This window comes from Georgenia sp. Z1344, from assembly GCF_049856295.1.
In the GTDB taxonomy this organism is placed as follows: domain Bacteria; phylum Actinomycetota; class Actinomycetes; order Actinomycetales; family Actinomycetaceae; genus JB111.
Map to the genome: position 1 here is coordinate 1 of NZ_JBNDMZ010000009.1, position 44,241 is coordinate 44,241.

39 protein-coding genes and 1 pseudogene are annotated in these 44,241 nt (G+C 72.6%); 13 read left to right on the forward strand and 27 right to left on the reverse strand.

Features of this window, described 5'->3' with window-relative positions; all coding sequences use genetic code 11:
* Nucleotides 1-14 precede the first annotated feature (14 nt).
* Nucleotides 15-903 (reverse strand): IS5 family transposase gene (locus ACPYO6_RS10715; protein ID WP_425713789.1). Its coding sequence is split into 2 segments (ribosomal slippage): nt 15-539 and nt 541-903, totalling 888 coding nucleotides; the frame shifts between segments, so codons are not numbered across the junction.
* Between the two features lie 32 nt (nt 904-935).
* Nucleotides 936-1,808, reverse strand: a complete 873-nt coding sequence (locus tag ACPYO6_RS10720) for a sensor histidine kinase (RefSeq protein WP_425714855.1) — start codon at nt 1,806-1,808, stop codon at nt 936-938.
* A gap of 130 nt (nt 1,809-1,938) precedes the next feature.
* Between ACPYO6_RS10720 and ACPYO6_RS10725 the strand changes: the two genes are divergently transcribed.
* Together ACPYO6_RS10725 and ACPYO6_RS10730 are read left to right on the forward strand one after the other, a co-directional pair.
* A complete protein-coding gene (locus ACPYO6_RS10725) occupies nt 1,939-2,640 on the forward strand; it encodes an ABC transporter ATP-binding protein (protein ID WP_425714856.1) in 702 nt (233 codons plus the stop codon).
* On the forward strand, nt 2,637-4,052 hold the full coding sequence (locus ACPYO6_RS10730) for an FtsX-like permease family protein (protein WP_425714857.1): 1,416 nt from the start codon (nt 2,637-2,639) through the stop codon (nt 4,050-4,052). Before ACPYO6_RS10725 ends, ACPYO6_RS10730 begins: the two co-directional genes overlap by 4 nt.
* A 137-nt stretch (nt 4,053-4,189) precedes the next feature.
* Here the strand turns inward: ACPYO6_RS10730 and ACPYO6_RS10735 are convergent, their stop codons facing one another.
* From ACPYO6_RS10735 to ACPYO6_RS10775, 9 genes are all read right to left on the reverse strand, one after another.
* Nucleotides 4,190-4,801 carry a hypothetical protein gene (locus ACPYO6_RS10735; RefSeq protein WP_425714858.1) on the reverse strand — a complete coding sequence of 204 codons (612 nt, stop codon included), beginning with the start codon at nt 4,799-4,801 and terminating at the stop codon, nt 4,190-4,192.
* 145 nt (nt 4,802-4,946) lie between these two features.
* Nucleotides 4,947-6,077 (reverse strand): polyprenyl synthetase family protein, encoded by a 1,131-nt coding sequence (locus ACPYO6_RS10740; RefSeq protein ID WP_425714859.1) that lies wholly within the window; start codon nt 6,075-6,077, stop codon nt 4,947-4,949.
* The gene (gene idi, locus ACPYO6_RS10745) at nt 6,067-6,609 is read right to left on the reverse strand and encodes an isopentenyl-diphosphate Delta-isomerase (protein ID WP_425714860.1); all 543 of its coding nucleotides are present in this window, start codon (nt 6,607-6,609) and stop codon (nt 6,067-6,069) included. The genes ACPYO6_RS10740 and idi overlap by 11 nt, the downstream gene beginning before the upstream one ends.
* On the reverse strand, nt 6,606-8,009 hold the full coding sequence (locus ACPYO6_RS10750; protein WP_425714861.1) for a nucleotide pyrophosphatase/phosphodiesterase family protein: 1,404 nt from the start codon (nt 8,007-8,009) through the stop codon (nt 6,606-6,608). Before ACPYO6_RS10750 ends, idi begins: the two co-directional genes overlap by 4 nt.
* The gene (gene eboE, locus ACPYO6_RS10755; RefSeq protein WP_425714862.1) at nt 8,006-9,304 is read right to left on the reverse strand and encodes a metabolite traffic protein EboE; all 1,299 of its coding nucleotides are present in this window, start codon (nt 9,302-9,304) and stop codon (nt 8,006-8,008) included. The genes ACPYO6_RS10750 and eboE overlap by 4 nt, the downstream gene beginning before the upstream one ends.
* The gene (locus ACPYO6_RS10760) at nt 9,304-10,188 is read right to left on the reverse strand and encodes a TatD family hydrolase (protein ID WP_425714864.1); all 885 of its coding nucleotides are present in this window, start codon (nt 10,186-10,188) and stop codon (nt 9,304-9,306) included. Before ACPYO6_RS10760 ends, eboE begins: the two co-directional genes overlap by 1 nt.
* A gap of 1 nt (nt 10,189) precedes the next feature.
* Nucleotides 10,190-11,755, reverse strand: coding sequence for an EboA domain-containing protein (locus ACPYO6_RS10765; RefSeq protein ID WP_425714866.1), 1,566 nt, complete (start codon nt 11,753-11,755; stop codon nt 10,190-10,192).
* Complete coding sequence (locus tag ACPYO6_RS10770; RefSeq protein WP_425714867.1) at nt 11,752-12,615, reverse strand: SCO3242 family prenyltransferase; 864 nt, start codon at nt 12,613-12,615, stop codon at nt 11,752-11,754. The genes ACPYO6_RS10765 and ACPYO6_RS10770 overlap by 4 nt, the downstream gene beginning before the upstream one ends.
* Nucleotides 12,612-13,931 (reverse strand): inositol-3-phosphate synthase, encoded by a 1,320-nt coding sequence (locus ACPYO6_RS10775; RefSeq protein ID WP_425714868.1) that lies wholly within the window; start codon nt 13,929-13,931, stop codon nt 12,612-12,614. Before ACPYO6_RS10775 ends, ACPYO6_RS10770 begins: the two co-directional genes overlap by 4 nt.
* 234 nt (nt 13,932-14,165) lie before the next feature.
* Between ACPYO6_RS10775 and ACPYO6_RS10780 the strand changes: the two genes are divergently transcribed.
* The 4 genes from ACPYO6_RS10780 to ACPYO6_RS10795 all read left to right on the forward strand — a co-directional run bounded on the left by ACPYO6_RS10780 (nt 14,166) and on the right by ACPYO6_RS10795 (nt 17,652).
* Nucleotides 14,166-14,888, forward strand: a complete 723-nt coding sequence (locus ACPYO6_RS10780) for a PepSY domain-containing protein (protein ID WP_425714869.1) — start codon at nt 14,166-14,168, stop codon at nt 14,886-14,888.
* A gap of 131 nt (nt 14,889-15,019) precedes the next feature.
* Complete coding sequence (locus ACPYO6_RS10785) at nt 15,020-15,769, forward strand: hypothetical protein (RefSeq protein WP_425714870.1); 750 nt, start codon at nt 15,020-15,022, stop codon at nt 15,767-15,769.
* Nucleotides 15,770-15,887: 118 nt separating this feature from the next.
* On the forward strand, nt 15,888-16,670 hold the full coding sequence (locus tag ACPYO6_RS10790) for a hypothetical protein (protein ID WP_425714871.1): 783 nt from the start codon (nt 15,888-15,890) through the stop codon (nt 16,668-16,670).
* Nucleotides 16,671-16,776: 106 nt separating this feature from the next.
* Nucleotides 16,777-17,652, forward strand: a complete 876-nt coding sequence (locus ACPYO6_RS10795) for a hypothetical protein (RefSeq protein ID WP_425714872.1) — start codon at nt 16,777-16,779, stop codon at nt 17,650-17,652.
* A 10-nt stretch (nt 17,653-17,662) separates the two neighbouring features.
* Here ACPYO6_RS10795 and ACPYO6_RS10800 read toward each other — a convergent pair whose 3' ends face one another.
* Complete coding sequence (locus tag ACPYO6_RS10800; protein WP_425714873.1) at nt 17,663-18,442, reverse strand: SDR family NAD(P)-dependent oxidoreductase; 780 nt, start codon at nt 18,440-18,442, stop codon at nt 17,663-17,665.
* Between the two features lie 55 nt (nt 18,443-18,497).
* Between ACPYO6_RS10800 and proC the strand changes: the two genes are divergently transcribed.
* On the forward strand, nt 18,498-19,316 hold the full coding sequence (proC, locus tag ACPYO6_RS10805; RefSeq protein WP_425714874.1) for a pyrroline-5-carboxylate reductase: 819 nt from the start codon (nt 18,498-18,500) through the stop codon (nt 19,314-19,316).
* Nucleotides 19,317-19,383: 67 nt separating this feature from the next.
* Here the strand turns inward: proC and ACPYO6_RS10810 are convergent, their stop codons facing one another.
* Entirely contained in the window at nt 19,384-21,252 is a 1,869-nt protein-coding gene (locus ACPYO6_RS10810; protein WP_425715050.1) for an ABC transporter ATP-binding protein, read from the reverse strand.
* A 222-nt stretch (nt 21,253-21,474) separates the two neighbouring features.
* Between ACPYO6_RS10810 and ACPYO6_RS10815 the strand changes: the two genes are divergently transcribed.
* The 5 genes from ACPYO6_RS10815 to ACPYO6_RS10835 all read left to right on the forward strand — a co-directional run bounded on the left by ACPYO6_RS10815 (nt 21,475) and on the right by ACPYO6_RS10835 (nt 28,661).
* Nucleotides 21,475-22,038, forward strand: a complete 564-nt coding sequence (locus ACPYO6_RS10815) for a MarR family transcriptional regulator (protein ID WP_425714875.1) — start codon at nt 21,475-21,477, stop codon at nt 22,036-22,038.
* A gap of 185 nt (nt 22,039-22,223) precedes the next feature.
* On the forward strand, nt 22,224-23,159 hold the full coding sequence (locus ACPYO6_RS10820; protein WP_425714876.1) for a hypothetical protein: 936 nt from the start codon (nt 22,224-22,226) through the stop codon (nt 23,157-23,159).
* Between the two features lie 9 nt (nt 23,160-23,168).
* Nucleotides 23,169-24,065 (forward strand): MauE/DoxX family redox-associated membrane protein, encoded by an 897-nt coding sequence (locus tag ACPYO6_RS10825; RefSeq protein ID WP_425714877.1) that lies wholly within the window; start codon nt 23,169-23,171, stop codon nt 24,063-24,065.
* A gap of 41 nt (nt 24,066-24,106) precedes the next feature.
* Nucleotides 24,107-26,761, forward strand: coding sequence for a valine--tRNA ligase (valS, locus tag ACPYO6_RS10830; protein WP_425714878.1), 2,655 nt, complete (start codon nt 24,107-24,109; stop codon nt 26,759-26,761).
* Nucleotides 26,762-26,846: 85 nt separating this feature from the next.
* Nucleotides 26,847-28,661 carry an AMP-dependent synthetase/ligase gene (locus ACPYO6_RS10835; RefSeq protein ID WP_425714879.1) on the forward strand — a complete coding sequence of 605 codons (1,815 nt, stop codon included), beginning with the start codon at nt 26,847-26,849 and terminating at the stop codon, nt 28,659-28,661.
* Here the strand turns inward: ACPYO6_RS10835 and ACPYO6_RS10840 are convergent.
* The 13 genes and pseudogenes from ACPYO6_RS10840 to ACPYO6_RS10900 form a co-directional block, all read right to left on the reverse strand.
* Nucleotides 28,649-29,101, reverse strand: a complete 453-nt coding sequence (locus tag ACPYO6_RS10840) for a hypothetical protein (protein ID WP_425714880.1) — start codon at nt 29,099-29,101, stop codon at nt 28,649-28,651. The genes ACPYO6_RS10835 and ACPYO6_RS10840 overlap by 13 nt on opposite strands.
* A 96-nt stretch (nt 29,102-29,197) precedes the next feature.
* The gene (locus tag ACPYO6_RS10845) at nt 29,198-29,881 is read right to left on the reverse strand and encodes a hypothetical protein (protein WP_425714881.1); all 684 of its coding nucleotides are present in this window, start codon (nt 29,879-29,881) and stop codon (nt 29,198-29,200) included.
* A 61-nt stretch (nt 29,882-29,942) separates the two neighbouring features.
* Nucleotides 29,943-30,266 (reverse strand): chorismate mutase, encoded by a 324-nt coding sequence (locus ACPYO6_RS10850; protein WP_425714882.1) that lies wholly within the window; start codon nt 30,264-30,266, stop codon nt 29,943-29,945.
* A gap of 172 nt (nt 30,267-30,438) precedes the next feature.
* Nucleotides 30,439-30,885 (reverse strand): annotated as a pseudogene (locus ACPYO6_RS10855) (Clp protease N-terminal domain-containing protein); the annotation flags it as partial.
* 12 nt (nt 30,886-30,897) lie between these two features.
* Entirely contained in the window at nt 30,898-31,107 is a 210-nt protein-coding gene (locus ACPYO6_RS10860) for an RNA polymerase subunit sigma-70 (protein WP_425714883.1), read from the reverse strand.
* A gap of 195 nt (nt 31,108-31,302) precedes the next feature.
* A complete protein-coding gene (locus ACPYO6_RS10865) occupies nt 31,303-32,394 on the reverse strand; it encodes an ABC transporter permease (protein WP_425714884.1) in 1,092 nt (363 codons plus the stop codon).
* Nucleotides 32,391-33,026, reverse strand: coding sequence for an ABC transporter ATP-binding protein (locus ACPYO6_RS10870; protein ID WP_425714885.1), 636 nt, complete (start codon nt 33,024-33,026; stop codon nt 32,391-32,393). The genes ACPYO6_RS10865 and ACPYO6_RS10870 overlap by 4 nt, the downstream gene beginning before the upstream one ends.
* Complete coding sequence (locus tag ACPYO6_RS10875) at nt 33,023-34,090, reverse strand: peptidoglycan-binding domain-containing protein (protein ID WP_425714886.1); 1,068 nt, start codon at nt 34,088-34,090, stop codon at nt 33,023-33,025. The genes ACPYO6_RS10870 and ACPYO6_RS10875 overlap by 4 nt, the downstream gene beginning before the upstream one ends.
* A 122-nt stretch (nt 34,091-34,212) precedes the next feature.
* Nucleotides 34,213-34,644 (reverse strand): hypothetical protein, encoded by a 432-nt coding sequence (locus ACPYO6_RS10880; protein WP_425714887.1) that lies wholly within the window; start codon nt 34,642-34,644, stop codon nt 34,213-34,215.
* Nucleotides 34,645-35,288: 644 nt separating this feature from the next.
* Nucleotides 35,289-36,554: an ATP-dependent Clp protease ATP-binding subunit ClpX gene (gene clpX / locus ACPYO6_RS10885; protein WP_425714888.1), complete on the reverse strand. Its 1,266-nt coding sequence runs from the start codon at nt 36,552-36,554 to the stop codon at nt 35,289-35,291.
* Between the two features lie 327 nt (nt 36,555-36,881).
* Entirely contained in the window at nt 36,882-37,592 is a 711-nt protein-coding gene (locus ACPYO6_RS10890) for an ATP-dependent Clp protease proteolytic subunit (protein ID WP_425714889.1), read from the reverse strand.
* A 27-nt stretch (nt 37,593-37,619) separates the two neighbouring features.
* Entirely contained in the window at nt 37,620-38,255 is a 636-nt protein-coding gene (locus ACPYO6_RS10895; RefSeq protein WP_425714890.1) for an ATP-dependent Clp protease proteolytic subunit, read from the reverse strand.
* Between the two features lie 213 nt (nt 38,256-38,468).
* Nucleotides 38,469-40,082, reverse strand: coding sequence for a glycosyltransferase family 2 protein (locus ACPYO6_RS10900; RefSeq protein ID WP_425714891.1), 1,614 nt, complete (start codon nt 40,080-40,082; stop codon nt 38,469-38,471).
* Between the two features lie 284 nt (nt 40,083-40,366).
* Here ACPYO6_RS10900 and ACPYO6_RS10905 point away from each other — a divergent pair, with 284 nt between their 5' ends.
* Nucleotides 40,367-41,119, forward strand: coding sequence for a hypothetical protein (locus ACPYO6_RS10905; RefSeq protein WP_425714892.1), 753 nt, complete (start codon nt 40,367-40,369; stop codon nt 41,117-41,119).
* A gap of 14 nt (nt 41,120-41,133) precedes the next feature.
* Here the strand turns inward: ACPYO6_RS10905 and ACPYO6_RS10910 are convergent, their stop codons facing one another.
* On the reverse strand, nt 41,134-43,944 hold the full coding sequence (locus ACPYO6_RS10910) for a helix-turn-helix transcriptional regulator (protein ID WP_425714893.1): 2,811 nt from the start codon (nt 43,942-43,944) through the stop codon (nt 41,134-41,136).
* Nucleotides 43,945-44,241 lie beyond the last annotated feature (297 nt).

Here is a 44,241-nt window from a genome sequence, read left to right on the forward strand (position 1 = left end):
GCTAGGGCATGTCTCTAAAGCAGGTGGTTGAGCCATTGGGTGACGGCTCGCAGGACGGCTCCTGCTCGGTAGGTCAGTGCGAGCTTGTCGTAGCGGGTGGCCAGCGCGCGCCATTGTTTGACATCGCTGTATCCGCGTTCGATGACGTTGCGGCCGCGGTAGGCCTCGGTGTCCAGTCCGACGGGCCGGCCACCGCGTGAGCCGCGGTTGCGCCGGTGTTGCTGCTGGTCGCGGGGCTCGGGGATGACGCATTTGATGCCGCGACGGCGCAGAGCCTGCCGGGTGGCGCGCGAGGAGTAGGCCTTGTCGCCACGCAGCATGTCCGGTCTCGTTCGAGGGCGACCGGGCCCGGCTCGGTCGATCGAGAGGGCATCGAGCAACGGGCGCAGCATGGGTGAGTCGCCGCCCTGGCCGGGCCCGCACAGGATCACCAGGGGTAGTCCGTGCCCGTCGACGAGCTGATGGATCTTTGTCGACAGTCCGCCTCGGGAACGGCCCAACGCGTGATCAGGAGGCTCGACGCGCAGATTCTTGTGATTCCACAGCTCCCCCTGTGGTGCGGGCCAGGTTCGTGCCGTGCTGGTGAGCGCGGCAGATCGTGGAGTCGACCGCGACCGACCAGTCCAGCTCTCCTTGGGCGTCGGCGCGGACCAGGAGAGCGTCGAGGACCCGGTCCCAGGTTCCGTCCTGAGCCCAGGCTCGATGGCGCTTCCAGACGGTCTGCCAGGGCCCGAACTCCTCGGGCAGATCTCGCCAGGCCAGACCGCACCGGTAGCGGTAGATGATTCCCTCGATCACCTGGCGGTGATCCCGCCTGGGTCTACCTGACCAGGGACGTTGAGCAGGCAACAGCGACTCGATCGTCTCCCACTGCGCGTCGGACAACACACTTCTGCGACTCATCCACCCAGACTCACGCACACCCGGGCCACCGCTTAGGAGACACGCCCTAGCCGCTCGGACATGCCGGCCAACCCGCGCCCGGGCACGATCTCCGCCCCGCCGGGTCCGTCGTCGACGATCGAGACGTGCAGGGCGTCGTCGACGACGAGGAGCACGGTGACCGACGCGTCCGGCGCGTACTTCACCACGTTCGTCAGCGCCTCGCTGACGACGAAGTAGGCGACCGCGGCGACGCCCTCCGGCAGCGCGGGCAGTGCGTGCGGGACCTGCACGGTGACGGGGACGACGGCACGCTCGGCGAGCTCGCGGACGGCCGCCTCGAGCCCCCGGTCGGACAGCACCGTGGGGTGGATGCCGGAGACCGTCTCGCGCAGGGCGGCGAGCGCCCGGTCGGCGTCGTCCTGCGCGGCGGACAGCAGCCGGGCCGCCTCCGCGAGGCGGTCGGCACCGGGCGTGGCGGCGTCGTCGTCGGGGGCGTGGTCGTGACCCGGAGAGGTACCGGCCTGCTGCTCGACGAGCATCGCCGCCTCCCCCAGCTTCATGCCGGCGGTGACGAGGTGCTGCTGGGCTCCGTCGTGGAGGTCGCGCTCGATGCGGCGCCGCTCGAGCTCGAAGGCCGCGACGATCTCCCGGCGCGAGGTGCGCAGGTCGGCAACGCGCTGCGCCCACTCCGGCACGTCCGGGACGTCCTCCGCGAACGGCTTGCGGCGCTCGAGGGCGAGCAGCGCACCGACGAGGACGCCGAGGCAGACCAGCGCAAGGACGGCCGCGTAGGCCCACCACGGGCCGGCGCTGAGAGAGGCGAGGACCGTGCCGAACAGGACGATCCCACCGACGAGGCCGACGCCGACCTGCAGCCAGAACAGGCGACGCGCGCGGCGCTCGGGCCTGCTCAGGGACGACACCCCGCTACCGTACCGAGGCCCGGCCCACCGGCCCGGAGTGCCGGCGCCCGCACGGCGGTGGTGCCAGCACCACCCCAGGTCGGCACCGGGCACCATGGGAAACCCGTCCGGCAGGCAGTGAGGTGGAGGCATGACACAGAGCAACGGCCCAGCAGCCCTCATCGCCAGCGACCTCACCACCACGTACGGGCAGGTCCGCGCCCTGGCCGGCGTCAGTCTCGCCGTCCCGGCCGGCCAGTCCCTCGCCGTCATGGGGCCCTCCGGCTCCGGCAAGACCACCCTCCTGCACTGCCTCGCCGGCATCCGCGTGCCGGACTCCGGCGAGGTCCGCCTCGGCGACGTCCCCGTCTCCTCTCTCGGCGACGCCGCCCGGTCCCGGCTGCGGCGCGAGCGCCTCGGCTTCGTCTTCCAGGACGGCCAGCTCGTCCCCGAGCTCTCGGCGCGGGAGAACGTGGCACTGCCGCTCATGCTGGGCGGCACCTCGCGCGGCCCCGCGCTCAAGGAGGCCGAGTCCTGGCTCGAGCGCCTCGGCATCGGGCACGCCGCCGGGCGCCGGCCGGGCGAGATGTCCGGGGGGCAGGCGCAGCGCGTGGCGGTGGCGCGAGCGATGGTCCACGGCCCGTCGGTCGTGTTCGCCGACGAGCCCACGGGGGCGCTCGACCAGGCCACCGGCCACGAGGTCATGCAGGTGCTGACGACGACGACACGCATGACCGGCGCGACCCTCGTCGTCGTCACCCACGACACGCAGGTGGCCAGCTGGTGCGAGCGGCTCGTCGAGCTCCGCGACGCCATGATCCACGCCGACACGAAGATGGAGGCCGCGCGATGAACCAGGTCCTCTCCCTCGCCCCCAGGCTCGCCCTGGCCCGCATGCGCGGAGCGAGGGCCGGCGCGACGCTAGACGTGCTCGCCGTCATCACCTTCGCCGTCAGCTCGTTCCTCACCCTCACCGTGGTCGGCGGCACGTGGATGTTCATCACCCGCTTCCGGGAGACACCGCAGTCCGTCGTCACCGCCATGGGGTTCGACAGCCCCGACGTCCCCGCCGCCATGGTCGACGGGCAGATGCAGATGTACGTGGTGCTCGCCGCCATCGCGTGTGCGCTCCTCGTCCTGCCGGTCCTCGGTCTCGGGGCCGCGGCCTCCCGGCTCGGAGCGCGGGGCCGGTCCCGCCGGCTCGCCTCGCTGCGCCTCGTCGGCATGACCGGCGGCGAGATCGTCACCCTGTCCGTGCTCGAGACGCTCGTCCAGGCCGCGCTCGGCACGCTGGCCGGCGGCGTCCTGTGGCTGCTCTCCCTCCCGCTGTGGCAGGCCGTGTCCTTCCAGGGCGTCCCGATCGGCGCGACGGAGATGCTCGTGCCGATCTGGCTCGGGCTCGCCACCGTGGTGGTCCTCATCGCGCTCGCCGCGCTGTCCACCGTGGTCGGCCTGCAGCGCGTGCGGATCAGCCCGCTCGGCGTGGCCGCGCAGCAGGTCCCGCCGCGGCTCAAGATGTGGCGGCTCGTCATCATGGTCGCCGCCGTGCTCGCGTTCGGCCTGGTCTCCCAGTCGTTCACCGACCTCATCCAGATCTCGGAACTCATCGGCTACGCGTTCCTCGTCGGCATGATGCTGCTGGTCATCGGGGCGCTCAACCTCGTGGGCCCGTGGGTCCTCCAGCTCGTGGCCCGCCCGCTCGCCCACACCTCCTCGGTGCCGCAGCTGCTCGCGGCGCGCCGGATCGTCGACGACCCGCGGGCCGCCTGGCGCAACGTCTCGAGCGTGGCCCTGCTCGGCATGATCGCCACGTTCACCGCGCTGCTGCCCTCGGACGCCGACACCCTCGGGTCGCAGCCGAGCGACATCATCATGGCGACCGACATGCGCACCGGCGTGGTCATCACCCTGGCCGTCGGACTGGTGGTGGCCGCGACGTCGACGCTCGTCAACCAGGCCTCCACCGTGGTCGACCGGGCTGACGAGTCGGTGGCGATGGACCGCGCGGGGACGCCTCGGACGATGTTCGCGGCGCTGCGCCGGCACCAGGTGCTCGTGCCGCTCGTCGTCACGCTCGCCATCTCGATCGGCGTGGGGCTGCTGCTCTCGGTGCCGTTCCTCGCGTTCGCCACGCCGAGCACGACCGGGATCCTCGTCATGGCGGCGACCGTGGCGCTGGGGCTGGTCCTCACGCTGCTGGCCGCGGAGACCTGCCGGCCGCTGCAGTCGACGGTGCTCGGCGATCAGCGCCGCCGCAACGACTGACCGCTCCCCCACCTGACCGGATCGCCGAGTGTGCGGTTCGGGATCGTCGAGAGTGCGGTCGGGGCCCTCCCCGACCGCACTCTCGGCGTGGGGTCTGCAGAACAGATGAGCGACACCTGATCTGCGCACCTGCACCCTCAGTCTCGGGGTTCGACCGACTTCCGTTCTGGGGCCAGGGGCGGGTCCTGACGGGACCGGGCGGCGATCCGCTCGGCCTCGTCGGCCACGTGAGGATGCAGCTCGCGCAGCACCGCGAGGACCTCGACGGGCAGCGGCTCCCTGGCCAGCACTGCGGACGCGAAGTACATCGAGTCGTCCCGAGCGATCTCGAGGAGACGGGCAAGGGGCGTGGCCGGGTCCACCACTTCCTTGTGCAGACGATTCATGTGCCAATTCTCGTCCTGCATGGCGCGATGCCTCGCGGTGGCCGCGCGGTGCGCGACCTCGTCGCGCTCATGCCGGATCCGATACTCGCGAGTGATCTCACCGAGCGGGGGGCCACCGGTCGGCGGGTGCGCGCGCTGGGCGGAAACGAATCGACGCCACAGGTCGTCGTCGGCCCCGATCCGCCACATGTAGTTGACGATCGCCGCACCGATGCGGTTCACCGGCTGTGCCTCGATCACCTCCAGCGGCGCATTCTTCTTCCTCGCGATCGACTCGGCCATGTCCGGGCGCGCCTCAACGAGACTGCGGAGCACGGCTTCGCTGAGACTCGGGTTCATGAGGACGGAGACGACGACGTTCATCGAGTCGGACCGGGTGAGCTCCAGGAGACGCCACTCGGGCGTCTCCCCGCTGCTCGCCTCCAGGGCATCGCGGTCGCTATCGGAAATCCTCATCATCTCAACGACAGGAGTGTCGTTGCCAACGCGTAGTCATAAGTTCTCGAGGTTACCTCTCGCGATCGCGCAGGGAGGCCGTCAGACCCACGAGGTAGGTGGACAGCGCGGGCGGCAGCCCTGCCTCGGCGGCCTCCAGGGCCTGCCCGAGCAGGGCGTCGACCTGCTCGAGGACGGCGGCCCGCGCGCCGGTGGAGACGATGATCGTGCGCAAGACCTCTGCCCCGTCGTCGTCGAGGTCGGGATCGCCGAGCAGCCGGTCGAGGTCGCGCCGCTGCTCCGGCGTGGCCCGCAGCGCCGCGACCCGGACGTGCTCGGTGCGCTTGCCGTCGCGCAGGTCGGAGACGACGGACTTCCCCGTCGTCGTGGGCTCCCCGAACAGGCCGAGGTCGTCGTCGCGGAGCTGGTAGGCGATGCCGAGCGGCTCCCCCACCTCGCCCAGGGCGGCCAGCGCGGCCTCGTCGGTCACGCCGGCGGCGACCGCCCCGAGCGTGAGCGGCAGCGTGATGCTGTACGAGGCGGTCTTCAGCGCCGCCACGGACAGCGGCCGGGCCGTCTCGGGCGGCGCGGTCTCGGACCACACGTCAAGGGTCTCGCCCGCGATCGCCTGCTGGAGCGCCGACAGCGCGGTCTGCGCGAGCCGCAGCCGCACGTCCGCCGGGGCGGGCGCCGACACGAGCGCCCCGAGCGCCGTGGTGATCGCGAGGTCGCCGGCGAGGACACCGGCGGCGGACCCGCGACGTCGGGCGTCGGTCGCGGTCTCCCCCGCCGCCTGAGCCGCACTCTCGACACGGGGGACGACGCCGACGCGCCCGTGCCGCACCTCGTCGCCGTCGATGAGGTCGTCGTGCACGCACAGGGCGACGTGCAGGAGCTGCTGCGCGCCGGCGACGCGGCGCAGCAGCGGGAGGTCCGCGCCTCCGGCGGCGTAGCAGGACGCGGCCACGAGCCGGGGCCGCAGGTACTTGCCGCCGTCGGCCGCTCGCGCGGCCGCGACAAGCTCGGTGAGAGCCTCCGACGACGCCGGGCCCGCGACCACCTCGTCCCACAGGTCCTCCGTCAGCGTGGCGGCGCCGGACATGAACGCGTCGACCTGGGCGGCGAGCGCAGAGACGTCCGACGACGGGGCGGGCGACGGTGGGGCGGGCGTCGTCGTCCCGTCCACCGCCGCGCTACCCGGCACGGGGCAGCACCCCCTGCTCGCGCATCTGCGCCACCTGCTCGACCGACCAGGGGCTGAACACCATCGGCGCGGCCCCGATCGCGGTCACGAGCTCGTCGACCTCGAGCCAGGCCCACTCCTCGACCTCGTCGGGCGCGGGCGCCGGGTCCCCGGCCACCTGACCGACGAACACGGGGCAGATCTCGTTCTCGACGATCCCGTCCGCCGCGACCGCCCGGTAGCGGAAGTCCGGCAGCACCGGCCGGATCCCCGTGACCTCGAGCCCGAGCTCCTCGCGCATCCGTCGGGCGATCGCGACCTCGACCGCCTCCCCCGGCGCCGGGTGCCCGCAGCACGCGTTCGTCCACACGCCCGGCCACGTCTGCTTGCTCAGCGCGCGCCGGGTGATGAGCGTCCGCCCCCGCGCGTCGAGCACGTAGCAGGAGAACGCCAGGTGCAGCGGCGTCTCCGTCGAGTGCACCTCGGCCTTCGGCGCGCTGCCCACGGGCGTCCCGTCCTCGTCGAGCAGCACGACCAGCTCGGGGGCCGTCACCGCGCCCCCTCCGGCGTGCCGAGGGCGGTGAGCACGAGGTCCCGCACGTCCGTCGCGGCGACCGACTCGACCGCGTCCCCGAGCAGCGACGCGTCCGACGTCAGCAGCATCGGCGCATCCGCCCTCGAGTCCGGGATCCGCCCGTGCGTCCCGCCCACGAGTCTCGGGTCGAGCGGCACCGTGCTCATGGCGTAGCGCAGCCCGGCCTTCTTCTTCACGAGGTTGAGCCCGGCCTTGGCCTTGGCGAGCCGGTCGGCCGGGTTGAAGAACAGCTCGGCCGGGTCGTAGCCGGGCTTGCGGTGGATGTCGACGCCGCGCGCGTACTCGGGCGCGCGATCGTCGTCGAGCCAGAAGTAGTACGTGAACCAGGAGCCGGGCTCGGCGACCGCCACGAGGTCGCCCGCGCGCTCGTGGTCGATGCCGTAGCGGGCCTGCTCGGTCCGGTCGAGCACCTCGTCCACCCCCGCGAGCCCCTGCACGACCGCCTTGACGCGCGGCAGGTCCGCCGGGTCCGGCACGTACACGTGCGCCACCTGGTGGTCCGCGACGGCGAACGCCCGCGACGTCCACGGGTCGAGCTGCTCGAGCCCCTGCTGGACGTAGACCTCGAGGAGGCCCTCGCGGCGCAGCGCCCGGTTGATGTCGACGGGCCGGTCGGCGTTCTCGATCCCGTACTCGCTCAGCACGATGACCGAGTACCCCAGCTCGAGCGCGTCGTCGAGCAGCGGGGCGAGCTCCCGGTCGAGCTCGGCGGCGGCCGCATCGGCCTCGGGCGCATCGGGGCCGAAGCGCTGGAGGTCGTAGTCGAGGTGCGGCAGGTACGTCATCACCAGGTCCGACGCCGGCTGACCGAACCGCCCCCGCAGCTGCCCGCGCGTGGCGTCGATGAGCCAGCGCGAGGAGACGATCGACGCGGTCGGCCCCCAGTACTGGAACAGCGGGAACTCCCCCAGCTCGCCGACGAGCCGGTCGTGCAGCTCGGGCGGCCGCACGTAGGCGTCGGGGCTCTTGCGACCGTCGGCGTGGTAGATCGGGCGCGGCGTGACGGTGATGTCCGTGGTCGCGCCCATGGCGTACCACCAGCCCATGTTCGCCACGTGGAGGTCCGGGGCGGTCCGCCGCGCGGTCTCCCACACCTTCTCCGCCTCGACGAGCCGGTTGTGCTGGCGCCACAGGAGCGGGTCGCCGACGCCGCGGAAGTACCAGCCGTTGCCGACGATCCCGTGCTCGCGCGGCAGGCGGCCGGTGAGGATCGTCGACTGCACGGAGCACGTGACGGCGGGCAGGATCGTCTCGAGCCCCACGGCCCGGCCCTGCTCACCGAGGGCACGGAGTCGGGGCATGGCGGCCAGGGTTTTCGGGGTGAGTCCGACGACGTCGAGGAGCAGGACGCGGTTCATCGGGCCACCTCCTCTCTCGTGCGGGTGGTGCCGGCGGCCGCGAGATCGGCCGCATCGGCGGTCGGGTGGACGGCGGTCGGGTGGACGGCGGCGCCGAGGTGCTCGGTCGCCCATCGGAGCTCGGCGGCGATGCCCTCGACCAGCGAGGTCGGCTGCAGCTGGTCCGGGAGGACGTGCCACGTGTACGTCTCGACGTCGAGGTGCGCCGCCTCGCCGTGCGGGGCGTCGAGGACGGCAGCGACGGCGGCGGCGAGCACCTCGGTGGTCGCGCGCAGGGGCTCGGCCGGCCGGGCGTGCAGGGGGACGTGGACATGGACGCGCCACGGGCGGTCGACGGGCCACGGCGGATCGGCGCGCAGGACGTCGACGAGGTCGTCGGCGGCGAGCGGCCGCTCGGCGTCAGCCGCGTCTCCCGCGTCCGGCCACACGCCGGCGGCCTGGGGCACGTCGCCGAAGTCCTCGGCGCCCGCGCCCGCACCCCCCACCGGCTGCGCCCGCACCTGGTGGACGTAGCGCGCCTCGGCGAACGGCTCGAGCGCGGCCATCGCGCCTGGCGCGCCCGGGTCCGGCACCTCGAGCGCCACGGAGGCCTGGACCTTGACCACCCACACGCCCGCCGCCGTCGCCGCGGCCACCGCGCCGACGGGGTCCGCGAACGAGACCGCGAGGTGGCAGGTATCGAGGCACAGGCCCACGTACCCGTCCTCGACGAGCGAGGGTCGGGCGCCGAGCCAGGCGACGACGTCGGACACGTTGTCGAGGATGCAGCCCGGTTCGGGCTCGATCGCGAGTCGCACCGTCCGCCCGGTCCGCGCCTCGAGGCCACGCAGGTGCCCGACGACGGCGCGCAGGTTCTCCTCCGCCGCGGCATCGGCGCTCGCGTCCCAGCCGGTGCGCCAGCCGAGCGGCAGCGTGGAGATGCTCCCCGTCCCGCCCTCCGGCAGCAGCTCCGCGAGCACCGTCGCGCAGTCCGTCGTGTACCGCAGCCGCTCGGGCGTGGTCCAGTCGGGGCGGTAGACGGCGAGCTTGACGACGTCGTCGTGGAAGCCCGTGTACGGGAACGCGTTGACGGTGCGCAGGGTGAGCCCCTCGCTCGCCAGCGCATCCCTCAGCCGGTCGCGCGCCGCGGCGTCCCCGGCGAGCTCGGCCGCCGCGCCGACGGGCAGCCAGAGTCCGACCCCGAGGGTGTCGAGCCCGGCCTCGCGCCGCACGGGACCGGCGTGGCGGTGGAGCTGATCGATGATCCCGTCGAGGTCCTCGGCGGGGTGGACGTTGGTGCAGTAGGAGAGCTCCATCAGTCCTCCCGCCGCGACTTCATGCCGCGTAGCACCGAGTTGCCCTCGAACAGGTCGGGGCCCTGCTTCTCCGGCTCGAACCCGGGGATCGGCTCGAGCTCGAGGCGCCCGGACTGTCCGTAGAACTCGACGGGGTTGCGCCACAGCACGCGGTCGACGTCGTCGTCGGAGAACCCGGCCGCGAGCATCGCGCGGCCGGTCTTGACGGTCTTCAGCGGGTCGGAGCGACCCCAGTCGGCGGCGGAGTTGACGATGACGCGCTCGATGCCGATGCGCTGCATGATCGCCACCACGCGGTCCTCGTCCATCTTCGTGTCCGGGTAGATGGAGAAGCCCATCCACGCCCCGGAGTCGGCCACCATGTCGACGCACGTCTCGTTGAGGTGGTCGACGAGCACCCGCTCGACGCCGATCCCGGCCTCCGCCACGGCGTCGAGCGTGCGGCGCGTGCCGGGCGCCTTGTCGCGGTGGGGCGTGTGGACGAGGGCGGGCAGCTCGAACTCGATGGCGAGGGCGAGGTGGCGGGCGAGGATGTCGTCCTCCTCGGGCGTCATCGAGTCGTACCCGGTCTCCCCGACGGCGACGACCCCGTCCTTGCCGAGGTAGCGCGGCAGGACGTCCATGACCTCGGCCAGGCGCGGGTCGCCGGCCTCCTTCGGGTTGAGCGCGATCGTGCAGTGGTGGCGGATCCCGAACTGCGCGGCGCGGAACCGCTCCCAGCCGATGAGCGAGTCGAAGTAGTCGACGAAGGACCCGACGTTGCTGCGGGGCTGGCCGAGCCAGAACGCCGGCTCGACGAGCGCCCGCACGCCGGCCGCGTACATCGCCTCGTAGTCGTCGGTGGTCCGCGACGTCATGTGGATGTGGGGGTCGAAGATGCGCATGTCACGCCTCCTGGCGGGTCTCGTCGATGAGGTGCAGGTCGTCGGGGACGGTGCGGCCGGCGGCGCGGCGCTCCTCGGCGAACCGGGAGGCCATCGCGGCGAGCTCGGCGTCCCGGCGCCGGTCGAGGTCGGTGACGACGGCGAGCGGGACGCCCATGAACACGAGCTTGAGCACGCCGTGGCGCCACGCGTGGTCGTCGAGGCAGGCGGCGGCGAACGGGCCCATCGCGGCGGCGACGAGTCGGGGGTCGTTCGTCCGCAGGGCGTCGGCGGTGAGGTCGAGGCCGGTGGCGCGCCAGTCCTCGGGCAGCTCGCCGGCCGCGGTCACGGCGCCGAGGCCGCGGATCACGCCGCGTCGTTCGGCGTCGTCGCCGTGCTCGTAGAGGGCACGAAGATGCCCGACGTCGGCGCCTGCGGCGCGCAGTGCGCGGACGAGCGCGGCGCGGGCGGCGTCGTCGGCGGTGCCGGCGAACCCGCCCGTGTCGGCCTCGTCGAGCGGCGCGCGGCCCACCTTGCGGCCGGCCTCGGCGAAGAACCGGGTCACGCGCGCGGGGTCGGCAGTGACCGCCGCGACGGCGCCCGTCGTCCACGGGTGCTGCCCGGCCGCCGAGCGGGGGTCGCCGGCCCCGGAATCGGATCGCATTCCCGCGCCGGACGGACCACTGCTCCCGGACCAGTCGGTCGCGCCGCCGGCGCGGTCAGCCCCTGCCGCCGGCGCTCCACCCGCCTCGGCCGCCGCGGCCCGCCACGCGTCGGCGGACGTGCGCGCGAGGCGCGGGGCGTCGTGGGAGTGCCGCGGGAGCTCGACCGCCGCGACGCCCGCGTAGCCGATCTCCCGCAGGGTCGCGATCGCGGCCGTGAGGTCGAGCTCGCCGTCGCCGAGCTCGAGGTGCTCGTGGACGCCGGGGAGCATGTCGTCGACCTGGACGTTGCGCAGCAGGTCGCCGGCCGCGCGCAGGGCGCCGACCACGCCCTCGGGCGCGACGGCGACGCAGTGCCCGAGGTCGACCGTGATCCCGACCTCGGGCGGGTTCCCGAGGTCGGCGCGCAGGCGCAGGGCGTCCGCGACGGTCTCGACGAGCATGCCCGGCTCCGGCTCGACGGACAGGACGACGCCGCGCTCGGCGGCGGACCCGACGAGGTCGGCGAGCCGCCCCACCATGAGGTCCCACCCCTCGGCCGCGTCGACGTCGCCCGGCAGGACCCCGCTCCACAGCGAGACGCAGTCGGAGCCGAGGATCTCGGCGATCTCGGCCGCGCGGCGCAGGAACGCCACGCGCCTGTCGGCCTCGCGGTCCACGAGGGTCGGGCGGTGCTTGACGCGGGGGTCGAGGAGGTAGCGGGTACCGGTCTCGACGACGGAGCGGAAGCCCCGGCGCTCGAGGTCCGCGGCGAGCGCCTCGGTGGCCGCCCGCCAGTCGTCGGCGAACGGGTCGAGGTGGGGGTGGCCGATCGTCAGGGCGACGGCGCCGTAGCCGGCCTCCGCCATGACGTCGAGCGCGTCGGACAGGCGGTGGTCGGCGAACCCGTTGGTCCCGTAGCCGAGCACGAACGCGTCGGTGGTCATGTCACGTCTCCCTTGGTGCGTGCGCGGGCGATGAGGCGGCTCACGCCCTGGACGGCGAGGAGCACGGCGGTCCCGGCCGCGTGTCCCGTGCGTGCGACGAGCGCCGTCTGCAGCGGGACCATCCCGCGGATCCCCTGCCGGGTGGCCGTGCGGGCATTGGCGGCTGTGGGCTCGCGGGCGGCGTCGAGCTGCGGGGGCAGGACGGAGCCGGCGTAGACGGCGGCGCCGACGATCGCCCCGGCGGTGGCGCCCTCGCGCGCGCCGAAGGGGATCGTCGCGGCCGTGCCGACCGTGACGGCCGCGGCACCCGACGCGAGCGCGCTGCTCGTGCCGTGCACCTCGCCCATCGAGACCGTGGTGACGGCCCCTGTGTGGACGGCGAGGAGACCGGCCGGCAGCAGGGCGCGGCGCCAGCCCGGGCCGGCGGCCCCCATGAGGACGTCGAGCCCGCGGCACACCGCCATGACCGGCGGACCGGCGGGCGTCGACTTCGCGAGCAGGTCGTAGGCCCAGACCGAGGCGGCGAGCGCGAGCGAGACGCGACCGTGCGCGCGGCCGGCGCCGAACGCCAGGCCGATCCCCGCGGCCGTCAGTCCCGCGCCCACGCCCAGCGCCATCTCACGGCTCACGCGCCCGGACGGGATGGGCCGCTCGGGCCGCTCGACGGCGTCGAGGTCGGCGTCGGCGTAGTCGTTGAGCGCCATCCCGGCCAGGTAGATGCAGGCCGAGGACGCCGAGAGCGCGACCCCCCGCGCGCCCACGCTCCCGCGGGCCGACGCCGCGCCGACGAGGGTGTCGCCGAGCACCGTGAGCGCGGCGGGCGCCCGGACGAGCTCGGCCAGGTCCCCCGGGGTGGTCATCGCCCGGCGCTGACGCGGGAGTCGTCGGCCGGCTCGCCCGTGCCGTTCGCGGAGCCGGCAGCCGGTGATCCGGCCGCGTCGTCGGTCGAGGGCGCGTCGCCGGTCGAGGCCGCGTCGCCGCCCGCCGGCCGACCCGCCGCGAACAGCGAGGTCTGCTCGACCCATGCGGCGTACCGCCGGGTCTGCTCGGCGAACGCGTGGACGTCGCTGCCCCACGGGTCCTTGAAGAAGCAGCCGAGCTCGGGGACCACGCCGGACAGGCCGGCGTCGGAGGCGAGGGCGAGCGAGCGGACGAGGTCGATGACGAGCGGGGCCGCGAGCGCCGAGTCGTGCGCGCTCCACGTGGTCTGCAGCGTGATCCGGCTGCCGAGGAACCCGACGGCGTGGACGTGGTCCCAGGCCGTCTTGAGGTTGCCCATGTCCGGCACGTTGTCGATGTGCAGCGGGGTGGCCACGTCCTCGCCGACGAGCGAATGGAGGCCGCGGGTCTTCGAGGCGAGCTTGGAGCGCACGGCCTGCGGGTCCGCGAGGGTGGCGCCGTCGCCGCCGCCGAGGATGTTCGTCCCGGCCCAGGACAGCACCTTGAGGTTGCGGCCCGTGAACATCGGCGCGAGGACGGTGCGCAGCAGCGTCTCGCCGGTCTTGCCGTCCTGTCCGGCGAACGGGACGCCGGCCGCCTCGGCCCGCGCGCGCAGGACCGGGAGGCTCATGCCGGCCGACGGCGTGAAGCAGGCGTAGGGCGCGCCCGCCTGGATCGCCGCGGCGGCGCCGATCGCGCTCGGCGGCAGGACCGCGCCGCCCGGGGTGTCGAGTGCCTCGCGCAGCGCCTCCTCGGAGTGGAACGCCGGGTGGTCGTCGGGAAGCGCCTCGGTCGAGGAGATGTCGACGACGACGACCGTGCGCAGCCCGTTGTTCGTCCGGAAGGCCGCGATGTCGGCGGCCATCTGGTCGATGTCGTGCTGCTGCGTGGGGCCGTCCGTCGGCGCGATCCGCACCTCGGGGTCGATGCGGGCAAGGTCCGAGGCGACCATCGAGACGATCTCGGCGGGGAAGACGCCACCGGCGGCGATCTCGGCGGCCTTCTTCTCCAGGGGTGTCCCTTCGACGTCGTGCCCGCCGACGACGATGTCGTCGAAGTCGGGGAACGGCGCGCCGCCGAGGTCGGCCGCGGCGGTGGTGACGCCGTAGGGCTCGGCGAGGCCGCGGGCGAGGGCACGCAGGCCCACCGTGGCGGTGGTGGCCAGCGATCCGCGCGCACCGATGAACCAGGCACCGACCTTCGCCGGCTGCGTGGTGGATGACGTCCTGTCAGACATGGGAAATACCCTCTCGACGACCTACCTGAGCGTCTGCACCGGGGGGAGGTACGGGAGCGCTCGTTGATCCCGTTCCTCGCACCCTATGTCAGTCGATCGGCGAATCAAATCCAGGACGGCGCACTTATGTTCACGTCGATAAGAAGGTTCTCAGCGCAGGTCGCGCGGGGCGGATAAGAGGGCTCTCACCTGGTCCTTCACCCGCCTCTCACGTCACGGCCGCACCATGGAGCCATGACGACGAACCGACTCACCACCGCCATCTCCACCACGACCGTCGCCCTGGCCCTGGTTCTCGCCGGGTGCTCCTCATCGACCGAGGAGGAGACGACCTCGGACGACCAGGGCGCGACCTCCGACTCCGACACCGGGGCCGGGTCCGACGACCAGAACGACGACGCCGGCGAGACCGGGTCCGATGCCGCAGGCGCGGGCTCGGGCGACAACGACGCGGACGACCAGGGCGAGACCGGGACCGACGACGCGGACGACGCCGACGACCAGAACGACGACGCCGACGACCAGGGCGACGACGCGGGCGCGGCCGCCGACCTGCCGGGCGTGGCCGACCTGGCCGCCGCCATCACCGCGGCCCTCGAGGTCGCCCCCGAGGGTGACGTCGTCATGATCGAGCGCGACGACGACGGCTTCGAGGTCGACGTCGTCGACGGCCAGACCCTCATCGAGGTCTCGCTGCGCCCCGACCACTCGATCGTCGAGCAGGAGTCCGACGACGTGGACGACGACACGCTCGCCGAGCTCGAGGCCGCCGAGCTGACGATGATCGACGCCATCACGGCCGCCGCGGAGGAGGGCGCGATCAGCGACGACCCGATGGTCGAGGAGATCGAGCTCGACACCGAGGACGGCACGGTCTACTGGGAGTTCGACTTCGACGAGGACGACGACGTGGACGTGTACGTCGACGCCGCCACCGGCGAGGTCCGCGTCGGCTGACACTGATCGCCCGACACCGACGGGCACGGCTCCCCGGGCACCACTTTCCCGGGGAGCCGTGCCCGAACCCGGACAGGACTCCCCCGCCGCGCCAGATCACGACCGGTGCGGTCCTCAATACGCTGAGTGGCATGCGCCGCCGCTCACGACCCGCGCCCCTCGGCCTCACCCTCCTCACCCTCAGCCTCGGTGCTGCAGCCTGCGGCGGTGACCCGACCATCCCGACCACGGAGCCGGACACGGGGTCCGCCCCCGCCCCTGCCCCCGACGTGCCGACCACCGACGCGGACGCCGGCCTCGATCCCGCCGACTTCACCAACATCGACCGCGACACGGCAGGCGCCCCCGCGGACGCGCCGAGCCTGACGGCCGAGGAGGTCGCCGAGCTCGAGGCGAGCGCGCTCGAGGAGACCGGGCACGACGTCGTGATGTCGATGTACCCGACGACCGTCTCCGTCAGCGACGTCGACACGTTCGCCTGGGAGATCTCGACGTTCGGGGCGGACGAGGTCGCCTTCGCCCACGTCGAGGGGCCGGGCGAGGCGCCGCTCGGCTCGCAGTCGGGTCCGATGTCGAACGCGTCGGAGGGCCTCCAGGGCGCGACGCAGCGGTGGACGGTCGGCATCTCGGAGGCCGTGACCAGCGCCCTCGAGGTGCGGCCGGGGGAGGTCCTCGGCACCGGCACGACGAACGACATCGTGGACCCGCTCATGGCGATCGGCATCCGCCAGGACGACGGCGCGCTCGTCCGGATCACCGTCGACGGCGAGTCGGGCGACGTCCTCAACGCCGTCGAGCTCGGCGGGACCGCACAGGCCGAGGGCGGTAGCGAGGGGCCGCTCGACGGCTCCGACATCCCGACCGACCAGCACGACTCCTGACGAACGCGCAGCGGGTCCGCCCACCCCGCGCAGGACACCCCGCCGGGGACCTCTGACCGGGGAGCCGTGCCCGGTCCGTACCGCCCCGCGGCACCGCTCGCGCGCCTACCTTGACGCCATGTCCCCCACGACCCGCCTCCGCCGCAGCGCCCCCGCCCTCCTCCTCGTCGCCGCGCTCGCCGGGGCCTGCGCCGGCGGGGACCCCGTCGGTACCGTCCCGCCGGACGGCCCGACGACGGGCCCCGACGGTCCGGCGCAGTCCTACCCCGACACCGACGACGTCCTCGACCTCGGCCCCACCGCGCTCGACACGATCGACGCGCTGCTCCTCGAGACCGAGGAGACCGTCCCCTCCCTGACGCCCGACGAGCTCCGGGCGATCGAGGAGCAGGTGCTCGACCACACCGGGCACGACACCCACCTCGGCATCAACCCTGACGACACGGGCTCCCACGATGCCTTCGACGCCTGGACCGTGTCCGACGACGAGATGGGCCTGACCGCGATCGTCGACGGACGGGTCGACCCTGCCGACGCGGAGACGTACCCGCTGACCGAGGAGGAGGCCGGTGGGACCGAGGCCCTCGACGTCGTCCAGGGCTGGCGGGTCCAGGCCTCCGAGGCGGCCGTGACCGCACTCGCGATCCACCCGGGCGAGGTGCTCGTCGTCATGCCGCCGGAGGAGCCCGCGTCGGTCGTCCTCGTCGGCATCCGCGCCGACGACGGCAGCGTCGTGCGCGTGGGGATCGACGCGGTGACCGGCGAGGTCCTCAACGTCGTCACCCCCGAGCACGACCCGGGGCAGGTGCACCCCGACGGGCCGGTGGACGGGGAGCAGGACAAGGGCGCTGTCCCGGCCCCGCACGCGCCGGACGACACCTCCGACGCACCGACGGCCTGACCTCGGCGCCCTGGCCGGGCCGCTCCGTCCCGACCTGCGAACACACGGGCTGAAGTACCCGTTCGACGATGGTGACCCACGACACCGTTCTTTCTACCGTCGTCGCATGAGCTCGTCGACGCGCACCCACGTGATCACCCGCCCGATCCGGACATTGACCGCGCTCGTCCTCGCCTCCGCCCTCGGCGTCGCCGCATGCTCCGGCGGCGAGGACGACCCGGTCGCGGCCGAGCCCGACGCCCCCGAGTCGACACCGACGGCGCCCGCCGAGCCCGAGGGGTCGCCGTCCGCGGACGCACCCGAGGACGGAGGGGCGGCCGGCAGCACGGAGGAGGACGCCCCGGGTGCCACGGACGGGGCCGAGGACGGCGACGACGGCACCGCCGACGACGGGGGCACCGACGACGGCGCCGCGGATGGTGCACCGTCCGCCGAGGAGCCGGACGACACCGGCGGCGACCCGGCGGCCGAGCTCGGCATCGACCCCAGCGTCCTGTCGGCCATCGACCTCGCGCTGGGGCAGGCGGGCAGCCGCCCCCTCTCGGTCGACGACGTCGCCTCCATCGAAGCATCCGCGCTCGAGGCGACCGGCCAGGTCGCCGTCCTGACGATCGCGCCGCAGGCCGGCGAGCCGCCGACGTGGTACGTCCGCACCGTCGGCGACCCCGCCGCCGGGCAGCTCGAGATCGGCGTGCTTCACCTGTCGGAGTCGCACGAGCCCTCGTGGGGCCCGGAGATCGAGCCGAGCGACGACGCGATCCTCGCCGAGTGGGGCCTGACCGCCACGGATGCCGCGACCACCGCGACCGAGACGGTCCCGGGCCAGATCTCGGGCATCGAGCAGGTCATCGCCGACCGGCCGATCCTCGCCGTCGGCGTCCTGCGCGAGGACGGCGGCCTGTGGCGCGTGCTCCTGGACGGCACGACCGGCGAGGTCCTCGCGACGAACCCGATCGAGCCGGACCTGTCGCCGACGCAGTGATCGGACCCGCTCAGAGCTCCCGGTGCACGAGCGTGTGGGTCGCCTGCGCGCGCGGCCGGATGACGATCGAGTCGAGGTTGACGTGCGCCGGCCGGGTGAGGGCGAACGTGATGACGTCGGCGACGTCGTCGGCGGTGAGCGGCTCGGCCACACCCTCGTAGACCTTGGCGGCGGCCGCCGCGTCGCCCCGGTAACGGTTGACGGAGAACTCCGGAGTGGCGACCATCCCCGGCTGGATGTCGAGGACGCGGATCGGCTCGCCCATGAGCTCGAGCCGGAGCGTGTCGACGATCATCCGGGCCGCGTGCTTGGCGCCGGTGTACCCGGCGCCGCCGGGGTAGGTGCCGGTCGCGGCCGTCGAGGTGACGACGAGGACGTCCCCGCCGCCGTCCGCGCGCAGGTGCGGCAGCAGCGCCCGGGTCACCCGCAGGGTGGTGAGCACGTTGAGGTCGTACATCCGCGCCCAGTCCGCCGGGTCGCCGTCCTCGACCCGGTCGGCGCCGACGGCCCCGCCGGCGTTGTTGACGAGCGAGGTGAGCGGGCCGCCGGCGATGACGTGGGCGGCGAGCGCGTCGACGTCGGCCTGGACGGTGAGGTCGGCGACGAACGTGTCGCAGCCGATCTCCTCGGCGAGGGCGGCGAGGCGGTCGGCGCGGCGGGCGGTGGCGACCACGCGGTAGCCGGCGCGTGCGAGGTGGACGGCCGTGGCCCGGCCGATGCCGGAGGAGGCCCCGGTGACGAGGGCGCGCGGGCTGTCGGGGGTGGTCGGCGCTGAGATCGGCGTGCTCATGGGTCCATCATGGAGCCCTCGGCAGCGCGCGGGGACCAGCGAAGGAGAGACGGACATGCGGATCGGTTTCATCGGCTCGGGGGCCATGGCCTCGGCCATCGCCCACGGGGTCGCCGCCTCGGGCGGCGAGCGGGACATCGTCGTCACCGACGTGGTCCCCGCCGCGGCGGAACGCCTCGCCTCCGGGGTGGGCGGCACGGCCGTGCCCGACGCCGCAGCCCTCGTTCGCGAGGTCGGTCCCGGCGGGCTCGTGGTCGTCTCGGTCAAGCCGCACGTCGTCCTCGGTGTGCTCGACCAGGTCCGCGAGGCACTGGCCGAGACGGGGGCTCCGGTCGTCTCGATCGCGGCCGGCCTCCAGCTGTCCACCCTCACCGCCGCCGTCCCGGACGGCCACCCGGTGGTGCGCGTGATGCCGAACGTCGCGGCCCAGGTCGGGGTCGGCGCCGCGGCCGTCTGCGGGAACGAGGCGACCACCGAGGAGCAGGTGTCCGCCGTCGTCGACCTGTTCGAGGCCGTCGGCACCGCCGAGGTGCTCGAGGAGCGCCTGTTCGGCGCGTTCACCGCGATCGCCGGGTCCTCGCCCGCGTTCGTGTTCCAGCTGATCGACTCCCTCGCCCGCGCGGCGGTGGCGGCCGGGATGCCGAAGGCCCAGGCCGTGCGGATCGCCGCCCAGGCCGCCGCGGGCGCCGGCACGCTGGCGCGCGAGCTCGCCGCCGAGGGCACGAGCCCGCAGGACCTCGTCGACCGGGTGTGCTCGCCCGGCGGCACGACGGTCGCCGGGATGGTCGCGCTCGACGCCGCCGGTTTCCCCGCCGCCGTCGTGTCCGGCGCGAACGCGGTGATGACCCGCGACGCCGAGCTGTCCGGGGACTGACCCAACGGTCCGAGGGGCAGCCTCTCGGGAGGCTGCCCCTCGTGCCGGTGCGCAGGTGCGGGTTCCCTCAGGCCTCGACCAGCTCCTGCTGGGCGCCCGCGAGCGCCGCGAACGCGCCGCCGGCGGAGACGAGCTCGGAGTGCGTGCCGCGCTCGACGACCCGCCCGTGGTCGAGCACGGCGATCTGGTCGGCGTCGGCGATCGTCGAGAGCCGGTGGGCGATCGTGATCGTCGTCCGTCCCTGCGCGAGCGTGTCGAGCGCCTCCTGGACGGCCCGCTCCGTGCCCGTGTCGAGCGCGGAGGTCGCCTCGTCGAGGACGAGGACGCGGGGGTCGCGCAGGATCGTGCGGGCGATCGCGATGCGCTGCTTCTCGCCGCCGGAGAACCGGTGGCCGCGCGAGCCGACCACGGTGTCGTAGCCGTCGGGCAGTCCGGCGATGAGGTCGTGCACCTGGGCGGCGCGGGCGGCTGACTCGATCTCGGCGTCCGTCGCGTCCGGACGCGCGTAGCGCAGGTTTTCGCGGATCGTCGTGTGCAGGAGGTAGGTCTCCTGCGAGACGACGCCGACCACGGAGGCGAGGTCGGCGAGCGCCATGTCCCTCAGGTCCACGCCGTCGATGGTCACGCGACCCTCGCTCGGGTCCGCGAGGCGCGCGACGAGCGAGCCGAGGGTCGACTTGCCGGAGCCCGTGTGCCCGACCAGGGCGAGGGAGGACCCGGCGGGCACGTCGAGGTCGATGCCCGTGAGCGCCGGGGTCTCGGAGCCGGGGTACCGGTACTCGACGCCCTCGAGGCGGACGTGGCCCGCGACCGTGCCAGGGTCGATCTCGACCGGCTCGGCGGGGTCGTCGATCTCGACGACGAGGTCGAGGTACTCGAACACGCGGCTGAACAGCGCGAGCGAGGTGACGACCTGGACGCCGACGTTGAGCACGCCCATGAGCGGGCGGAACAGCTGGGACTGCAGGGCCGTGAAGGCGACGAGCGTCCCGATCGTCATCCCGCCCGACGTGGCCGGGAGACCCGCGACGAGGTAGATGAGCGCGGGGATCGCGGCGAAGACGACGCTCAGGCTCGCCATGCGCCAGCGGCCGGCGAGCTGCGAGCGCACCTCGAGGTCCGCGAGCTGCTGCGACGTGGTCGCGAAGGTCGCCGACGCGGCCGGGCCGGTGCCGAGGATCTTGCCGAGCGTGATGCCGCTGACGGACAGCGACTCGTCGACCTGGCTCTGCAGGTCGGCCATCGCCCGCTGGCGACGCGTGGTGATCTCGCGGCGCAGGATCGCGACCCGGCGCGTGAGCCAGATCGCGGGCGGGAGCACCGCGAGCGAGAGGAGCGAGAGCTGCCAGGACAGGGCGACCATCGCGACGGCGGTGCCGATCGCGGTCGTCACGTTGGTCGCCATCGATGTGGCAGTCGAGGTGACGACGGACTGCATGCCCTGGATGTCCTGGGTGAGCCGGGCCTGGACCTCGCCGCCGCGCGTGCGGGTGAAGAAGTCGACCGACTGCCGCTGCAGGTGGCTGAAGACGTCCGTGCGCAGCCCGTGCATCACTCGCTGACCCACCGTGGTGGACATCCAGGTCTGCACGACGCCGAGGATCGCGGTGACGACCGTGACCGCCAGGAGCCCGCCCACCAGCCAGAGCAGGAGGGGGACGTCCTGGTGCGGGATCGCGTCGTCGATGAGGCTCCGGGTGATGAACGGGGTCGCGAGGCCCACGAGCGAGGTCGCGACGATGAGCACCATGACCGTGGCGATCGTGCCGCGGTAGGGCGAGAAGAGGGCGCCGATGCGGCGCAGGCTGACCGGGTGCTCGTCGAGCTGGGCCTTGTCGGCGGGGTCGAGCTGGGCGACCCTGCCCCCGGGGCCACCGAGCCCGGTCGAGCCGCCGGGCGCACCGTGGCCGCCGGGGCCGCCCGGGCCACCGGGCATCTCGGGGCCGTCGGCGCCGCGGGATCCGCGGGTGCCGCCGCGGCGGCCGGTCGAGGTGGACGTGGACGTATGGGTGGAGAAGTTCTGGGGTGCTGCCATGGCGCACCACCTCCTGTGCTGTAGGAGACGTCGGGCTCGACGGCGGGGTGACGGCCACGCCGGAGCCATATGGTGAGGTTACCTCACGATGAGGGTAACTCGCCAGGGGGCTACGATATTCCCGTGAACCGCCGAACGTCCCCCAAGGAGCCCGCGAGCCCGGCTGAGCGAGCACCTGGTGGGCACGCGCACCCGCCCGCCCACAAGCACCCGGGCGGCCACACCCACGATGCCGAGCACGGGCACGGCGCCGGCCACGCGCACTCCCACGAGCCCGACACCTACGAGCTCATCGTCCGGGCCGCCCGCCAGGTCCGCCGCCGGTGGATGGAGACGCTCGAGCCGCACGGCCCCTCGCCCCACGAGTTCCGCGCGCTGAAGGCCGCGATCTCCGCCGACGGGGGCGCCCGCCTCGCCGACGTCGCTGCCCGGCTGCGCATCGCCCCGCGCTCGGCGACCGAGGTCGTCGACTCCCTCGAGGACAAGGGCCTCGTCCGCCGCACGCCGAGCCCGACCGACCGTCGCGCGATCCTCGTCGTGCCCACCGACGCCGGGCTGAGTCTCGCCGACGAGGTCGCCGCCGCACGTGCCACGCACGGCGCCGAGCTGCTCGCCCCCCTCGACGAGGCGGAGTCAGCCCAGCTGCACGCGCTGCTCGCCAAGGTCGTCGACGCGGCCGGCGCCTGAGCCGCACGCTCGACCAGTAGTGACCGGCGCCTGAGCCGCACTCTCGACCAGTAGTGACCGGCGCCTGAGCCGCACTCTCGACAGATGGCGGCCGTCACGGCGGGTCACACCGGGGACCTCTGACCGGGGAGGGAGGCCCACCGGGACCCGGGCGCCGTGCACCGCCTCGTCGATAGGTTGCGGGCATGGACACCGACCTCGCACTCGCGGCCCTCGGGGCGCTGTCCACGTTCCTCGCCTGCACCCTGCTCCTGACGGCGATCCTCTCGATCGGGAAGGACCCGTCGCACGACGGGCTCGCACGGCTCGGCGTCCCCGGCTGGGCCAGTCGCCGGTCCGTCACCGAGCTCCGGGCCGCGGTGGCCGTGGCGCTCGCCGCGGGAATCCTCCTCTCGTCCGGCTGGGGTCTTGCCCTCGCCGGTGGGATCAGCACCGTCGTCTCCCTCGCCGCGCTGTGCGCCGTCGTTCGCGCGCGCCGCGCGCCCGAGCCGGGCGCCGCCTACCTTGTGGGCTGGAGGGACGACCGCCCGGCCGACCGGCGCCACATGCTCCTCGCGGTGGCCATGCTGATCTGCTCGGTCGCGACCGTCGCGGCGGGGCTCGGCGGATGGTCGTTCATCGCGAACTCCTCCGTGCGCTGGGGGTTCGTCATATTCCTCGTCGCCGGAGAGGTCGCCGTCCTCGTCCACCGGGGCCGCCTTCCCGCGATGGTCGCCGCGAGCGGCCGGACGTACCGGCGCTGGGAGAACCCCGTCGGCGCGCCCACCATCGACGGCCGGCCCGCCACGATCGACGGCAAGGAGATCGATCCGGGCGACCTCCTTCGCGGCCGCGACGTCCTCCTCGTCCAGGCGCCCCGCGACCCAGAGAACCAGAGCCACCTGAGCCGGATCCTCCCCCAGTGGCGCAGCCGGCTCCCCCACCTCGACATCCACGTCATCGACGAGAAGAAGCCCTCACGCCTCGGGCTGCCTCGCCGGGACCGCCCGTTCGCCGTCGTCCTCGGCACCGACGGCCGCACGGCCGGCGGACCGGTGCGCGGTCCGCGCGCCATCGCACAGCTCGCCGAGGACCTCGCAGCCGCCGCCCCCTCCCCGTACGCGCCCGCCCCGACGAACTAGGGTGCCCCCATGCCCGCGGCCGCCGTCGACCACCTCCTCGGGGCCGCGGTCGTCGCGCTCGCGGTCGTCCTGCTCGCGGCCGGCACGGGCAAGGTCGCCCGCCCTCCGGCGCCCGCCCAGCTGGCGGCCCTCGGGCTGCCCCGCTGGGCCCACCGCCCGGCGACGATCCGGCTGCACGCCGTCGCCGAGATCGTCGTCGGCCTCGCCCTCGTCACCGTGCCCGGCCCGTGGCTGGTCGCCCCGGCGCTCGCCGCCGCGGTGCTCACCGCCACCTATCTCGTCGTCTCGTGGCGCGCCTGGCGCTCCCCGGAGCCGCTCGGCTGCCACTGCTTCGGCTGGGACGACGACCGCGTCGTCGGACCGGCGCACCTCGCGCTCAACGTCGCGCTCGTCGTCGCAGCGGTGGTCGCCGTCGTCGCGGGGGTCCGCGGCTGGTGGGCCATCGACGACCTCCCGCCGATCGTCCTGGGCATCGCCGGCGCCGTCGCCCTCGTGGCCCACCTGTGGGGTCTGTCCGGCAACGGCGGGGACACCGACCGCGGCGGGCGCCCCTACCTGCGCCGCCCGATCCCGAAGGGGCAGGTCGTCGTCGACGGCCGCGCCGTCGAGCTGACCGATCTCGCGCGCGAGCGCGCCCAGCTCCTCGTGCGGATGCCGCTGATCGGCCGGGAGCGCGAGTACCTGCTCGCCGCCCTGCCCGAGTGGCGCCGTCGGCTGCCCCACGTCGACGTCCGCGTCACCGAGGGTGACGCCCGCGGCGGGTACCGCCGACTCGGGATCCTCGGCGCGCCGTCGGCGGTGGTCCTCGGCGCCGACGGGCTGCTCGCGGGAGGACCGGTCTCCGGCGGGGATCGGATCCGGGAGCTGGTCGAGGAGCTCGCGGGTATCGCGCCCACCACCTCCTGACCCACCCGGGCACGGCCCACCGCGTGGAACAATCGACCACCATGAGCACTGCGTCCGCCACCCCGCCGCCTGCCCGCCTTCCCGCACCCGTGGCGCCGGACAAGGTACGGACGGACGGCCTGGAGGAGCGGCACGACGCCCGGTGGAGCGAGCTGGGCACCTACCACTTCGACCGCACCGCCGAGCGCGCGAACGTGTTCTCGATCGACACCCCGCCGCCCACGGCCTCGGGGTCCCTGCACGTCGGCCACGTCTTCAGCTACACGCAGACGGACGTGCTCGCGCGCTACCAGCGCATGACCGGCAGGTCGGTCTTCTACCCGATGGGCTGGGACGACAACGGGCTGCCGACCGAGCGGCGCGTGCAGAACTACTACGGCGTGCGCTGCGACCCGTCGCTGCCCTACGTCGAGGACTTCGTCCCCCCGCACGAGGGCACCGACGGGAAGTCGATCAAGGCGGCCGACCAGGTGCCGGTGAGCCGGAAGAACTTCGTCGAGCTGTGCCTGCGCCTGGCCTCGCAGGACGAGGAGGCGTTCGAGCAGGTCTTCCGCCGCCTCGGCCTGTCCGTGGACTGGCGCCAGACGTACCAGACCATCGGGGCCGACGCCCAGCGCGCCTCCCAGACGGCGTTCCTGCGCAACCTCGCCCGCGGCGAGGCCTACCAGTCCGAGGCGCCGGGCCTGTGGGACGTCACGTTCCAGACCGCCGTGGCCCAGGCCGAGCTCGAGGCCCGCGACTATCCCGGGCACTACCACAAGCTGGCCTTCCACACCGACGAGGGTGCCGACGTCGTCATCGAGACCACGCGCCCCGAGCTGCTGCCGGCCTGCGTCGCCCTCGTCGCGCACCCCGACGACGAGCGCTACCGCTTCCTGTTCGGCCGGACCGTGCGCACCCCGCTCTTCGACGTCGAGGTCCCCGTCCTCGCCCACCCGACCGCCGAGGCGGACAAGGGCACGGGCATCGCGATGGTCTGCACCTTCGGCGACCTCACCGACGTCATCTGGTGGCGCGAGCTCGACCTCGCCACACGCGCCGTGGTGGGACGGGACGGCCGGCTGCTGCGCGCCACCCCCGAGTGGCTGTCCGGGTCGGGCGCCGAGCTCTACGCCGAGCAGCTCGCCGGGAAGACCACCTTCTCCGCACGCGAGGCCGTGGCCACCGCCGCGAAGGAGTCGGGCGAGCTCCTCGGCGACCCCACACCGACGCAGCGCAAGGCGAACTTCTACGAGCGCGGCGACAAGCCGCTCGAGATCGTCACCTCCCGCCAGTGGTACATCCGCAACGGCGGGCGCGCGCACGAGGACACCAACGGGGTGGACCTGCGGACGAACCTCCTCGACCGGGGTCGCGAGCTCAGCTTCCACCCGGGATTCATGCACTCGCGGTACGAGAACTGGGTCGACGGGCTCAACTCCGACTGGCTCGTGAGCCGCCAGCGCTTCTTCGGCGTGCCGATCCCGCTGTGGTACCCGCTCGACGATCACGGCGACGTGCGCCACGAGTCCCCGATCGTGCCCGACGAGGCGTCACTGCCGGTGGACCCGACCTCCGACACAGCCCCCGGCTACGAGGAGTCGCAGCGCGGCGTGCCGGGCGGGTTCGTCGGCGAGCCGGACATCCTCGACACCTGGGCGACCTCCTCGCTCACCCCGCAGATCGCCGCCGGTTGGCTCCGTGACCAGGACCTGTTCGAGCGCGTGTACCCGATGGACCTGCGCCCCCAGGGCCACGACATCATCCGGACCTGGCTGTTCTCGTCGGTCGTGCGCGCGCACCTCGAGTTCGGCGGGCTGCCGTGGACCGACGCCGCGATCTCGGGCTGGATCCTCGACCCGGACCGCAAGAAGATGAGCAAGTCCAAGGGCAACGTCGTCACGCCGATGGGGCTGCTCGAGGAGCACGGCTCCGACGCGGTGCGCTACTGGGCGACCTCCGCGAAGCTCGGCGTCGACACGGCGTTCGAGGTCTCCCAGATGAAGATCGGCCGCCGCCTGGCGATCAAGGTCCTCAACGCCTCGAAGTTCGCCCTGACCATGGGCGGGGACGCGGACCTCGAGCTCGACCCGGCGCTCGTCACCCACGACGTCGACCAGGCGATGCTCGCCGGCCTCGCCGACGTCGTGGCCGCGGCGACCACCGCGCTGGACGCCTACGACTACGCCAAGGCGCTCGAGCACACCGAGTCGTCCTTCTGGACGTTCTGCGACGACTACCTCGAGCTCGTCAAGGAGCGCGCCTACGACCGCGAGGGCACCGCCGAGCCGGGTGCCAAGGAGTCTGCCCGCGCGGCGCTCGCGCTCGCCGTCGACACGTACGTTCGCCTCCTCGCCCCCTTCCTGCCCTTCGCGACCGACGAGGTGTGGACCTGGTACCGCGACGGGTCCGTGCACGGGGCCGACTGGCCCACCGGCGACGCGCTGCGGGCCGCCGCAGGTGACGCGGACGCGGGGCTCGTCGCCGCCGCGGGGCGCGCGCTGGCCGCGCTTCGCAAGGTGAAGTCGGAGGCCAAGGTCTCCCAGAAGGTGCCGTTCGCCGCGGTCACCCTCGCGGTGCCGACCGCGGACGCGGACTTCGTCCGGTCCGTCGCGGGCGACCTGCGCGACGCCGCCAAGGTGCGCGGCGAACTGACGATCACCGACGGCGCCGACACCACGGCCGTCACCGACCACTCCCTCGAACCTGCGGCCTGAGCACGTACCCTCGGCCGAGGCGGGACGGCTCGCACCGCCTCGGCCACCGTCGGCCCCTGCCCCCACTGCGACCACGGAGGACGCGATGACCCTGACCATGTCCAGCACGGAGGCTCGCGGCCAGTTCGACGCGTCGACGACGATCCCGCACCTGCTCGAGGCGCGGCTCGCGGCCAACGGCTCCGCCACGCTGTTCGAGGTTGCCGGAGCCGACGGGAGCTGGGACCCGGTGACGGTCGCCGAGTTCCACGGGCAGGTCCTCGAGGTGGCGAAGGGGCTCGTCGCCTCGGGTGTCGAGCTCGGCGACCGACTCGCCATCATGTCCCCCACCCGGTACGAGTGGACGCTGCTGGACTTCGCGGCCTGGACCGCGGGCGCCGTTCCCGTGCCGATCTACGAGACGTCCTCGGCGGAGCAGTGCGAGTGGATCCTCACCGATGCCGGCGTGAGCATGGCGTTCGTCGACGACGCCGAGCGCGGCGCCGTCCTCGCCGAGGGCGCCGAGAGCGCGACCGCGCTGCGCGAGACGCTTGTCCTCGCCGACGGTGCGATCGACGAGCTCGTCCGCCGCGGCGCCGACGTCCCCGACGAGGAGGTGTCTGCCCGCACGGCGGCACGCACGGGTGCGGACCTCGCCACGATCATCTACACCTCCGGCACCACGGGGCGCCCCAAGGGCGTCGAGCTGACCCACGGCAACTTCGTCGCGCTGGTGTCCAACGGCGTGGCGGACCCCAACCTCCGGCACGTGGTGGCGGGCGACGACGCGCGCACCCTCCTGTTCATCCCCCTCGCGCACGTGTTCGGCCGGTTCGTCTCGATCCTGTGCGTGCACTCCGGGGCGGTGCTCGGCCACAGCCCGGACATCAAGCAGCTCGTACCCAACCTGCAGAGCTTCTCCCCCACCTTCCTCCTCGCCGTCCCGCGCGTGTTCGAGAAGGTCTACAACTCCGCCGACGCCAAGGCGTCCGCCTCCACCGTGAGGCGCCGGATCTTCCGGTGGGCCGCGAAGGTCGCCGAGCGGGCGTCGCGCGCGGAGGAGTCGGGCCAGGGTCTCGGGCGGGTGCTCACCGCCCAGCGCAAGGTCGCCGACCGGCTCGTGTTCTCCACGCTGCGCGAGGTCATGGGCGGCCGGCTGGAGTACGCGGTCTCGGGCGGCGGGCCGCTCGGCACACGGCTCGGCCACTTCTACCGCGGCATGGGACTCGTCGTCCTCGAGGGCTACGGCCTGACCGAGACGGGCGCACCCACCTCGGTCAACCTGCCCGGACGCATCAAGATCGGGACCGTGGGCCCCGCCTACCCCGGCACGTCGGTGCGGATCTCGGAGACGAACGAGATCGAGATCAGCGGCCCGCACGTGTTCCGCGGGTACCACGAGAACGAGGAGGCCACCCGGGAGGCCTTCACCGAGGACGGCTGGTTCCGCACGGGAGACCTCGGCGCCATCGACGACGACGGATACCTCTCGATCACCGGCCGCGCCAAGGAGATCATCGTGACTGCCGGCGGCAAGAACGTGGCCCCCGCCGTGCTCGAGGACCGGCTGCGCGGCCACCCGATCGTCTCGCAGGTGGTCGTCGTCGGTGAGGGGCGGCCGTTCATCGGCGCACTCGTCACCCTCGACGCCGAGATGCTCCCGCAGTGGTTGACCAACCACGACCTTCCGGAGATGACCGTGGCCGAGGCCGCGAAGCACCCAGACGTGGTCGCTGCCATCGACCGCGCCGTCGAGCGGACGAACCGGGCCGTGAGCCGGGCCGAGTCGATCCGCAAGGTGACGATCCTCGACACCGACTTCACGCTCGAGAACGACCTGCTCACGCCGTCGTCGAAGGTCAAGCGCGCGCCCGTGCACGAGAAGTTCGCCGACGAGATCGAGAAGATCTACGCCAAGTAGTGGGGCGGCGGGGGCGTGCTTCGCGGCGCGCCCCTGCCGTCAGCTCCCCAGGGGTGTCGGTGCGGTCCGAACTCGGCGCGGATCGCGGCGACCTCGTCCGTGTTCCACCAGGGGCCCCAGCTCTCGAGCTGCGTCCCGTCCGGGAGGTACCACAGGCCCTTCTCGTCGGCGAGGAGGTCGCTGCCCGAACGGATCGGGTATCTCCTCGTGAGCATCGACGTCGGTACGGGGCGCACCCGCACCTCGCCCGGGACGATGACGAGCGGCTTGGCGACCGCGTAGGCGGTACCGAGGACGGCGACACCGAGCCCGATCGCCCACACCAGCTTCTCGCCGAGCACGAGCCCGACGACGACGGTCACGATCCCGACGACGACGGTCACGATCCCGACGGCGGCGACGATCCGCGTGACGACGCGGTGGTACGTCAACGCCAGCATGCGCACCATCGTAGGGACGCTCCTCGGCCCGCCACGGCCGTACGCCGGGTGACCGCGCCCCTGCGGGCCGAGGCGACGCGGTCAGTCCGCGCCGGCTCAACCCTGCTGCGGCGGACCCGGCTGCCAGTAGCCGCCCTGCTCGCCGGCCTGCGGCTGCTGGGGCGCGCCGCCCTGCTGCGGCTGCTGCGGTGCGCCCTGCGGGGGCATGCCGCCCTGCTGCGGCTGGCCGTACGGCTGCTGGCCCGGCACGCCGTACGCCTGCTGCGGTGCACCCTGGGGCTGGCCGTAGGCCTGCTGCGGGGCACCCTGCGGGGGCATGCCCTGCTGCGGCTGTCCGTAGCCCTGCTGCGGGCCTCCCTGAGCGCCCTGACCGTACTGCTGCTGCGCCTGAGCTCCCTGCAGGGGCATCCCCGGCTGGCCGCCGCCGTACCGCGCGCGGATCGCGGCGACGTCCTCCTTGTTCGACATGAAGCCGATGGATGCCACCTTCTTGCCGGTCGGCACGTGCACGAGGTACTTCTCCTCGGCGCGCAGGTCGGCCGGGCCCCGCAGCGGGAACCGCTTGGTCACGATGCCAATGGGGCTCCTCTGTTGGGCCTCGTGCGGCTCGATGCGCGCCATCGGGTTGATGAGCATGAAGATCCCGAGGATCGGCATGACGATGCCGGGGAACAGCGAGATCCACCGTTCGCCGAGCACGCCGGTGAGGATGAGCAGCGCACCGATCACGATGAAGGCGATCGGGAAACCCTTGCCGTAGCGGAGGTTGAGAGCGTCCATACGGACGATCGTAGGCGCGTTCGCGGCCCGGCCCCGTCGCGACTCGGCGTGACGGACCGGGTCAGGGTCGCCCGTGCTCGTCCGCGATGCTCTCGTGGTGCTGGATCACCTCGGCGATGATGAAGTCGAGGAACTTCTGGGCGAACACCGGGTCGAGCCCGGCCTCCTCGGCCTTCGCGCGCAGGCGGGCCACCTGGCGCTCCTCACGTCCGGGGTCCGAGGGCGGGAGCCCCTGCTCCGCCTTGAGCCGCCCGACGGCCTGCGTGCAGCGGAACCGCTCGGCCAGCAGGTGGATGAGGGCGGCGTCGATGTTGTCGATCGTCGCGCGGGCTGAGCGCAGCCCTTCGGGCAGGTCGTCCGGCTCGGGGGTGCGCTCGTCGCTCATGCCCGTCACGGTAGACCGACAACCCTCGAGCGCGCAGACGGTGCCCGGGCCCCGGACCTCGAGCACCGGACCGTCGCCGAGACCTACATCGCGGCGGCCGCCCCTCGAGCGTGCAGCGCAGCGTCGGGCGGTCGACCCCGTCGTCGAGCGCCACCGCGACCTCTCCGTCCCGCAGGAGCGCGAGCAGGAGGTGCCGGTCGGTGATCTCCTTGTCACCGAGGCGCACCGCCTCACGGAGTGCCGCCCGGAGCGCGTCCTTCGCGGCCGGCGCGAACGGCATGTGCCCGCGTCGCCTGACACGGATCCGGGCGACGTGGTCGGCACGGTCGAGCGAGCCGTCCCCGAAGACCTCGTCAGTCGCCCCGCGCACCGCGTCCAGGTCGATGCCCACCGAGGCGAGCGCCTCGGGGTCCACGCCGGGCGGCCGACCGATCAGCGCGGACCTGCACGCCGCGACGTCGACGCCGAGACCGGACAACGCGCGGGCGGCGTCGCCGTCGGCCTCCAGCACGCCGACGGCGACGTGCCTGGTCTCGATGCGCTCCGCACCGGTCTCCCGCGCCACCTCCTGCGCGCGCGTCACGGCGGCCTTGGTGTCCGTGGTCAATCGTTCGAACATGTCCGGTCCTCCTCAGCGTCCGCGGCCGTGCTTCTTGTGGGCGGCCTGGCGGCTCACACCGAGCTCGTCGGCGATCTCCTGCCACGACCACCCGAGATCCCGTGCGCGATCCACCTGCAGGATCTCGAGCCGGTCCGCCAGCTCGCGCATGGCACGCACACCCCTCAGCCCCGTCCTTGGGTCCGGGTCCTGCGCCGCAACGGTCGTGTCGTGTCGACTCATGCTGTCAACTTACGTTGACAGCCGCCCCTCTGTCAACCGGGGTTGACAGAAACTGGCTGTCGCCGAAGTCGGCGGCGAGGTGCACGCGAGCATTCACGCGTGCCGACGCAGCGTCCCGGGTCTGGTCCAGATCGGCGTCCGCCGCCTCGATCGGCGTCTCCTCAAGTACGCCGAGGCCGCTGGACCTGGGCGCCGTCAAGGGACGCGAAGCTCGACGAGGGGTTCGCGTCTCGAGGCGACGATTGCTGGTGCAATCGCTCCGACGACGCACACAGCGATCGCGAGCACCATGAGGGCGACGACGAACGAGAGTCCCGGCGCGGGATCGCCGAGTGCCCGTGTCACGCCCAGCCCGGTCGTGGCTCCGAGCAGGGCTCCGACACCGGCGCACAGCATCGTCCTGAGCAGGAGCAGGCCTACGATGAGCCGCCGGGACGCACCGAGCGCGCGGCGCCGACCGAAGTCCTTCCGCCGGATCATTACGACCCCGTACTGCAACCCTGCGACGAGGACGCCGAGCGCGAGGAGGATTCCCAGCACGAGGCTTCGGCCGAAGCCGCCGAGCTGTCCGCCGATGACAGCCTGTACCTGCGCGAACGCCTCGGACGTCGTGACGTTGACAGATCCGGGCTGCTGCGTCATCAGGGCTGCCTGCACGACCGGGACGAGCTGGTCGACGGCGTCGACGGCGTCGGCGATCACCACGACGATGGCGAGTGGGCCAGGCTCATCGGTCACGACATAGGCCGTCGAGCCCAGAGCGTCGAGGAACTCGGGGCGATCGACGGTGCCGACCACGGCCGCGATGGTCCCGTTCGCGGTCGTGACCGGGCCGACGCCGTCGGCCAGGCCCAGTGTCTGGGCGCCCCGGCCGGTGAGCAGGATCGATCCGGGCACCGCGTCGGCGCGATGGCCGAGGATGTCCGAGAGATCTGAGGCATGCACCGTCCGCGAGGCGACGGCGGGACCGCCAGTGATGGTCGCGCTACGGACGTCCTGGGCCGGACCGAAGCCCACCACCTGCTCGACGGTTCCGATTGCCGCGATCCGCTCGACCGCGTCTGAGGTCACGGCGGCTTCGGGCTCGGCCCGCACCACGATCGTCCGGGTGCCCGCGGCATCGATGGTCGCGAGAACCTGCTGCTCCACGCCGACCGTCCGTCCAGACGTCATGAGCACGGAGAGGCACAGTCCGGCCACGAGGACCACCGTCAATATGCTGCCGATCCGTTCGGCTCGCGCCCAGGCCCACGCCTCGCGGAGCAGCACGATCGCCCGCACGGTCACAGCGCGTGCTCCCGGTCGCAGTGCTCCCGTGCTCGGTCGTCGTGCGTCGAGACGACGACGGCCGCCCCCCGTTCCGCCTGGGAGCGCAGCGTGCGCAGCACGGTGTCCGAGGACTCGTCGTCGAGGTTGCCGGTCGGTTCGTCCGCGAGCACGATCGACGGCCTGTGCAACAGTGCCCGAGCGAGCGCAATTCGCTGCGCCTGTCCGCCGGAGACCTGACCTGGCACGCGGTCCACCGGCACGTCGACGCCGAGCTCGTCGAGCAGGTCGCCGGCAGCATCGCGAACAGCACGCGGATCGTGCCCTCGGTAAAGGGCGGGCTCAACGACGTTGTCCAGGACGGTCCGCGTCGGGTCGAGCGCCGCGTCCTGGAAGACGAACCCGAATCGTTCGGCTCGCAGCCGGGCCCGGGCTGCGTCATTCAGGCCGCTGGCTACCTTGCCGTCGACGACGATCCGCCCCTCCGTCGGCGTCACCATCAACCCCAACATGTAGAGAAGGGTTGACTTGCCCGTCCCCGACCGACCGGTGAGCGCCACCATCGCACCGCCCGGCACCCGGAGATCGAGTCCGTCGAACAGGAGAGCGGATCGCGGGTAGGCAAAGCCGATGTCATCAGCCACCAGCATCATCCGGGGACCCGTACCTCGGCACCGGGCTCGATGCCGTCGACGACCGCGTAGCCGCTGCCCTGCGCGAGCACGTCGACCGGTACTTCGGTCCCACCCGCGTCGACGACGACGTAGGAACCGTCAGCCCGAGTGGCAAGCGCGGCCGCCGGCACCATCGGGCCGGGCGTCGACGGGACGAGCTCGACCGACGCGGGGTACGTGGTGAACCCCTCGACGGGAATCTCACCGCAGGTCGTCCCGCAAGCCGGCCCGCCGTCGGGAGCGGCCAGCACCGCGACAAGGCCGCCCGCCTCGTCCTCCGTCACCGCGTCGACGACCATGGACCACGAGCTCGGTCCGTCCACCACGACCGTCGAGCCGACGGACACGAGGTCGGCCTGGTTCCCCGCAATCGCGACCTCGATCCGCGGTGCGTCCTCGAACCGTTCGAGGACGGACTCACCTCCGGCAAGGCGCACTCCGACGTCGATGCCCTCGGCTGCGCGGACACGTGCCGGCAGGCCCGGGACGAACATGACAGACCCCTCCGCCACCTCGCCGGTCACGGTGGTGCCGAGCTCGCGCTGCCACGCGCGTACCGCTGCGGCGGTCGTGGGGCCGTAGGTGCCGTCCGGGTCGCCGGTCAGGTACCCGGCGCGGACCAGGAAGACCTGCAGCTGGCGTACGTCCTCCCCCGTGGCCCCGGCCGCCAACAGGCGGTATGCAGGCACCGCGCCGTCAAGGACGACCACGGGCCGCTCGTCGACCCGGATCACCACATCTCCGCTCTCGACGCGTGCCCCGGGGTCGGCCGCGACCGCCGTGACAGTTCCTGTGGCGGCGGGCGTGGCGAGTGGAGTGGTGGGCCACCAGGCGCTCGCCGTCAGCGACAGTGTGGAACCGACGTCGCCGTAAACGACCTCGACGACCGTGTGGTCCTCCACCTCTTCGTCGGAGCTGGCCGGTGCCACCACTTCCCGCAACGCCCAGCCGACGACGGCGCCAGCGGCCAGGCACAGCGTCGCGAGCAGGACGATGACAACCAGCCGCGGCCTACGACGGGCTTCCTCGCTCAGATCGACCACCCGTCCCCCTCTAGCGACGCCGGGCCGTCCCACCCGCGTTCACTCATGCATTCATCACACTCACCGATGCCAGAATTCAACAAGAGGGAGCGGATGCTGCCATCGCCGCGAAACTGCCGCCATCAGTAGAGCCACTGGTCCGGGTCGACCGGACACGCCTCTGCGGCTCGCATTGCCTCCCCCACGGAAAGCCCGGACACCGGCTCCCACGCCCGCGACTCGCCCATCCCGGACTCGACGAAGGTCTCGATCGACGGAGGTGGATCGGGCTGGAAGTCCGCATCAACCATGCACTCGTACCGTTCGACACGGATCGGATAGATCTCTCTGTAGCGTTCGGGCGAGTCGAGTACGGGTGCCGCCGCCAACGTCCCTGTGCATGCGAACGTGTCGTCCGAGAGTGCCGCGTCCGAGCGCCCGCGACCGGAATCCGTTGCCATAATTCGGCCATACTGGGGATCGATCTCCACGCGGGAGTCCCAGCCGCGGTCTGCCATGCATTCGACCAACTCACCGTAGTACTCGGCAACGGTGCCAGAGTATTCGGTGGCCACCTCGGTTCCGTTCCCTGATTCGTCCTGCTCAGACGCACACGCCGTGGCCCCGGCGAGTAGGAAAACGAGCGATGCCCCGAGCACGCCCCGAGTAGCTGGCCTGATCACGGTGGCGAGCAGTATCCGTAGGTGCCGGGCACGTCGAGAGAGTATTGCCCCGAAACGTACCAATAGCCTCCGGAACCAATGCCCTGGCGCGCCGAACTCCACCACTCGCTTGCAGGACGTCCGGAGCGGACAAAGTACGTTGTTGCGTTGCCCGGCGGGCGTACGTTTGCGTTGCCCCGCACCTCGTACCGCACGTACGCGTCCGGACGAGCCCCCGGGTTGCAGTGTGTAGTCCCGTCCTTTGCCACCGCAGCACTAGCAGGTGTCGCGACCGCGAATACTCCTCCCGCGCCAACTGCGGCGGCGATTGCGGCTCGAATGATGCTTCTTCGCCACTTGACCCTACCGTCGCTATGCGTTGAACAGTTCCTGTCGCCGTTGACATGCATCTGACAGTTCCCCCTTACTAGGCATCGTCGCTGTTGCCTACGACGGCAGCATAACAGCGACCAAGCCGGTCGGTCAACGGTGATATGGAACTGTGGGTCCGCCTCGTTGAATGTCCTGGTCCCGTCAACGAGGGCGGGCAGGAACTCTCAGGCGGAGCGCTGCTGGCGACGCCGCTTCGAGCGCAGCACGAGGGTCGGCGCCTGGCCGCTGCGGACGGACTCCCCGGTGAGGACGACCTTCTCGACATCCTCCCGTGAGGGGACGTCGAACATCGTCTCGCGCAGCGTGCTCTCCATGATCGCCCGCAGGCCGCGCGCGCCGGTCCCCCGCTCGAGCGCGAGCTCGGCAATGGCCTCGACCGCCTCGTCGGTGAGCTCGAGCTGGACGCCGTCGAGGTCGAAGATCCGCTGGTACTGCTTGACGAGCGCGTTCTTCGGCTCGGTCAGGATCGTCACGAGGTCGGACTGCGTGAGCGCGTTGACGGTCGCCGTCACGGGGAGGCGCCCGACGAGCTCCGGGATGAGCCCGAACTTGTGCAGGTCCTCGGGCGAGACCTTCGTCAGCAGGTCCGCCTCGGACTCGGTCCCCTTGAGCGCGGCGCCGAACCCGATGCCGTGCCGGCCCACGCGCGAGCTGACGATGTCCTCGAGCCCGGCGAACGCACCGGCGACGATGAACAGCACGTTGGTCGTGTCGATCTGGAGGAACTCCTGGTGCGGGTGCTTCCGCCCGCCCTGCGGCGGCACCGCCGCGGAGGTCCCCTCGATGATCTTCAGCAGCGCCTGCTGGACGCCCTCGCCCGAGACGTCGCGCGTGATCGACGGGTTCTCGGCCTTGCGGGCCACCTTGTCGATCTCGTCGATGTAGATGATGCCGCCCTCGGCCTTCTTCACGTCGAAGTCGGCGGCCTGAATGAGCTTGAGGAGGATGTTCTCCACGTCCTCGCCCACGTAGCCGGCCTCGGTCAGCGCGGTGGCGTCGGCGATCGCGAACGGGACGTCGAGCATCTTCGCGAGCGACTGGGCGAGGTACGTCTTGCCGGTCCCCGTGGGGCCGATCATGAGGATGTTGGACTTCTGGATCTCGACCGCGTCCGGGGCGGGCTTCTCGTCGAGCGAGCGGATCCGCTTGTAGTGGTTGTAGACCGCGACGGCCAGCCCGCGCTTCGCGTCCTCCTGACCCACCACGTACTCGCCGAGGAAGTCGAAGATCTCGCGCGGCTTGGGCAGGTTCTCGAGCGAGGACTCGCCGAGCTCGGCCAGCTCCTCGTCGATGATCTCGTTGCACAGCTCGACGCACTCGTCGCAGATGTAGACGCCCGGGCCGCCGATGAGCTTCTTGACCTGCTTCTGGCTCTTCCCGCAGAACGAACAGGTGAGGAGGTCCGCCGTGGCGGGTCCAGTTCGCACCATCGGGTCCTCCTGTCTCGTTCGCGGTCCGGGGCCGCTCGCCGCTGGGTACGGCTCTCGGCTCAACCTTCGCACACGCTCGGCCCGGGAGGCACCTGCGTTTGCCCGGCGCGCCTCGTCGCGCACGCCACCCGGGCCTGCGCTCCCTGGTGCCCGACGCCGGAGAGAGACCTCCGTACGGGCGCTCGCGACGGCGTCGGGCGGGCTTCCGTACACACGTGCCCGACGCCGAAGGGCAGCCTCCGTACGACCCCTCGCGACGGCGTCGGGCAGGGCTCCGTACGCACGACGGCGCCCCCGGACCGACTGGTCCGGGGGCGCCGCGCGGGACTACTTCTGGATGGTTACCGGCTCGGTGTTCTTGCGGGACTCGAGCACCTGGTCGACGATCCCGTACTCCAGCGCCTGCTGGGCGGTGAGGATCTTGTCGCGCTCGATGTCGCGCGAGATGGTCTCGATGTCCTGCGAGGTGTGGTGCGCGAGCGTCTGCTCGAGCCACTGGCGCATGCGCTGGACCTCGTTGGCGTGGATCTCGATGTCCGAGGCCTGCGCGTAGCCGCCGCCCTCGAGCGCGGGCTGGTGGATCATCACGCGGGCGTTCGGCAGTGCGAGACGACGCCCGGGCGAGCCCGCGGCGAGCAGCACGGCGGCAGCCGAGGCGGCCTGACCGAGGCAGACCGTCTGGATCTCCGGCTTGATGTACTGCATCGTGTCGTAGATCGCCGTCAGCGCCGTGAACGAGCCGCCGGGGCTGTTGATGTACATGGTGATGACGCCGTCCGGGTCCTGTGACTCGAGGACGAGGAGCTGAGCCATGACGTCGTCCGCGGAGGCGTCGTCCACCTGCACGCCGAGGAAGATGATGCGGTCCTCGAAGAGCTTGGCGTACGGGTCCTGCCGCTTGTAGCCGTAGGCGGTGCGCTCCTCGAACGACGGGAGGATGTAGCGCGAGGACGGGCCCTGGGGGGCGGTCCCGCCGGGCATCTGCGTGGTGGAGCCGTTCGGGGCGAAGCCGGCGCGGCCCATGATGGGGAGGTTCATTCGGACTCCTTTAGGTGGTCGCGGGGCTCAGGACTTGTCGGACGAGTCGCCGTCGGACCCGGTGCCGCCGGCGCCGGTGACGGACGCGGCGCTGTCGACCACGTGGTCGATGAAGCCGTACTCGAGCGCCTCGGCGGCGGTGAACCAGCGGTCGCGGTCCGCGTCGGAGTTGATGCGCTCGAGCGGCTGGCCGGTCTGCTCGGCCGTCAGCTCGGCGAGCACCTTCTTCATGTGGAGGATGAGCTCGGCGTTGATCTTGATCTCGGTGGCCGTGCCGCCGATGCCGCCCGAGGGCTGGTGCATCATCACGCGGGCGTGGGGCGTGGCGTAGCGCTTGCCCTTGGTGCCCGAGGTGAGCAGGAACTGGCCCATCGAGGCCGCGAGGCCCATGCCGACCGTGGCGACGTCCGGCTTGACGTACTGCATCGTGTCGTAGATGGCCATGCCCGCGGTGATCGAGCCGCCAGGGCTGTTGATGTAGAGGAAGATGTCCTCGTCCGGGTCCTCGGCGGCGAGGAGGAGCATCTGCGCGCAGATGGCGTTCGCGTTCTCGTCGCGCACCTCCGAGCCGAGCCAGATGATGCGCTCCTTGAGCAGCCGGTTGTAGATGCTGTCGTTCAGGCCGAGACCGCTGGCCTCGGTGCGCGCGATCGGTTCGCTCACGTGCAGCTCCTTGATCGAAGGTGGGGGCGGCGGTGCGGATGCGCCGACCGCGGGTCGTCACTGGACCCTAACCGCGCGGGGGCAGCGATCCTGCCCCCGTCCGAGGCCTTTTCGCTGTCGGCGCACGGGCGGGGCACGGGCGGACCCGCCGCGTCCCCGGGAGGACGCGACGAGAGCGCCGACCGCCGCGGCGGGTGGGATCAGCGGTGCGGCTCAGACCCGGAAACCACGGTGCCGGCGCAGGAGCCGGACGAGCATCTCCACCGACTGCAGCGCGGCGACCATGGCCAGTGCCGGCCAGCAGATCCACAGCACGACCTCCTGGGCGAGCAGCGGGAGCTGCAGCCATCCGACGACGAGGAGCGCGAGCAGCACGACGCCGTAGACGACGGGGCGCAGGTAGTCGTTGTTGGCCCTGCCCGACTCGGCTGCAGCCTGCGCACCCCAGTTGTCGACCTCCTGCCTGGAGAGGAACTTCGTCCACGCACGGACGAAGTGGCCGATCCGGATCCACATGTAGATCTCGCCCGGCACGAACAGCAGGGCGAACAGCAGGTCCTTCACCGTCCGGTCCTTCATGGTCAGGGCGATGCGCACGTTGAGCAGGATCGAGACCGCGGGCGGCAGGAGCCACCACCAGTAGAAGGTGAACGCGCCGATGCTCAGCGAGGCGGCGAGCAGCAGGACGAACCCGACGCGCACCAGCAGGTTGAACAGCATCTGCCAGTTCTCGAGCCACCGCAGACGCAGGTTGGGATGGAACGGATGCCCCGTGGTGTTTCCGCGCTGGCCCGGCCACATGAGGTCGATCGCGCCGTAGTTCCACTTGACCTGCTGCGCGTCCAGGGACTTGAGGCTGAGCATGGGACCGACGTCGGCACGTGCGGACGCGCTGATCTTCGTCGAGAATCCCGTGCTCTTGAGCTGGAGCGAGAGCAGGGAGTCCTCGACCTCGGAGTCGGAGACCCAGGGCCCGCCCTGCCGGTACGTGTCACGGACGGTCGTCAGCGCCTCGACGGAGAAGATCGAGCACTGACCACCGATGACGGCCATGTTCCGGCCGCGCAGGAGGTTGAGGAGGTTGAAGCCGGCGAACTGCTGCCGCTGCCCCGCGATGAGGAACTTCTCGTCGAGCCCCGCACCCTCGTCGAAGTCGATCGAGTAGACCGCGCTGATGCCGCCGATCCGCCGGTCGGACCGGATCTCGGCGAGCAGGCGCTCGAGCGTGCGACGGTGCAGGATCGTGTCGCCGTCGACACCGAGGAAGTAGTCGCAGTCCTGGACGAACCGGAAGCCGGTGTTGAGCGCGCCCACCTTCCGGTCCGCGAGCCGGCCGACGTCGTGGACGTGCACGTCGCAGGTCATCGTCTCGCCGCGGTAGCGCCGCTCGTGCCGTCCCGCGAACTCGCGGGCGACCCAGAACGTGTCGTCGGTCGTGTTGTTGATGATCACGTGCACGACGTCCGGCAGCCGGGTCTGCGCCAGCAGCGCCTCGAGCACGCGTGCGATCGACCCTTCCTCGTTGTACGCGGGGATCACGCAGCCCACGACAGGACGCCGCTCGGCGCCGGGGTCCGGCGCGGTGCCGTACAGCTCGAGCGCTGCACCGGCGTACTGCTGCCCCGGTCGAGAGCGCAGGATCTCCTCGACGTCGGCACGGGGGCCGGCATCGGCGTCGAGGTCGACGTCGACGACGGGGGTGATTGAGGCGTAGGAGGTCGTTGGGGCATACGTGGTCGTGCCGAGGCGGGCGGCGGGGGCGGTCGCGGCGTCTCGGGCGGCTCGCGCGGCGGGGGGAGCCGGGGCGAGCAGCGGTTCTGCGGTCATGGCGGGGGCCTTCCAGCGTGGGGGACGGCCTCGATCCTGCGCCCCGACGCGTGTGGTGACCAGGTGCGCGACCACCAGTTCCTTCCGCCGGACCACGTGAATCCCTCGTCGACGACCACCGGTGCCGTACGGGTCTGCCCCAGGTGCGGTACGGGGTCGGGGCTCGCCGCCACCGGGATCCGGAGACTGGTGGCCCGAGGTCTAGGCCGGGACGCCCGGACACCGCAGAGTGGCTCCGACCGGGCGCCGCAGGCCGCGCCCGCACGGAGAAGGATGTGGACGACATGACGCGACGGCGACGGCGGGCCCCCGCCCTGGCACTGATCGCCCTCGGCGCGGCGGTTGCTCTCGGCGGGTGCGGCACGCCTCCCTGGGAGGCGAGTGCGGCGGCCGAGGAGGGCACCACCACGGGCGAGTCGGCCTCGGAGGCAGGCACCGTCGTGGACGAGGCGGACGACGGCGACCTGCCGGTCGTCGGCCCGTCGAGCACGGCCGGGTCCGACGACGGCGCCGCGAGCGAGGGCTCGGACTCGGACTCGGACTCGGACTCGGAGGAGGCGAGCTCCCCGGCGCCCGTCGCGGGGCCGGGCGTGCCCACCGTCGTGGACGACCTCGCGACCGGCTCGGCGGAACGGCAGCTCGTCGCCGGTGCGGCCGTGCTGGAGGTGGACTACTGGTCCACGCTCCCGCGCGACGAGTGGTCGCCGTCGGGCACCAAGCCGCTCACGCTCGTCGTCGGGGCCGACGCGCCCGGCGCGACCCTGCTCGCCTCCCTGACGGTCGAGGTCGACCGGCTCACCGTCGACGGGTGGCAGTCGGTCCCCGACGACGCCGTCACCCAGCCCTTCGTCACGGCGTCCGGGGCCGACGTGCTGCTGCCTTCCACGGCCGGTGCCTCGGTGCTGGTCGGGGACGTCGAGGACGACACCCGCGCCCTGAGGTACACGTTCGTGTACACGGTGACGAGCACCGACCACCCGCTTCCCGTCCAGGCCGTCGCGACGGACACGCTCGTCGTCACCCTGCCGGACAGGTAAGCCGGCGGGAAGGCTCAGCCGTCGGCGGCCAGGACGGTGCGGCGCAGCTCCTGCCGGGACTCCAGCCCGAGCTTCGCGAGGATGTTGCCCACGTGGTACTCGGCCGTGCGGACGGTGACGAAGAGTGTCGTCGCGATCTGCCTGTTGCTCAGGCCGTCCGACACGAGTCCGGCCACCTCTCGCTCGCGCACGGTCAGGGTCGACCAGGCATCGGCCGCCCCCCGGACGGAGGGCGACTCCGTCAGCCGCTCGCGCACCCGCTCGAGGCGCGCCTGCCACTCCCCCGCACCCGCGGTCGCCAGGAGCACGCACGTCGCGCCGAGCAGCTGCCGCAGCTCGTCCGGTGGGCAGAGGTCGCCGGCATCGCCTGCCCCGGATCCGGCCGGGTCGCCGTCGGCAACGCTCGCGAGGACCGCGAGCCCCCAGTCCTCGGCGAGCACGGCACCGAGAAGGTGGGGGCCGCTCGGTCCCTGGTCGTCGAGGTGCGCGGCCAGTCGCCGGGCGACCTCGGCGAAGTCCGCGCGGGCGACGACGGGCTGCTCCGCCTCGGCCGCCGCGATGAGCGCATCGGCGTGGGTGAGCGCATAGTCCTTTCCCAGCGCCGTGTAGGACGCGGCGGCCAGGTCGGTCCGGGCAGCCCGTGCGGCCTCGAGGTCTCCGGCCGCGACGTGGGCACGCACCCGCAGGACGCCCGTGAGGTAGGCGCCCGCACGATCAAAGGTTCCGGCCGCCCACAGTCGGTCGAGCGCACGGCCGGTCGCGCTCGGGTCGCCGTCGTGGGCCACGCCCTTCCACGCGCCGACGACCTCGCGCAGCGCCTCGCCCAGCGGACCGGCCACCGCCTGATGGCTCAGCTCGACCTCCGGGACCGTCGGCGTCGTCCCCTGCACCACCGGGACGAGGCGCGCCAGGTCGGAGGCTCGCTGCCAGTGGTCGAGCATGAGGCGGTCGAGCGCGAGCCCCGACGCCTGCTCGGCCACCCGCTGGGCGGCGGCCCAGTCGCCGGCGAGGAACCAGGTGTAGGCGGCACCGAGGCCGGCCTCCAGCCTCAACGTGGGGTTCATGGTCGCAGGGACGGCGGTCAGCCGGTCGACGCTCCCGGCCGTGTCCCCGGCCGCGTTGCGCACGAGGTCGATGATGATGCCGGCCTCCGGCACCCCGTCGGCGAGCCCGTCTGCCGCCGCCGTGGCGCGCAGAGCCTCCATGCGCGGGATCCGGTCGATCAACGGCACCTCTCCGTCGAACAGGTGCTCGAGCGTCAGCTCGAGGAGCAGGGCGTCACCGAGGAACCGCTCGCCGAACCGAAGCTGGCCGTCGGCGACCAGCTTGCGCCCGCGCACCCGGAGCTCACGCAGAACCGGTCGGGTCGCGACGGCGAGCTCGGCGAGCGAGACGGCGCCACGTCGGGCAGCGACGTGGAGCACCCAGTAGCCCAGGAGGAACAGCTGCCGGTCGGAGGTGCGGGAGGAGATCTCCACACTCTCCAGGAGCTGCGCGGTGCCGCTGATGTCGAGGTCCACAGCGCCGAGGAAGCTCATGCCGACAAGGCGCTCGGCCGACCACGGAAGGTTCTCGATCGCGTCCTCGTGATCGGCCAGCCGGGACGGCTGGTTGGACCAGATCGCAGCGAAGACGAGGTCCGGGACCCGTTCGGGATCGAGGGAGGCGGCGAGGACGGCCCGCTCGTACATGGTCTCGCGGTCACCGCGGCGGAAGGCGTCCTCCAGGTCTGCGCCGAGCTCCGCGACCAGCTCGGGGACGTCGGAGCGATCCGCGCCCGCCACCCGGTGCTCGAGCCCACGCGGCCCACGGAGGAGGCTGCCGAGCACGCGGTGCGTGGCCGCGATGTCGTCGGGCGAGAAGTGGTCGACGATCACCGACTCGGTCATCCGGTACCGCAGCCGCAGCTGATCGACGCCGACGACCTCGACGAGCCCCGTCGCCACGAGCTCCGCGGTCGAGACGGACGACGCGCCACGCTCCCGGGTCACGTGCGCGACCTGGCGGATCGTCAGCTGCCGGCCCAGCCCGAGCGCGAGCAGGCCGGTGCGCAGGGCCGGCGTGGTGTCGGTCAGGACCCGCGTGGCGTGCCGTCGCAGCAGGCCGCTGCCTGCGGCCTGCTCGCCGAGGGACCGCAGGACCGTGCGGATTCCGGCGATGGACTCGGCGCGCCTCAGCTGATCGACGAGCGACATCACCAGGGCCGGGTACCCACCGGTCACCGCCACGATCCGGTCGAGAGTCCACCCGGTGACCGCGGTTCCGAGGCCCGAGTTCACGAGCTCGGCGACGGCGGCCCGGCCGAGCGGCTCGACGGCCACGACCCTGCCGCGCTCCGGCAGCCTGAGCAGGAGGCGCAGTCCGTCGAAGAGGACACCGTCGTCCTCGTCGTCGAGACTCGTGATCAGGAGCAGGACGGGCAGGTCGAGCAGCCGTCGGACGAGCTGCCAGAGGATCGCTCGCGACTCGTCGTCGAGCCACTGCGCGTCCTCGATCCGGATGCAGACCGGTCCGCGGGACGCGAGCGCGCGCAGGATGCTCTCGACCGGGTCGGACGCGCCCCGTCCCTCGGCCTGCGGGGCGCTACCGAGGTCGATGTCGACCAGGGCTGCCATCGCCTCGACGGCGTAGCGCCGGTTGTGCCGGTCCTCGGGGAACAGGTCGACCCGGAGCACCGGACGGCCGGCCAGCTCCGCGGTGCGCTCGGCGAGCGCAGACTTTCCCACTCCTTCAGGGCCGAGGAACCAGACCACCCGGGAGGACGCCAGTGCGTCCTGGGCGAGGTGGTGCAGGGCATCGAGCTCGGACGCGCGTCCGACGAGCATGTGGTCCTCCGAGTGCTCCGGACGTGGTGCCGGTGCTCTGGGGGAGAGCCTTGGCGGTGGCGGCCGTGTCCTGGTCGGACATTAGAACCGAACGCTGACATGGAGCGGTGCGGAATGGGCAATCTCACACCCGCGGGTTCGCATCCGTGCGCAGCGCTGCACACGGACGGTCCACGACACGCCTCGCCGATCGACGAGATGCCGAGGGGCGGCCGGCCGCGATGGCCGGCCGCCCCTCGGCGGTCGATGTCGACCTCGGCACCTGCGTTGCGCAGGGGCCCCGACGCTACTCGGAGG

Coding starts and splice junctions, on each gene's coding strand:
- ACPYO6_RS10900 (WP_425714891.1), bottom strand. CDS start 40,082: ATGACCGCAGAACCGCTGCTCGCCCCGGCTCCCCCCGCCGCGCGAGCC.
- ACPYO6_RS10780 (WP_425714869.1), top strand. CDS start 14,166: ATGACGACGAACCGACTCACCACCGCCATCTCCACCACGACCGTCGCC.
- ACPYO6_RS10890 (WP_425714889.1), bottom strand. CDS start 37,592: ATGAACCTCCCCATCATGGGCCGCGCCGGCTTCGCCCCGAACGGCTCC.
- ACPYO6_RS10810 (WP_425715050.1), bottom strand. CDS start 21,252: ATGCCCGGTGGCCCGGGCGGCCCCGGCGGCCACGGTGCGCCCGGCGGC.
- ACPYO6_RS10765 (WP_425714866.1), bottom strand. CDS start 11,755: ATGACCACCGACGCGTTCGTGCTCGGCTACGGGACCAACGGGTTCGCC.
- ACPYO6_RS10795 (WP_425714872.1), top strand. CDS start 16,777: ATGAGCTCGTCGACGCGCACCCACGTGATCACCCGCCCGATCCGGACA.
- ACPYO6_RS10870 (WP_425714885.1), bottom strand. CDS start 33,026: ATGATGCTGGTGGCTGATGACATCGGCTTTGCCTACCCGCGATCCGCT.
- ACPYO6_RS10850 (WP_425714882.1), bottom strand. CDS start 30,266: ATGAGCGACGAGCGCACCCCCGAGCCGGACGACCTGCCCGAAGGGCTG.
- ACPYO6_RS10725 (WP_425714856.1), top strand. CDS start 1,939: ATGACACAGAGCAACGGCCCAGCAGCCCTCATCGCCAGCGACCTCACC.
- ACPYO6_RS10910 (WP_425714893.1), bottom strand. CDS start 43,944: ATGCTCGTCGGACGCGCGTCCGAGCTCGATGCCCTGCACCACCTCGCC.
- ACPYO6_RS10835 (WP_425714879.1), top strand. CDS start 26,847: ATGACCCTGACCATGTCCAGCACGGAGGCTCGCGGCCAGTTCGACGCG.
- ACPYO6_RS10905 (WP_425714892.1), top strand. CDS start 40,367: ATGACGCGACGGCGACGGCGGGCCCCCGCCCTGGCACTGATCGCCCTC.
- ACPYO6_RS10750 (WP_425714861.1), bottom strand. CDS start 8,009: ATGAACCGCGTCCTGCTCCTCGACGTCGTCGGACTCACCCCGAAAACC.
- ACPYO6_RS10785 (WP_425714870.1), top strand. CDS start 15,020: ATGCGCCGCCGCTCACGACCCGCGCCCCTCGGCCTCACCCTCCTCACC.
- proC (WP_425714874.1), top strand. CDS start 18,498: ATGCGGATCGGTTTCATCGGCTCGGGGGCCATGGCCTCGGCCATCGCC.
- ACPYO6_RS10825 (WP_425714877.1), top strand. CDS start 23,169: ATGCCCGCGGCCGCCGTCGACCACCTCCTCGGGGCCGCGGTCGTCGCG.
- ACPYO6_RS10735 (WP_425714858.1), bottom strand. CDS start 4,801: ATGAACGTCGTCGTCTCCGTCCTCATGAACCCGAGTCTCAGCGAAGCC.
- valS (WP_425714878.1), top strand. CDS start 24,107: ATGAGCACTGCGTCCGCCACCCCGCCGCCTGCCCGCCTTCCCGCACCC.
- ACPYO6_RS10840 (WP_425714880.1), bottom strand. CDS start 29,101: ATGCTGGCGTTGACGTACCACCGCGTCGTCACGCGGATCGTCGCCGCC.
- ACPYO6_RS10860 (WP_425714883.1), bottom strand. CDS start 31,107: ATGAGTCGACACGACACGACCGTTGCGGCGCAGGACCCGGACCCAAGG.
- ACPYO6_RS10775 (WP_425714868.1), bottom strand. CDS start 13,931: ATGTCTGACAGGACGTCATCCACCACGCAGCCGGCGAAGGTCGGTGCC.
- ACPYO6_RS10845 (WP_425714881.1), bottom strand. CDS start 29,881: ATGGACGCTCTCAACCTCCGCTACGGCAAGGGTTTCCCGATCGCCTTC.
- ACPYO6_RS10790 (WP_425714871.1), top strand. CDS start 15,888: ATGTCCCCCACGACCCGCCTCCGCCGCAGCGCCCCCGCCCTCCTCCTC.
- ACPYO6_RS10820 (WP_425714876.1), top strand. CDS start 22,224: ATGGACACCGACCTCGCACTCGCGGCCCTCGGGGCGCTGTCCACGTTC.
- ACPYO6_RS10770 (WP_425714867.1), bottom strand. CDS start 12,615: ATGACCACCCCGGGGGACCTGGCCGAGCTCGTCCGGGCGCCCGCCGCG.
- ACPYO6_RS10730 (WP_425714857.1), top strand. CDS start 2,637: ATGAACCAGGTCCTCTCCCTCGCCCCCAGGCTCGCCCTGGCCCGCATG.
- clpX (WP_425714888.1), bottom strand. CDS start 36,554: ATGGTGCGAACTGGACCCGCCACGGCGGACCTCCTCACCTGTTCGTTC.
- eboE (WP_425714862.1), bottom strand. CDS start 9,304: ATGGAGCTCTCCTACTGCACCAACGTCCACCCCGCCGAGGACCTCGAC.
- ACPYO6_RS10760 (WP_425714864.1), bottom strand. CDS start 10,188: ATGCGCATCTTCGACCCCCACATCCACATGACGTCGCGGACCACCGAC.
- ACPYO6_RS10800 (WP_425714873.1), bottom strand. CDS start 18,442: ATGAGCACGCCGATCTCAGCGCCGACCACCCCCGACAGCCCGCGCGCC.